The sequence below is a fragment of the Actinomadura sp. WAC 06369 genome (assembly GCF_003947565.1).
In the GTDB taxonomy this organism is placed as follows: domain Bacteria; phylum Actinomycetota; class Actinomycetes; order Streptosporangiales; family Streptosporangiaceae; genus Spirillospora; species Spirillospora rifamycini.
The window spans coordinates 1-55791 of the sequence record NZ_QHJN01000006.1; the positions used below are offsets into that span (position 1 = coordinate 1).

A 55791-nucleotide genomic window follows, 5' to 3' on the forward strand; every position below is an offset into this window, starting at 1 on the left:
CCCGAGCCCCGAGCCCCGAGCCCCGAGCCGAGGACGCATGCACGACTGCGAACCCACACAGACACCCGACATCGACCACGCGGCGCTCCGGGCCAGGTACCTGGCCGAGCGCGACAAGCGGCTCCGTCCCGAGGGGCAGCGGCAGTACCTCGCCGCCGAGGGCGAGTTCGGGGACTACTACGACGCCGACCCCTACACGCCCGCCGCGCCCCGCGAACCGATCTCGGCCGACATCGAGGCGGCCGTCCTGGGCGGCGGCTTCGCGGGCCTCATCGCCGCGGCGCGGATCAAGCGGGCGGGCGTCGAGGACTGCCGGATCATCGAGCTCGGCGGCGACTTCGGCGGCGTCTGGTACTGGAACCGCTACCCCGGCATCCAGGTCGACACCGACAGCTACTGCTACCTGCCGCTGCTGGAGGAGACCGGCTACATGCCGGTGGAGAAGTACTCCTCCGGCCGGGAGTGCCTCGAGCACGCCCGCCGCATCGGCAGGCACTTCGGCCTCTACGACGGCGCGGTCTTCGGTACGAAGGTCGAGTCGATGCGGTGGGACGGGGAGATCCGGCGCTGGCGGATCGCCACGAACCGGGGCGACGACCTGCGGGCCCGCTTCGTCGTCATGTGCCAGGGGCCGTTCAACCGGCCGAAGCTCCCCGGCGTCCCCGGCATCACCGAGTTCGAGGGGCACATGTTCCACTCGGCGCGCTGGGACTACGCCTACACCGGCGGGGACATGGACGGCGGCATGGACGGCCTCGCCGGCAAGCGGGTCGCGATCGTCGGCACCGGCGCGTCCGGCATCGGCGTGATCCCGCACCTCGCGCGCTCGGCCGAGCACCTGTACGTCTTCCAGCGCACCCCGTCGTACATCCACGAGCGCGGCAACGCGAGGACCGATCCCGCATGGGTGAAGACGCTGGAGCCGGGCTGGCAGAAGGAGCGGCAGCGCAACTTCCACACCGCCGCTTTCGAGGCGTTCGCGCCCGGCCAGCCCGACCTGGTCTGCGACGGCTGGACCGAGGTCAGCCGGAACCTGGCCGCCCACCTGGACGCCACCGGCGGCTGGGACGCGCTCGCCGACCCGCGGACGTTCATGGAGCTCCGGGAGATCCAGGACTACCGGGCGATGCAGCGGATGCGCGACCGCGTCGACGAGATCGTCGACGACCCGGAGACGGCCGAGGCGCTGAAGCCCTACTACCGCTTCCTGTGCAAGCGCCCGGGCTTCAGCGACGACTACCTTCCGACCTTCAACCGCCCGAACGTCACCCTCGTGGACGTCTCGGGCAGCAAGGGCGTCGAGCGCATCACCCCCAAGGGCATCGTCGCCCGCGGCGTCGAGCACCAGGTCGACTGCATCGTCTTCGCCAGCGGCTTCGAGATCACCACCGACCTGGACCGGCGGCTCGCCATCGAGCCGTTCACCGGCCGGGACGGCCTGTCGCTCTACGACCACTGGTCCGGCGGCTACCGCACCCTGCACGGCATCACCAGCCACGGCTTTCCCAACCTGCTGTGGACCGGGTTCCTCCAGGGCGGCGTGACCGCCAGCACGACCGCGATGTTCGAGCAGCAGGCCGACCACATCGCCTACCTCATCGCCGAGACGCGGGCGCGCGGCGCGGCGACCCTCGAACCCACCGCCGAGGCGCAGGACGCGTGGTGCGCCACGATCCGCGACAACGCCATCGACAACGTGCGGTTCATCCGCGAATGCACGCCCGGCTACTACAACAACGAAGGCGAGCGGAACATCCGGTCGCACCTCGGCGAACCCTACGGGCCCGGCTTCTTCGCCATGGAGGAGCTGCTGCGGGCTTGGCGCGACGCGGGCGCCATGGACGGGCTCGTCCTGGACGGAAACGCGGACGGCGGGGCGGGCGGCCGATGACCGGCGGCGAGCTGAGATTCGACGGCCGCGTCGCCGTGGTCACCGGCGCGGGCCGGGGCCTCGGCCGCGCCTACGCGCTGCTGCTCGCGTCGCGCGGCGCGGCGGTCGTCGTCAACGACCCCGGCGGGACGATGCGCGGCGACGGCACCGACCCGGGGCCCGCCGCCGAGGTCGTCCGGGAGATCGAGGCCGCCGGGGGAGAGGCCGTCGCGTGCACCGCCTCCGTCGCGACGCCCGAGGGCGGCGCCGCGATCGTCGGGACGGCGCTCGACCGCTACGGCCGCGTCGACGCCCTGGTCCACAACGCCGGGAACCACCGGCCCGCGCCGCTCGCGGAGATGACGCACGAGGACCTCGACGCCGTCCTGGACGTCCACCTGCGCGGCGCGTTCAACGTCGTGCGGCCCGCGTTCCCCGCGATGCGCGACGCGGGCTACGGCCGCGTCGTGCTGACCTCGTCCATCGGCGGGCTGTACGGCAACCGCGGGGTCGCGAACTACGCCATGGCCAAGGCCGGCGTCATCGGCCTGTCCAACGTGGTCGCGCTCGAAGGCGCCGACGCCGGGGTGAAGTGCAACGTCGTCGTCCCCGCCGCGGTCACCCGGATGGCCGACGGCATCGACACCTCCGCCTACCCGCCCATGGGCCCGGACCTCGCGGCCCCGGCCGTGGGGTGGCTCGCGCACGAGTCGTGCTCGGTCACCGGCGAGATGCTGGTGGCGATCGCGGGCCGGGTGGCGCGGGCCTTCATCGCCGAGACGCCCGGCGAGTACCGGCCGTCCTGGACGGTCGAGCAGGTCGGCGAGCGGATCGGCGCGATCCGCGACACGGCCGCCCCGTGGATCCTGCCGGTCGTCCCGTCGGCGCACAACGACCACATCGCGAGGAGCTTCGCGATGGCCACGAAGGGAAGCGAGCATGCCGGTTAAGGTCTACGAGCGGATCCTGGACCTCTTCGAGGCCGAGGGCATCGACACGATCTTCGGCATCCCCGACCCGAACTTCGTGCACCTGTTCCACCTCGCCGAGGAGCGCGGCTGGAACGTCGTCGCGCCGCACCACGAGGCGTCCGCCGGGTTCATGGCCGAGGCGGTGGCGCGCATGACCGGCAAGGCCGCCGTGTGCATCGGCACGCTCGGCCCCGGCATGGCGAACATGGCCCCGGCCGTCCAGTGCGCCAAGGTCGAGAACTCGCCGGTGATCTTCCTCGGCGGGCAGCGCGCCCGCATCACCGAGCAGCGGGTCCGGCGCGGGCGCATCCAGTTCGTCAAGCAGTCCGGGCTGTTCGAGCCGTCGGTCAAGTACGCGGCCAGCATCGAGTACGCCGACCAGACCGACGAGATCGTCCGCGAGGCCCTGCGCAAGGCGCTGACCGGCACCCCCGGCCCGGCGTACATCGAGTACCCGGCCCACGTGATCCAGGAGGAGCTCGACGTCCCCCCGGCGGCGCCGCCCGAGCGGTACCGCCTGGTCGGCCAGACCGCGGGCGCCGAGCGGGTCGCCGAGGCGGCCCGGCTCATCGGCGCCGCGAAGCAGCCGGTCATCCTCGTCGGGCACGGCGTCCACACGTCCCGTTCCGGTGCGTCGGTCCGGGCCCTCGCGGAGAAGATGGCGTGCCCCGTCGTCCAGACGTCCGGCGGCACCTCCTACATCGCGGGCCTGGAGGACCGCACCTTCCCCTACGGCTTCTCCCCGTCGGCGGTCGACGCCGTCGTGAAGTCCGACCTGTGCCTCGCCCTCGGCACCGAACTCGGCGAGCCCGTCCACTACGGGCGCGGACGGCACTGGGCCGAGAACGAGGCGAACCGCACGTGGATCCTCGTGGAGCAGGACCCCGAGGCGATCGGCGTGAACCGCCCGATCGACGTGCCGCTCGTCGGCGACCTGCGCGCGGTCGTCCCGCAGCTCGCCGAGGCCCTCGGCGACACCCCCCGCGAGCCGTCCCCGGAACTCGCCGGCTGGATCAGGGAGGACGCCGAGCGGCTCGCCGGCCTCGCGGACTCCGCCCCGTCCGGCATGTCGCCCGTCCACCCGGCCCGCCTGGTCGTCGAGGCCACGAAGGTGTTCCCGGCGGACGGCATCATGGTCCGCGACGGCGGCGCCACGACCATCTTCCAGTGGACGTACTCGCAGGCCAAACCGCACGACGTCATCTGGAACCAGAACTTCGGCCACCTCGGCACCGGCCTGCCCTACGCCGTCGGCGCCTCCGTCGCGGACGGCGGGCGGCGCCCGGTCATGCTGGTCACCGGCGACTCGTCCTTCATGTTCCACATCACCGAACTGGAGACGGCGGCGCGGCTGAACCTGCCGCTCGTCTGCGTCGTGGCCGTCGACTACGCGTGGGGCCTGGAGGTCGGCGTCTACAAGCGCACCTTCGGGCAGGGGTCGCGGGAGACCGGCGTGCACTGGAGCACCGGCACCCGCCTCGACAAGGTCGGCGAGGGCTTCGGCTGCCACGGCGAGTACGTCGAGCGCGACGAGGACATCGCGCCCGCGATCAAGCGGGCGTTCGCGAGCGGGAGGACGGCGGTCGTCCACGTCGCGGTCGACCCGAAGGCGAACTCCGAGGAGATGCCGAGCTACGCCGAGTTCCGCACCTGGTACGCCGAGGGGATGCAGTGACCGACGTCCCGTGCAGCCCCCGGGAGAGAGAAGGCGAGTCATGCGCGAGTACCTGACGTTCTACATCGGGGGCCGGTGGACCGACCCGGCGGAGGACCGGACCCTGGACGTCGTCAACCCGGCGACCGAGGAGGTCTGCGGCCGGGTCGCCGCCGGGACGGCGGCCGACGTCGACCGCGCGGTCGCCGCCGCCCGGGACGCGTTCCCCGGCTGGTCGGCGTCCACCCGCGACGAGCGGCTGGACCTGCTGAACACGATCCTCGGCGAGTACCGGAAGCGGATCGGCGACCTCGCCGCGGCGCTCACCGAGGAGATGGGCGCGCCCGCCGCGCTCGCGGGCGGCTTCCAGGTGCAGCTCGGGCTCGGGCACCTGACGACCGCGATCGAACTCCTCGAAAGCTTCGTCTTCGAGGAGCAGCGCGGCGAGACGCTGATCGTCAAGGAGCCGATCGGCGTCTGCGGCCTGATCACCCCGTGGAACTGGCCGCTGAACCAGATCGCCGTCAAGGTGTTCCCCGCCCTGGCGACCGGCTGCACGATGGTGCTCAAGCCGTCCGAGAACTCGCCGTTCAGCGGGCAGGTCTTCGCCGAGATCCTGGACGCCGCCGGTGTCCCCGCGGGCGTCTTCAACCTCGTGCAGGGCGACGGTCCGGGGGTCGGCGCGCCGCTGTCCGCGCATCCCGGCGTCGACCTCGTGTCGTTCACCGGCTCGGTGCGCGCCGGGGTCGAGGTCGCGCGCAGCGCCGCGCCCGGCGTCAAGCGGGTGACCCAGGAACTGGGCGGCAAGGGCCCCAACATCGTGCTCGACGACGGCTCCCTCGCCGAGAACGTCGCGAAGGGCGTCGGCACGATGATGAACAACTCCGGGCAGACGTGCAGCGCCCCCTCGCGGATGCTGGTGCCGCGCGCCCGGATGGCCGAGGCGATCGACGCCGCCCGCGAGGCGGCGTCCGGCGTCACCGTCGGCGACCCCAACGGGGAGTTCGGCATCGGCCCCGTCGTCTCCGGTGCCCAGTTCGAGAAGATCCAGGCGCTGATCCGGAAGGGGATCGACGAGGGCGCGACCCTGGTCGCGGGCGGCACCGGCCGTCCGGACGGCCTCGACAAGGGCTTCTACGTCAAGCCCACGGTGTTCGCGGACGTCACCAACGACATGACCGTCGCCCGCGAGGAGATCTTCGGGCCGGTCCTCACCATCCTCGGCTACGACGACGTGGACCACGCGGTCGAGATCGCCAACGACACCGAGTACGGCCTGTCCGGTTTCGTGGCGGGCGAGGACCTCGCCCAGGCCCGCGCCGTCGCCCGCCGCATCCGCGCCGGATCCGTCGCGATCAACGACGGGTTCGACTTCCACGCCCCGTTCGGCGGCTACAAGAAGAGCGGCAACGGCCGCGAATGGGGCGAGTACGGCTTCCACGACTACCTGGAGGTCAAGAGCATCCTCGGCCACGGCCCCGCCTGACGGGCGCCCGCCGCGGGTGCGATCATGCGTCGCATGACGTCCAGTGCCCGGCGGCTGATCGACGCGGCCCGCCTCGCGCCGCCGCCCGGCCCGTTCGACTGGGAACGGGTCGGGCGGCGGCTCGGGACGCCCGTCCCCCGCGACTACCGCGACCTGCTCGACGCCGGTGGCGGCGGACTCTGGCTCGACTTCGTGAGGCTCCACGTCCCCGCGCCCGGCCCCGGCTTCGCCCACGTCGACCTCGAAGAGTCGGGGCGGGAGTTCGAGCAGCTCCAGGAGCTGTTCGAGGACGAGGTCGTCGCACCGCCCGACGACCTCGCCCCCGGCACCCGGCTGCTGCCCTGGGCCTCGACCGGCACGGGCGTCACGCTCTACTGGCAGGTCTCACCCGGCGCGGCGCCCGACACGTACCCGATCCGGATCTCGGACCGGAACGGCGACGTGTGGGAGACGCACGACCTGCTCACCACGGACCTCCTCCTGGACCTCGTCCAAGGTGAGGCACCCGGCAAGCTGCTCGACGAGTCATGGATGGACCGCCGCATACCCTTCAAGCCCTACACCCCCGAGTAGCGCGGCAAACGGGCCGCCCCCGACCATCAGAGGACGGCCCGCCCCGTGGTTCAGCGGACCCGGGAGAGGAAGGCCCTCCACTCCGCACGTGTCATCTCGAGGACCGGGGAAGTGGGGTCTGCTTTGGAGTCCCGTACCCCGATTGTGTCATCTGCGGTTCGAGCTACCTCGACGCATTCGCCGTTCGGATTGCTGTGGCTCGATTTGCGCCAGCCGGTGTGGTGCTTGGTCATACTTCCGATCCTGCCGCGTCGGTGAGCCGGTCGGCTACCCGGCTGAAGAAGGTGAGGCTGTCATCGGGGGACAGTGCGGCTTTCCGAACTCGCTCGTACAGCTCCGTATATGTAGCGATCTCGTTGCGCTTGCTCAGGACGATATCCGCGGTGACCGTGTCGATAACCGCCATCGCCGAGTCGCCAGGTTCGGGGAACGTGTAGAGGAAGAACGATGCTTGCGGCAGTAGCCCTCCGGGGATACGGACGTCGCTGGGGAGAACCTGGACGGTGATCCTTTCTTCGGCGGCGACCATGGCGATGAGGTGGCGGAGTTGGGCGGCCATGACCGGGGGCGGGACCGCGAGCCGGTGGATCATGGTTTCGTCGAGCACCGCGTCGTAGGTGGGGCCGTCCGCTGAGAGCAGCCGTCTCTGGCGGTGCTCCCGGGCCTCGGCCATGCGCTCGGGCCGGTAGGCGAGCGTTCCCTGGCAGGCGTCGAGTTCGACGAGGGCGTCGATGAACTCGGGTGTCTGCAAGACGGCGGGCATGCCCGTCTGGTTGTAGCTGCGGATGCTGTCGGCGCCGGCCTCCAGATCGGCGTAGAGCTTCTGCCGTGGGCCCATGGACTCGCCGAAGCGGTCCCACCAGTGCTTCTCACCGGCGTCGCGGGCGAGGCGGACGAGCCGGTCGCGCTTGGCGTCGGTGACCTCGAGCGCGTCGAGGATGTCCATGATGTCGTGGAGGTCGGGGCGGATCTGCGCGTTCTCCAGACGCGTGATCTTGGTTCGGGACTGGTAGATGAGCCGCCCGACGTCGTCGGTGGTCATCTCCCGTGCTTCGCGGACCTTCCGGAGTTCGGCGGCCAGCCGACGGCGGCGTACGTAGGGGCTATGCAAGATCGCCTCCCAAGTGCCGGGGGAACTACTGAGTGCATTGGCTGGTAACTCTTTGAAGTTGTCTTTGTCGGCAATGTAACGCCGTTCGTTGTTCGGAGTGCGGAGTACGCGCAGGTCGGCGGGTCGTGGGCGAAATTCGCACGTGCGGATCCGGCACGTGCGGAACCGAAATGTGCCGGAGCCGCACATGCCCATCGGTCACGTGAGTGGACGGCCTGTGCGAATCGGCGCCCGTGGACGGATTTCTCGTGCTCGGGTGGTGACCGGCTGTGACGATGGGCTCGTGGAAGAAGGGGTGACCCGATGGATCCGCAACATCGTCTCCACCCGTGAACCGAGGTGATCGATCATGTCTCCGTCGCCGTCTCTCGAAGCCGGGCCCGCGCCGCTGCGCTGGCGGCGCTCGTTCCCCGGCGGTCCCGAGCAGGCCCGCGCGGTCCGGCGGTTCGTCGGCTGCCTGCTGGCCGACTGCCCGTACCTGGACGACGTCCTGCTCGCCGCCGACGAACTCGTCGTGAACGCGCTCCGGCACACCCGGTCCGGGCAGTGCGGCGGCCGGTTCGCCGTCGAGCTGGCGCACGGGCGGGACGGCGTCCGCGTCGCCGTCACCGACCAGGGCGGGCCGGGCGAGCCGGTGTGCCGGACCGCCGGCGACCTGGACGAGTCCGGGCGCGGCCTGCACACCATCGCCCTCCTCGCCGCGAGCTGGACCTGGTGCGGCGACGACCGGGGCCGCACGGTGTCGGCGGTGTTCGCGGGGGAGTGGTCGGCGTGAGGGGCCCGGTGGCGTGGACCCACGACCAGGTCCATCGGCGGGTCCGCTCCGCGATGGCGGCCGCGATGCGCGCGGACGACCGGGCCGTCGAGAGGTTCGCGGCCGGGGCGGGCCTCGACCCGCACACCCGGGCGTTCGTCCTGGAGGCGCGGCGGCTCACGCTGGCGTGCACGGCCGCGCTGACGTGCGTCCTGTCGGCGCACCGGCCCGGCGGCGGCCCGGACGGCGCGCCGATCTGCCGGGGGTGCGGGACGGCCGAGTGCCGGACGCTGCACGGGGTCGCGGACGTCCTCGCCGCGTACGCGGTCCGTCCGGCGCCCGTCGACCGGGCGGAGGCGTGGCGGCGGGCGGACGCCTGCCTCGGCGGGCGGCCGGTGCCGCTGTCGGTCGAGGAGTTCCGGGACGGCTTCATCGTGCGGCCCGCCGAGGTCGCGGCCGACGACCTCGGCCCCGTGCTGGTCGTGGACCGCGACACGGGCGCGCTGAGCCGGTGGCCCGCGATGCCGTCCGGGCTGCTTGCCCGCGAGTACGAGCGCTACCGGGAGCCGAATCAGGGATCGCGCGGGTAGGGACCGTCGTTGCGGGTGCCGCGTCCGATGAGTTCGCGGCTCCCGGCCGGTCGACCCCGTGACAGCCCAGGAAAGGACACCGCCATGTCAGAGCTTCTCGTCGACTTCATCACCTCCCTCGACGGCTACGCGTCGGGAGAGGGGTGGCCCGGATTCTGGGGCCTGGAGGGGCCGGAGTACCTCGCGTGGCTCGGCGAGCAGCCCGAGGTCACGTACCTGATGGGAGCGAACACCTACCGTCTGATGTCGGGCTTCGCCGCCGGGGAGGTCCCGGCCGGGCAGGACGAGTTCCGGCCCGAGGAAGAGCAGTCCGTCGACGAGCTCACGCGGGCGTCCAAGGTGGTGTTCTCCTCCTCGCTCGACGAGCCGCTGGCGTGGGCCAACTGCACGCTCGTCCGGGAAGACGCCGTCGAGGCCGTCCGCGCCATGAAGTCGAGCGGCTCCGGGCCGCTCAGCACGATCGGCAGCCTGAGCCTGTGCCGGTCCCTGCTCCGGGCCGGGCTCGTCGACCGCTTCCGGGTCGTGATGTTCCCGGTGATCACCGGGGCCACGGGCGCGGAACGCATCTACGACGGCTATCCGGACGTCGCCCTCGAGATGATCGGGCACCGCACCTTCGACGGCGGCATCCAGCTGGTCGAGTACAAGCCGCGAGTGCTGGAGCACCCGCCGCTCGGTGCCCCCGCGTGACGTCGCCCCGGCCGCCGCTCAGAATCCTCGTTTCCGGATGGCGTGCGCCGCACGCTCCAGGTCCTCCCGGAAGTCGGGGTGGGCGATGGCGACCAGGCGGCGGGCGCGTTCGGCGAGGCCGCGGCCTTTGAGTTCGGCGGCGCCGAACTCGGTGACGACGACGTCCACGTCGCTGCGCGCCGTGGTGACCGGGCCGGACAGGGCGGCGGTGATCCGGCTGACCGTGCCGCCCCGGGCGGTGGCGGGCAGCGCGGTGACGGCGCGCCCGCCCCGCGAGCGCGCCCCGGCGCGGACGAAGTCGACCTGGCCGCCGGTGCCGCCGACGTAGGACGCGCCGCTCTGCTCCGCGTTCACCTGGCCGGTCAGGTCGACCTCCATCGCCGAGTTGATCGTGACGAGGCCGTCCAGGCGCGCGAGGACGCCCGCGTCGTGCGTGTACGACGCGGGGGTCATACGGATCAGCGGGTTGTCGTGCGCGAACGCGTAGAGCCGGGCGGTGCCGATGAGCGCGCCCGTGACCGAGACGCCCCGGTCGATCGGCTTGCGCGCGTTGGTGACGGCGCCCGCCTCGATCAGCTCGACCAGGCCGTCGCCGAGCATCCCGGAGTGCACGCCGAGGTCGCGGCGGTCGCGCAGCAGCCGCAGCAGCGCGTCGGGGACGGCGCCGACGCCGGTCTGCACGACCGCGCCGTCCCCGATGTAGGCGGCGGCGTGCGCCGCGATGGCCTCGTCGGTCGCGGTGATCCGCGCGGGCGGCACCTCGACCGGCGGGCGCGACACGTGCACGGCGACGTCGATCTCGGACGCGTGGAGGAGTTCGCCGCGCGTGAAGGGGACCCGGTCGTTCACCTCGGCGACGACGACACGGGCTTTCGCGACCGCGGCCCGCACGTGGTCGGTGATGAGCCCGAAGCTGTGGTTCCCGTCCCCGTCGGGCGGGCTGACCTGGACGAACGCGGCGTCGCACCCGATGGCGCCCGCCTCGATCAGCGGGCCGACCTGGCTGACGTGGCACGGGACGACCGTCAGCCGGTGCGCCTTGCTGAGCGAGCGCAGCGCGCCGATCGCGCCCATGCTGGACACCGCGAACGACTCCGCCGCGTCCGGCGTGAGCAGCCCGGAGAAGCTCGTCGCGATGAAGAGCGACAGGCCGCCGATGCCGCGGCCCTGCTCGATGAGCGCCGCGATCAGCGACGTCGGCTCGCCGCACGCCTGCCCGGCGACGATGCGGTCGCCGGGCCGCAGGACCGCCGCGAGGTCGAGGTCGCGGACGTCCCCGACCGTCCTCACGTCCGTTCCCCGGCGGCCAGCAGCGCCCGCGCGCGGGCCAGGTGCGGGCGGTCGAGCATCGCGCCCCGGTGCGCGACGACGCCCGCGCCGGGGGCGGCCTCGAACAGCCCGACGATCTCGCGGGCCTCCGCGAGTTCGTCCTCCGTCGGGGCGAACGCCTCGTTGATCACCGGGACCTGGTCGGGGTGGATGGCGAGCATGCCGCGGAAGCCGTCCCGGCGGACCCGCGCGGCCCGCGCCCGCAGCCCGTCCAGGTCGCGGAAGTCGCCCTGGATGGTCTCGATCGGCGCGACCCCGGCGGCGGCCGCGCCGAGCAGGCACAGGCTGCGCGCCAGCTCGTAGGTGAACGCGTACGCGCCGTCGGGGGCGCGGTTCCCGCTCGCGCCCACGGCGTCGGCGAGGTCCTCGGCGCCCCACGTCATGGCCGCGAGCCGCGGCGCGCCCTGGTAGGTGCCGGTGGTGAACATGCCCTCGGCGGTCTCGGTCACGAGGGCGATGACGCGGGTCGTCCCGCGCTCGGTCCCGGCGGCCGTCTCCAGCGCGGACAGGTAGTGGTCGAGGGTCTCCGCGTCCGCGCGTCCCCGCGCCTTGGGCAGCATGACGCCGCCCGGCCGGGACGGGACGACCGCCGCGAGGTCGGCGAGGGCGTGCGGGCCGTCGAGCGGGTTGATCCGCACCCACAGCCGCCCCCGCTCGTCCTCGGGGCGGGCCGCGAGGAAGGCCGCGACCGCCGCACGGGCCGCGGGTTTCGCCTCCTCGGCCACGGCGTCCTCCAGGTCGAGCAGGACGACGTCCGCCGCGCCCGCGGCGGCCTTCTCCATCTTCCGCTCGCTGTCGCCCGGGGCGAACAGCCAGGAACGTGCGCCGAACATGCGTGCTCCGTCTCCTAGGTACGACGTCTCCTCAGTACGACCTGGGCAGGCCGAGGACCTTCTCCGACAGGAAGTTCAGGATCATGTGGGGGCTGACCGGCGCGGTGCGCGGGATGAGGATCTCCCGCAGGTAGCGCTCGACGTGGTACTCCTGCGCGTAGCCCATGCCGCCGAGCGTCAGCATCGCGGTGTGGCACGCCTCGAAGCCGGCCTCGGCGGCCAGGTACTTGCCGGCGTTCGCCTCCACGCCGCAGTCCAGGCCCTTGTCGAACATCGCGGCGGCCTTCATCACCATCAGGTTCGCGGCCTCCAGCTGCGCCCAGCACTTCGCGAGCGGGTGCGCGATGCCCTGGTTCATCCCGATCGGACGGTCGAACACGACGCGCTCGTTCGCGTAGCGGGCGGCGCGGTGGACCGCCGCGCGGCCGAGCCCGACGGCCTCGGCGGCGAGCAGGATCCGCTCCGGGTTGAGGCCGTGCAGGATGAGCTCGAAGCCGTCGCCCTCCGCCCCGATGCGGTCCTCCTCCGGGACCCACAGGTCGGTGAGGAACAGCATGTTGGAGTCGACGGCGTGCCGCCCCATCTTGTCGATCTTGCGGACCTCGGTCTTCGACCGGTCGAGGTCGGTGAAGAACAGCGACAGCCCGTCCGTCCTGCGCTCCACCCGGTCGAGCGGCGTGGTGCGGGCGAGCAGCATCATCTTGTCCGCGACCTGCGCGACGGAGATCCAGATCTTCTCGCCGTTCACCAGGTAGCCGCCGTCGCGGCGCTCCGCGCGGGTCCGCAGCCGGGTCGTGTCGAGCCCGGCGTCGGGCTCGGTCACCGCGAAGCAGATGCGGTGGTCCCCGGCGAGCACCGGCGGGATCATCCGCCGCCGCTGCTCCCCGGTGCCGAACAGGTTCACCGGCTGCATGCTGAACACCGGGCCGTGGACGCTCGACGCGGCCGCCATGCCGCCGCCGGACTCGGCGACCGCCTGCATCATGACGGCCGCCTCGGCGATGCCGAGCCCGGCGCCGCCGACGTCCTCCGGCATCGCGACGCCCAGCCAGCCGGACTCCGCCATCGACGCGTGGAAGTCGTGCGGGAACACGCCCTCGCGGTCGCGGCGGAGCCAGTACTCGTCGGGGAACCGCGCGCAGTGCTCCAGCACGGCCTCGCGGATGCGGCGCTGGTCGTCGGTGAGCGTGAAGTCCATGCGTCTCCCTGGTCGGTGGGGCGGGGCGGTCAGGCGGGGCCGGGGCCGAGTCCGTCCAGGACCTCCGCGGTGTGGGCGCCGAGCCGGGGCGCGGGCCCGGCGACCCGGCCGGGCGTCCGGGAGAACCGGGCCGGGGCGCCGGGGAAGCGGACCGGCCCGTTCGGCGTCTCGACCGTCTCGAAGAACCCGGCCGCGTTCAGGTGCGGGTTGTCGAAGAGCTCGTCGAGGGTGCGGACGGGCGCGGCCGGGATGTCGAGCGACCGCAGCAGTCCGAGCCATTCGCCCGTCGTCCGCTCGCGGAACGTCTTCTCCAGCAGCGCGTAGACGGTGTCGATCTGCTCCGCGCGCCGTTCGAGGGTGGCGAACCGCTCGTCCGCCCACGCCGGGCGCACCGCCCCGACGAACGCCGCCCACTGCTTGTCGTTGTAGACGAGCGCGGACACGTGCCCGTCCTTCGTGCGGTACGGCCTGCGGTTCGGCGCCAGCGCCCGCGGGTACCCGGCGGGGCCGAGCGGAGGGTCGAACATCGCGCCGTTGGCGTGCTCCACCAGCATGAACGCCGCCATGGTCTCGAACATGGCGACCTCGACCTCCTGGCCCTCGCCCGTCCGCTCCCGGTGGAACAGCGCCGCCATGGTCGCGTAGAGCGCGGTCATCCCGGCGACCTTGTCCGCCAGGATCGTGGCCGCGTACCCGGGCTCGCCCGCCAGCGCCTCCTGCGCCGACGGCAGGCCGCACTCCGCCTGGATGGTGTCGTCGTAGGCGGGCAGGCCCGCGTCCGGGCCGCTCCGCCCGTAGCCGTAGCAGTTGGTGTAGACGATGGACGGGTTGAGGGCCGCGACGTCCGCGTACCCGAACCCGAGCGCGGCGATGGCCCGCCCGCGCATCGAGTGGACGAACACGTCGCTCGTCCGGACGAGGCGGCGCAGCGCGTCGGCGCCCTCGGGGGTGCGCAGGTCGAGGACGACGCCGCGCTTGCCGCGGTTCACGTTGACGAAGACGCCCGACATGCCGGGCTCGGGCCCGACCGAGATGTAGCGGGTGTCGTCCCCCGCGGGCGGCTCGACCTTGACGACGTCCGCGCCCATGTCGGCCATGAGCTGCGTGCAGTAGGGGCCCATGACCATCGACGTCAGGTCGACGACGCGCACCCCGGACAGCGGGCCTGTGTGCTTCATCCTGCGAGCCTCCGCGGCGGTCTCGGCCGGAACGGTCCCGATCCGGGCTAAAAGTAGAATACTTGTAAGGATAGTGATATCAACATCGGGTGAGCAGCAGCCGGACGATCGCTCGGGTCCTGGACGCCGCACTCGCGGAGCGTCCGCACGCCACCGCCGTCGAGGCCGCCTCCGGCGCCTGGACCTACGCCGACCTGGACGACCGGGCGCGCCGCGCCGCGGGCGCGCTGCGGTCCCTCGGGGTGCGGCCAGGCGACCGGGTCGCGGCCTGCCTGCCCAACGACCTCGACATCGTCGCCGCCTTCCACGGCGCGCAGCGGATCGGCGCGATCTGGGCGGGCATCGGGGAGGCCCTCGCCGAAGCCGAGCAGCGCGACCTGCACGACCTCTGCGACCCCGCCGTCGTGCTGGCCGGTCCGCGCTGCGCCCTCACCGCGCCGACCCGGGTCGACCCCGACCGCTGGGCCGGCCTCCTGGAGCGCGGCGCGGAGGCGCCCCCGGCCGAGGCGGACGCCGACGCGCCCGCGGGCATCGCGTTCACCAGCGGGACGTCCGGACGCCCGAAGGCGGTCGTGCACAGCCACCGCACCCTGCTGCTGCCCGGCCGGGCCCTCGTCGAGACCCGCGGGTGGGGCCCCGAGCTGCGCAAGGGCGACAGCTTCCCGCTGACGATCCTCAACCTCATGGTGCTGTCGACGCTGCTCACCGCGCAGGCGGGCGGCTGCTCGGTCGTGATGGACCGGCGCGACGCCGACGGCATCGCCGCCTGGATCGCCGGGCACCGCGTCACGGTGTGGAACGCCGCCCCCGCGCAGCTCTACGACCTCGCCCGGCGCCCCGACCTCGACCTCTCCGCGCTGCGCGAGGTGTGGAGCGGCGGCGGCGACACCCCCGACGCGGTGCGGCGCGCGTTCGCCGCGACGCACGGGATCGTCCCGCGCGCCACCTACGGGCTGACCGAAGCGCCGACCGTCGTCTCGATCGACCCGCCGGGGGAGGAGTGGCGCCCCCGCGCCAGCGGCCGGACGCTCCCGTACCTCGACGTCGCCGCGTACGGCGACGACGGCGGGCGGCTGCCGCCGGGCGGGCTCGGCGAGCTGAGGCTGAGCCCGGTCACCGGCGGCCCGTGGGCGGGCGCGTGGCGGCCGATGCTCGGGCACTGGGCGGACGGCGGCGTCCGCCCGCCCGCCCCCGGCCCCGTCCCGACCGGCGACATCGGGACGGTCGACGGCGACGGCTGGGTGACGGTCCTCGACCGCAAGAAGCTCGTCATCGTCCGGGGCGGCGCGAACGTCTACCCGCTCGAAGTGGAGCGGGTGCTCGGCGCGCACCCGGACGTCGGCCGGGTCGCGGTGTGCGGGGTGCCCGACGACCGCCTCGGGCAGCGGGTGGCCGCCGTCCTGGAGGGCACCGGCCCCCCGCCCGACGTCGCGGCGCTCGCCGGCGCCTGCCGCGCCGAACTCGCGCCGTACAAGGTGCCGGAAATCTGGGTCAGGGTCGAGACCCTGCCGGTGAACGCGATGGGCAAGGTGCAGCGTGCCGGGCTGCCCGACCTGGTCGAACGGCACCGCGAGGCGGGAGCGCACACGTGGACGGGCCGGTGAGCGGGCCCGGCGGGGCCGCCGCGCGGATGTTCGGGCTCGACGGCCGCGTCGCGATCGTGACCGGGGCGTCGTCCGGGCTGGGCGCGGCGGTGGCCGAGGCGCTCGCCGCGCTCGGCGCCCGGGTCGCCGCGGTCGCCCGCCGCCGCGACCGGCTCGACGCGCTCGCCGCGCGGACCGGCGGGCTCGCCGTCGCCTGCGACCTGTCCGACCCGTCGCGCGCCGGGTCCGTCGTCGCGGCGGCGGCCGAAGGGCTCGGGCCGCCGGAGATCCTCGTCAACGCGGCCGGGAGCATGTTCACCGAGGAGCGCGCCGAGGCCGAGCCGCTCGACGCCGTCCGCCGCACCCTGGACCTCAACCTCGTCGCGCCGATGGCGCTCGCGCAGGCGTGCTTCCCGCACATGCGGGACGCGGGCCGCGGGACGATCGTCAACGTCTCGTCCATCAGCGGCCGGGTCGGCGTGCCCGGCATCCCCCAGGCGTCCTACGCGGCGAGCAAGGCGGGGCTGTCGGGGCTGACGGCGGAGCTGGCGGTGCAGTGGGCGCGGCACTCGATCCGGGTGAACACGGTCGCGCCCGGGTTCTTCCGCAGCGAGATCACCGGCCCGCTCTACGGCAGCGAGCGCGGCGCGGAGTACCTGCGCCGGAACACGCCGCTGCCGAAGGAGGGCGCCCCGGACGACGTCGTCGGCGCCGTCGTCTGGCTCGCCGGGGACGCCGGGAGCTACGTCACGGGGCAGACGATCGTCGTCGACGGGGGCTGGACCGCGCGCTAGACGCGGGTGCCGCGGCTGGCCTGCATCGCCTGGCGGGCCTGCGCCGACGACGCGTTGACGACGTCGTCGTCGAACCGGTCCAGGAGCAGCTCCTGCGTCGCGGCCACGTGCGCGCGGGCGAGCCGCCCGGCCTCCCGGTGGCGCCCGGCGGCGATCTCGTCGCGGATGCGGCCGTGGACGCCGACGACGCTCTCCGCCTCCTCGCGGGACGGGTACTCGCCGCGGCGGGTCAGCGCCTCGGCCCACGTCACCTCCTGCGCCGACCACAGCGCGACGAGGCTGCTGACGATGTACCGGACCGTCGCGTTCGGCGTGAACGACACCAGCAGGTCGTGGAACTCCCGGGCCGTGCGGGTGAAGGCGAGGCCGTCGCCGACCAGCGCGCGGGAGGCGTCGATGTTGGCGGTCAGCGCGGGGACGACCGCCTCCCCGCGGTCGGGGCGGCGGGCGCACTCGGCGGCGCACATCGGCTCCAGCGTCTGCAGCCCCTCGGCGAGGTCGCGCAGCGTGACCCGCCCGCCCTGGAGGACGAGGCCGAGATGGTACGCGGCGGACGCGCCGTCCGGGCGGTGCACCTCGGCGCCGCCGACGTTGCCGCGCCGGACGGTCACCAGGCCCTCGGTCTCGAGGATGCGCAGCGCCTCGCGGACGGAGGGGTAGCTGACGCCGAACTCCTGGACGAGCTGGTCCTGGGTGGGCAGCCGGTACGAGTCGTCCCCGGCGAGGATCCGGCCGCGCAGTTCGTCGGCGACGGTCTCGGCGATGCGGCGCTGCGGGACGCGGGTCTGTCGGATGGGCGTCACGCAGTCCGCTCCTCGGGATCCCAATGCATGCCGCGAGTATAGTGTCCGGCACTGGATTGCGAGTATTGCAATCCTTATAAGGTTAACTTACCGTACGGGCATGGACTTCACGATGGGGCCGGCCGCCGCCGCGCTCCGCGACGAGCTGCGCGGGCTGGTGGCGCGGCACGTCCCGCCCGGCTACCTCGGAGCCTTCACCGACGACCCCGCGGACCTCGAGACCGCCCAGAAGTTCTGCCGCCTGCTCGCCGAGCGCGGCCTGCTCTGCCCGGCCTGGCCCGCCGAGTACGGCGGGCGGGACGCCTCCCACTGGGAGCAGACGGTCGTCCGCGAGGAGATGTGGGCCCACCACGAACCGCGCGGCGCCCAGTACATGGGCGTCAACTGGGTCGGACCGACGATCATGCGGCACGGCACCGCGGCGCAGCGCCGCGCCCACCTGCCGCCGATCGCCCGCGGCGAGGTCGTCTGGTGCCAGGGCTTCAGCGAGCCCGACGCCGGGTCCGACCTGGCGGCGCTGCGCACCGCCGCCCGGCGCGACGGCGACGACTGGGTGATCTCCGGCCAGAAGGTCTGGACCTCCTACGCGACCATGGCGCAGTGGTGCTTCCTGCTCGCCCGCACCGCCCGCCGCGAACGGCGGCAGCAGGGGCTGACGATCTTCCTCGTACCGATGGGCGCCCCCGGCGTCGAGGTCCGCCCGATCGGCGCCCTGCTGGGCCCGCATCACCTCAACGAGGTGTTCCTCGACGAGGTGCGGGTCGGCCCCGGCGCCGTGCTCGGCGAAGCCGGCGAGGGCTGGGCGGTCGTCCAGGAGGTCCTGTCGTTCGAACGGGTCGGCATCGCCCGCTACGCGCGCTGCGAGCGGCTGCTGCAGGCCGCGCCGCGCGTCCTCGGCGACGCCTGGGACGAGCTGCCCGCCGAGCTGCGGGTGCGGTGGGCGCGGATGCTGGCGCACTGCCGCCGCGCCCGCCTGCTCGCCTACCGCGTCGTCGCCGTGCAGCACGAGGGCCGGGTCGCGCCCGCCGACGCGGCGGCCTACCGGATCGCCGTGACCCGGCTCGACCAGGACAGCGCCGACGTCCTCGCGGAGATCGCCGAGTGCACCGAACCCGCCCCGGACGGCGACCCGGGCGCGGACGCCGAGGCCGCGCGGTTCCGCCGCGCCGTCGAGGACCACCGGACGTACGCGCACGCCTCGACCGTCGCCTCCGGGAGCATCGACGTGCAGCGGATGCTGCTGGCCCGCGCACTGCTGGCGGCGCCGTGAACACCGAACCGAGCGAGGAGGCCGCCGAGTACGGGCGGCAGGCGGTCCGCGCGTTCGGGGCCGCGGGCGGCGACGCGCTCGTCCGGGACGCCGAGCGCGAACCCGCCCGCCGGGCGGACCGCGTCGCGCCGGTGCTGGACGCCCTCGGCGCGTGGGACCTCGAACCGCGCCGCGACCCCGCCGACCTCGAAGCCGCGGCGGCGCTGTGCCGCGCCGCCGGGCACTGGGCCGTCCCCTACCCGGTCGCCGAACGCCTCGCCCGCCCCGCCGACCTGGACACCGACGCGCTCGCGGTCGTCGCCGGCGCCGCCCCCAAAGCCCCCGCGGCCGGGCTCGGCCTGCGCTGGACCGCGGTGACGCTGGACGGGCGCCGCGGCGCCGCCGCCCCCCTCCCGCCGGCCGGCGGGCCCCGCGCGTCCGCGTTCGTCACCGGGCTCGACCTCCGCCCGCTCGACGCGGACGGCGCGGGCGACGTCGCGCTCGGCCTGATCCTGCCGTGCTGGACGCTCCTCGGGATGCTCGACCGCGCGGTCGGCCTCACCCGCGCGCACGTCCTCGCCCGCGAGCAGTTCGGGCGGCCGCTCGCCGAGCAGCAGGGCGTCCGGTTCCGGCTCACCGACGCCGAGGTGGAGCGGAGCGGCGTCGAAGCCCTCGCGAAGTACGCGCTGTGGAGCGTCCAGGCGGACCTGCCGGAAGCGCTGGACGACGCCCTCGCGCTGCGGCTCGCGGCGCTGGAGGCGGCCGACGCCGTGTTCCGCACCGCGCACCTGCTGCACGGCGCCGTCGGCTTCTGCGACGAGTCCCCGCTGTCGTGGCTGTCGCGCTACAGCCGCCCGATCCGGCGGCTGCCCCTCGGCCCGTCCGCGACCGCGGACCGGCTGACCCGCCGGATCGGGCGCCGGGGCCTGACCGGCCTGTTCCCGGGCGGCGACCGGTGACGGCCGCCCGCCTCGACGACGTCCGGGCGGGCGTCCGCGACTGGTGCCGGGACCACGTCCCGAAGGACTGGCGGCGCGCCCAGACCGGCGTCCCCGACGAGGAGTTCGCCGCCTTCCAGAAGGAGTGGTTCCAGGAGCTGCGGCGGGCCGGGTACGCCGTCCCGCACTGGCCCGCCGCGTGGGGCGGCGGGATGCCCGTCGCCGAGCAGGCCGTCCTCTACGAGGAACTCGCCGCCCACGACGCGCCCCGCCTCGTCCTGGCGTTCGTCGCGATCCACCACGCGGCGGCCACGCTGCTCGCGGCGGGCACCGACGCCCAGCGCCGCCGGCACCTGCCCGCGATCCTCGACGGCGAGATCTGGGCGCAGGGCTTCTCCGAGCCCGACGCCGGATCCGACCTCGCCGCGCTGCGGACGTCCGCGCGCCGGGAGGGCGACGCCTACGTCGTCAACGGGCAGAAGTGCTGGGCGAGCGGCGCCGCGCACGCCGACTGGTGCCTCCTGCTGGCCCGCACCGACCCGGACGCGCCGAAGCGGCACGGCATCTCCTACTTCCTCATGGACATGCGGACGCCCGGCATCGAGGTGCGCCCCACCCGGCAGGCCACCGGCGAGGCGCACTTCTGCGAGATCTTCCTGGACGACGTCGCCGTCCCCGCCGCGAACCGGATCGGGCCCGAGAACGGGGGCTGGCGCGTGGCGCAGCGGACCCTCGGCGCCGAACGCGGCATGACCATGCTCGAACTCGCCGAACGCCTCGCGGGCGGCTTCCGCCGGCTCGTCGGCCTGTGCGGGCGGACCGGCGCGCTCGACGACCCGCCGACCGCGGACCGGCTCGCCGCCCTGGAGACCGAGCTGGCGGGGCTGCGCGCCCTCTGCGCGAACCTGGTCGCGAGCGGCGGCCCCGGCCCGGCGGACGCCTCGATCGTGAAGCTGCTCTACAGCGAGCTGCTGCAGCGCATCACCGACCTCGGCGCCGAGGCAGCCGGGCTGACCGGCCACACCGACCTGCGCAAACCCCTGTCGAGCGGGTGGGAGTCGGGCGCCTGGCCGCTGGACTTCATCGCCTCGTGGGAGTGGACGATCCCGGGCGGCACCAGCGAGATCCAGCGCACCATCATCGGCGAGCGCGGGCTCGGCCTGCCCCGCGAACCGGGGGAGGGCCGATGACCGCCGACCTGTCCGAGTTCCACGACGAGCTGCGCGCGTCCGCGTCCGGGCTGCTCGCGAAGCGGGCGGACTGGCGCGCCGTCGCCGCCGCCGGCTGGACCGGCCTGGAGGTCCCCGCCGCGTTCGGCGGCGCGGGCGGCACGTTCGCCGAGGCCGCGGTCGTCCTGCGGGAGATCGGCCGGGCCGCCGCGCCCGGCCCGTACCCGTCGGTCGCGGCGCTCGCGATCGGGGCGCTCGGCCTGCTGCGCCCGGGCCCGGCCCGCGACGGGCTGCTCCGCGAGACCGTCGCGGGCACCGCCGTCCCCGTCGTCGCGATGGACGCCGACGGCATCGACGGCGCGGAGGCGTTCCGGGTCACGGACGGGCCGCGCGGTGGGCCGCGGCTGGACGGCTCGGCCGGGTTCGTCCTCGACGCCGCCGCCGCGGACCGCGTCCTCGTCCCGGCCCTGGACCCGGACGGCCGCGCCGTCGTCGTCGACGTCGCCGCGGCCGACCTGGGCATCGAGGACCGCCCCGTCCTCGACGCCACCCGCAGCCTCGGCCGCGTGACCGCCGACGGCGTCGCCGTCCGGCCCGGGGCGGTGCACCGCTACCGCGTCCCGGACGCGCCGCGGCGGCTGCGCGACCGCGCCGCCGTCGCCGTCGCCTGCGACAGCCTCGGGCTCGCCGAGGCGATGCTCGACGCGACCGTCGCGCACGCGGGCGCCCGGCGCCAGTTCGGCCGTCCGATCGGGTCGTTCCAGGCGGTGAAGCACGCGTGCGCCGACATGCTCGTCCGGGTGTCGGTGGCCCGCGAACTGGTGGCCGCGGCGGTCGCGGCGGACGGCGGGCCGGACGCCGCCGTCACCGCCGCCATGGCGAAGTCGTACGCCTGCGCGGCCGCGGTCGAGGTCGCGGGAAAGGCGATGCAGCTGCACGGCGGCATGGGGTACACGTGGGAGAGCGGCGTCCACGTGTACCTCAAGCGCGCGGCCCTCAACCGCTCCCTGTTCGGGACGCCCGCGCGGCACCGCGCCCGCCTGGCCGAACGCTACGCCCGCGCGTGACGCGGCGGCCGGCCCGGTGGGCGGGGCGGTGGGCGGGGCGGTCAGAGGGGGCGGTCGGCGAGGACCTTGCGCAGCTTCTCCTGCGCCCGCGCCGCCTCCCGCGCCCGGTAGGCGATCGGCATGTAGCGGAGCCGCTCGGGCAGCAGCGGCGTGCCGCGGCCGATGACCGCCGCGACGGCGCGCAGGCGGCGCTCGTCCGACGCCGACCAGGACAGGCCGAGCTTGTCGCGGGCCGCCGGCGGCAGCGTGCCGACCGTGATCAGCCGTCCGAGCCTGCCCCCGACGAGGCTCAGCGGCGCCACCATCGGCCGCAGCCGCGCCGGGACGTTCGGGGGCACCTTGTCCATGCTGCCGAGGACTTCGAGGGCGACCTTGTGCGGGACGAGCGTGTTCTCGACCATGTCGTCGAAGTAGTCCCAGTAGTCGGCGACCGTCGCCGGGAACATCCGCTCGGGCACCCGCAGGATGCGGCCGAGGTCGAGGAACTCCTCGTAGACCCGCCGCTGCTCCTCGTCGCCCATCGGTTCCGGCGCGAAGTAGCGGGACGCGGTCACCGCGGCGTAGAAGCCGGTCAGGTGCACCCACGCCCACGGCTCGGCGGACAGCGCGTGGTGCCGGTTCCCGTCCTCGTCGACCGCGCTGAGCGGCTTGTGCATCTCCCGGAGGCGGCGGCCCTCGTCGATGGCCTCCTGCCCGCCGTACACCCAGGTCTGCACCGACGCGAAGCTGCGCATGGCGCGTCCCACCGGGTCGGTGCGGAAGCTCGACAGCCGGTCCACCACGGCGCCGATCGCCGGGTGCATCGTCTGCAGGATGAAGACGCTGTTGCCCGCGACCGCGGAGCTGTACAGGCCCATCGTGTCCCACAGGATCGAGCCCGGTCCGAAGGGGACCGGTTCTCGGCCGCGCTCCGCGGCCGGGACGATCTTCCCGGTCGCCGGCTGCTCGGTCGCCGACCGCCCGGTCGTCAACTGCTCGGTCGTCATCTCCTCGTCTTCCTTCCGCGCGCAGGGGGCTACGGGATAAGTTGAACGCGAATAAGTAGTCGCTTACAAGTCGCGTTCGCTGTGAGGTGCCGCATGAGCCGCCCACCTGGACTGACGCCCCGGAGGGTCCCCCGGCAGGACCGGTCGCGCCGCACGGTCGAAAGGATCCTGGACGCCGCCACTCGCGTTCTCGCCGACCGCGGGTACGACGGCGCGTCCACCAACCGCATCGCCGCGGCCGCCGGGATCAGCAACGGATCGCTTTACCAGTACTTCCCGAACAAGGACGCCATCATGGTCGCGGTGGTCGACCGGTTCGCCGACCACCTCACCGAGCGGCTCGGCGCCCAGATCGACGCCACGATGACCGAGCCGTGGCCGGTCGCGGGCCGCGCCCTCCTGGACGTCCAGATCCGGCTCTTCGAGGAGCACGCCGACCTGCTGCGCATCATCGTCGAGCAGATCCCGCGGCTCGGCCCGTTCGACAAGCTCGCGGGGCTCCAGCGGCGGCTGACCGACCTGGTCCGCGTCCAGCTCCTGCTGAACCGGTCCGATTTCCGCGAGGACCTGGACGTCGACACGACGCTGTGGATGCTGACCGAGATCGTCGGCTCGGTCTCGGTGCGGTACGTGCTCGACCGCCCGCCCGTCCCGCACGAGCGCATGGTGGACGAGCTCGCCGACCTCGTCATCGGCTACCTGCGGGGCTGACCGCCGCCGGTGGGGCGGACTTGGCCTCCCATTTGCGGTCTTTTGGGGCTTTGGTACCGTCATGCCCACATCGGCGCCCGGAGGGGCGCCCAGACCATCGATCAGTGTCCGCGTCACCCCGGCGCGCGTGCGTGCGGGGGACGGCGGCGACGCCGAGTCCGCGTCCGCGCGGAGCCGGGGAACCAGCGCGATCGACGCCCGGACCGGCCGGTCCGCGTCGCTTCGCAGGGGTGAATCGGCGCCTCGCCACGAGGCGCCGTAGGGCGTCTTCCATGCCCGAATCCGTCAGCTAACCCGGTAGGCGGCATGGAAGGAGTAGCCGTGATAGGTCGGCACGCCATTTCAACGAAAGTCACCGCCCCGCTGGCCGGCATGGCCCTCGCGGGCATCTTCGCCGGGTCCCTCGCCCTCGCGTCGTCGGGCGGCGACGAGGACCCCGGCGGCGACCGGCGCGCCGCGGCGCTCTCGGCGCACCGCGCCGCGCCGTCGGCGGCCCCCGAGGAGCGCGAGAGCGGCCCCCCGAAGCTCCCGGCCGACTGCAAGCCGAAGGAGGCCGCCGACCTCGACCACGGCAACGGGCGCATCCCGGACGAGGAGCTGTGCCCGCTGCCGCAGGAGGACGAGTCGCTCCGGGCCGACGCCGCCGCCGCGTTCTACGAGCTGAACGCCGCCTACCACGAGCGGTTCGGCGAGGAGATGTGCGTCCGCAGCTCCTACCGGAGCTACGAGCGGCAGGCGGAGCTGTACGCGAGCATGCCCGCGGGCATGGCCGCGGCGCCCGGCAACAGCAAGCACGGGCTCGGCATCGCCGCCGACCTGTGCGGCGGCGTCGAGGAAGAGGGCACGCCGCAGTTCGAGTGGCTGGAGGACAACGCCGAGGAGTACGGCTGGATCCACCCGGCCTGGGCCTACAGCAACCCGTACGAGCCCTGGCACTGGGAGTTCGACGTCGGCCAGAACGACTGACCTCCCGGGGTGCCCCCGGGGGCGCCGAACGTCCGGGGGCGGGCGGCCCGCCCGCTCGCCCCCGAGCGCTGCGGGCGGGCGTTGCGCCCCGCCCCGCCCGGTGCAAGAATCCCATTCGTGTGAGCGAGAATCATCTTCCCGGCCGGTCGGACGACGTCGCGGACCGCATCGCCCGGCGCACCCTGGCCAAGCGGGGCGCGGCCTACGCCGGCGAGGTGCGCCGCCTCCTCGACGCCGCGCTCGAGGTCATGCGGGAGCGCGGGACGGCGTCGCGCCCGCGCGTCGCGGACATCGTGAGCGCCGCGGGGCTGTCCAACGAGGCGTTCTACCGCCACTTCCGCTCGAAGGACGCGCTGGTCGCCGCGCTGCTCGAGGACGGCACCGAACGCCTGCACGGCTACGTCGCGCACCGGATGGCCAAGGAGCCGACCCCGGAGCGGCGGGTGCGGGCCTGGGTCGGCGGCGTGTTCACCCAAGCCCGCGAGGAGATCGCCGCCACGACGCGCGCGGTCCTGTGGAACGCGGGGGCGCTGAGCGAACTGGCAGGCTCCAAACCGCCCGTCGCCAGCGGCCGCCTCGCCGAACTGCTGCCCGGCCCCTTCCGCGAACTCGGCAGCGACGACCCCCTCCTCGACGCCTCGCTCGCCGCCCACGCGACCTTCGGCCTGCTCGCGGACTACGTGTGGGGCGGCACCGAACCCACGGACGGCGACGTGGAACGCGTCACGGCGTTCTGCCTCCGCGCGATCACACCGGCGAGGACCGGAGCGGAGGACGGGGGCGCCGGCCCGCGGGCGCGGTGAGCCGCCGGGTCACCTCCCGGGCTTGCGGGCGACCCCGCACGCCCCCAGACCCTCGATCTCGTCGCCGGGCTCCCGCTCGGCGGGGTCCAGCTCGGGCCGCCAGCGGAACGGGTCGACCAGGCCGGGCTCCAGCAGCTCGAAGTCGGCGAACAGCGCGGTGATCTGGTCGCGGTCGCGCAGCGTCCCGAGGCCCATCGTCCCCTGGTACGCCGTCGCGACGTCCTGGAGGGACGGGAGCACGTGGCTGATCGTCAGGAAGCTGCCCGGCGCGAGCCGGTCGCGGAGGCGGGCCAGCAGTTCGGCGGGCGTGGGGTCGGGCAGGAAGTGGAACAGGGCCAGCGCGCTGACCGCGACCGGCTCGCCGAAGTCGAGCGTCCGGGCCGCCTCCCGCACGATGCGGTCGATGTCGGCGACGTCGGAGTCGATGTAGGCGGTCGCCCCCTCCGGACGGCTGGTCAGCAGCGCGCGGGCGTGGGCGAGCACGATCGGGTCGTTGTCGACGTACACCACGCGGGACTCGGGCGCGACGCCCTGCGCGACCTCGTGCAGGTTGGGCGACGTCGGCAGCCCGGTGCCGAGGTCGAGGAACTGGCGGACGCCGTGCTCGCGCGCGAGCAGGGCCACGGAGCGGGCCAGGAACCTGCGGTTGGCCCGCGCCAGCGGCCGCAGCTGCGGGCAGATCTGCAGCACCTGCCCGCCGAAGGCGCGGTCGGCCGCGAAATGGTCCTTGCCGCCGAGGTAGAAGTCGTACACCCGGGCCGGATGCGGCTCGTCGGTGCGCAGGTCCGCTGGGGGGTTCTCGGTCATGAAGGTCGCTTCCTAGCGGGAGCCGGTGTGATCATTTACCGGAAGGGTATCGGCGAAACGTTCCGTTGGTCCTGTCCGGACGGAACTCCTCGCGGCCGGTCGCGTACCACCGCACCGCCGCCGGCTTGGTGCGCGCCGCGCTCGTCCCGCGGGCGGTCGACGGGCTGGAGACGGCCGGCGCCCGGTGCGACCGGCAGATCCTGCGGCTCGGCCTCGCGGGGAGCGAGGCGGCCGGGGCCGAGGTGTGGGGCGACCGGGCGCGGGCGCGCGTGGGGTCCGGAGGGGCGCGGCCGGATCGCCGGGTTCCTCTACGGCAACGGCCTGTCCCTGTTCTTCTTCCTGCGGCAGCGCGGGTCGCCCGAGTCCGAGCCCGTCGGGGCGTCCCACGGCGGCACGGGCGGCGAGGGCTGACCGGCCCCGCCGTCCGGCCCGCTTTCCGTGCCGTCCGTCCGTGGCCCTTTCCGTGGTCGGCACGGAGGCGCCCGGACGCCCGCCGCGACATGCTGGTGCCACGGCGAACGACCGGCCCGCCGGGCCCCGACCCCAGGAGTGACCATGACCAGCACGTCCACCGCCGCCTTCCGCTCCCGCGCCGAGCGCCGCCGCGACACCGAGCACCGCCTGGCCCGCGACGTCGACGTCTGGGTGGCGAGCGCGTCGCCGGACGGCCTGCCGCACCTGGTGCCGCTGTCGTTCGACTGGGACGGGGAGCGGCTCACCCTCGCCACCCCGCGCGACAGCCGCACCGGCCGGAACCTGGCCGCGTCCCGCACCGTCCGGCTGGGCCTCGGGCCCACCCGCGACGTGACCGTGATCGACGGCGAGGTCGAGGTCCTCGAGATCGACGCGCTGCCGCGGGAGCGGGCCGACCGGTTCGCCGCGCGGACCGGCTTCGACCCGCGCGCGCAGTCCGCGCCGTACCGCTGGTTCCGCGTCGCGCCGCGGCGCGTCCTGGCCTGGCGCGAGGAGAACGAGCTGCGCGGCCGCGAGCTGATGCGCGACGGCCGCTGGCTCGCCTGACCGGCGCCCCCGGCGCGGCGGGGGCGACCGCCCGGGCCGCGGCCGCGCGCGAGTAGCGTGATCATCACGACCGCGACCGAAAGGGATGGGTGACGTGGAGATTTCCGGCGTCGGAGTGTGGAGTCAGCAGCTGCGGTACGGCGACCGCGGCGAGGCGGCGGAGGCCGCCGCGGAACTCGAGGAGCTCGGGTACGCCGCGCTGTGGATCCCGGACGTCGGCGGACCGCTGTTCGACGCGGTCGGCGGGCTCCTCGAGGCGACCGACCGGACGGTCGTCGCGACCGGCATCCTGAACCTGTGGATGCACGCGCCGGCGGACGCCGCCGCCGCGCACGCGTCGCTGACCGCCGCGCACGGCGACCGCTTCCTGATGGGCATCGGGGTGAGCCACGCCCCGCTGGTCGACGCGAAGGAGGCCGGCCGGTACCGCAGGCCGCTCGCCGCGATGACGTCCTTCCTCGACGGGCTCGACGCGGCGGAGCCGCCGGTGCCCGCCGCGAGCCGGGTGCTGGCCGCGCTCGGCCCCAAGATGCAGCAGACCGCGAAGGAGCGGAGCCGCGGGGTGCACCCCTACCTCGTCCCGGTGGAGCACACCCGCCGGACCCGCGAGGCGCTCGGCGACGGCCCGCTCGTCCTCCCGGAGCAGACCGCGATCCTGTGCGGGACGCGGGACGAGGCGCGGGCGATCGGGACCGGCTGGCTGCGCGGCTACCTGTCGCTGCCGAACTACGCCAACAACCTGCTGCGCTCCGGGTTCTCGTCCGAGGACGTGGAGTCGGTGAGCGACCGCCTGTTCGACGCCCTCATCGCGTGGGGCGACGAGGAGGCGATCAAGAACCGGGTGGACGAGCACCGGGCCGCCGGCGCCGACCACGTCTGCGTCCAGGTCCTCACCGCCGACCAGGACGCCTTCCCGCGCGACGCGTGGCGCCGCCTCGCCCCCGCGCTGCTCTCCGGCTGACGGACGACGGAACCGACGACGGAACCGGCGACGGAACGGACGGCGATCAGGACGACGCCTGGTCGCTGTCCTTCAGCCTGCCCCAGCCGTGCCAGCGGTCCACCCGGACCCATGCGGTGAACCGCGCGCGCGTCCGGTCGGGGTAGGGCTCGCCGGTGTAGTGGCGGGAGAGCCGGTCGATGTCCCGCAGGTCCGCGTCCTCGTGGATCTCGGTGACGTGGCCGATGAGCGTCACGTGGGTGTACCAGTCCTCGCGGTCGAGGACGGTGAGGGAGACCCGCGGGTCGCGCCGGAGGTGCCCGAGGCGCACCCTGCCCTCGTCCATGTTGACGACGGCCCGGCCGTCCTCCCACAGGTACCAGGTCGGCGTGGAGACCGGCGCGCCGTCCGAGCGCACGGTGGCGATGACGCACGGGTTGGGCCTGGCGAGCAGTGCGCCGGCCTCCCGCGGCAGCGGCGGCTTCGACATTGCGGACTCCCCGTTCTCCGGAAGCGTCGGGCTCGTGGGCACCTACCCTCGGTAGTCGCGCCGACACCTGCGGGCACCCGGCCCGCGTGACCGGCCGTTCCGGGCGCGGGTCCGCGCCCCCTTCTCTCCACCCGGCCCGCCGACCGGATATCGGCCGGGCCGAATTTCGCCCGTTCTGAGGGCTGGAATTCCCCTTCTTTCTCATCGCACGAGGTCGCTCACGCCTCGTTAACGGTCAGACATTTCCCGTTTTGCGCATTGATGTTTGTCCATAACGGACTTAGGAGACGCTGCGGCTGAAACCCCCCGTCGAGAGGTCTCCCATGAAAAGACTCCCCGCCGCCGCTGCGGCGACGGCCGCCGCCGCGGCCGTCCTCGTCGCCGCGGCACCGCCCGCCTCGGCGGCCCCGCCGCCCCCTCCGGGCGAGACCACCGCCCGCACCCACCTCGCGGAACTCACCGTCCGGGCCGAAGGCTCGATGACCGGCTACGACCGCGAGAAGTTCCCGCACTGGATCGACCAGGGCGACTCCTGCAGCACCCGCGAGGCCGTCCTCAAGCGGGACGGCGAGAACGTCGCGGTCGGCTCGGACTGCTACCCCACGAGCGGCTCCTGGTACAGCCCCTACGACGGGGCCACGTGGCGGCAGCCGTCCGACATCGACATCGACCACATGGTGGCGCTCGCCGAGGCGTGGCGCTCCGGGGCGTCGAGCTGGACGACGTCCCGCCGCCGGACGTTCGCGAACGACCTGGGCAGCTCCCAGCTCTGGGCGGTCACCGACAACGTCAACCAGTCCAAGGGCGACCAGGACCCGGCCGAGTGGACGCCGCCCCGCGCGGCCTTCCACTGCATGTACGCCCGGTCGTGGATCGACGTGAAGTGGCGGTACGGCCTCACCGTCGACGCGGCGGAGCGCGACGCCCTCGCCGGCCTGCTCGACACCTGCTGAGCGCGCCGGCGACCCGGGCCCCGGAACCCGGCCACCGGGTTCCGGGGCCCGGACCGTCACCGCGGCCGAGGGACGGCCGGCCGCCTCACCGGGTGTCGAAGAGGTTGGGGCGCCCGGCGCGGAACCGCCGGGCGTCGATCTCCTTGAGGCCGTCCAGTTCGGGCGGCCGGTGGAGCCGCCACACCGGGACGCGCGCGGCGGGGGAGTCCGCCGCGTCCAGCAGGGCGTTGACGGCGGCGCGCCCGGACTCGTTCGCGCCCTCCATCGTCGCCAGGTCGATGTTCGTGCGGACGTAGTCGCCGGCCATGAAGAGGTTCGGGATCGCGGTCCGGGACTCCGGGCGGTGCTCCCAACTGCCCACGGTGTTCACCATGAGCGGCTCGTCGTTGACGTTGCCGCCGGAGGGCGGGTGCCACGCGATCGCCGGGTCGAGGACCCAGGAGTGCAGCATGCCGTCGGGCAGGACGGACCTGCCGGTGTCCTCCAGATGGTCCTTCATCTGCGCCCAGCACTCCTCGGCGATCTGCGCCCTCGTGCACTTCTTGGCGGGCTTCCCGTACAGCATCCCCGGGGTGTCCCAGTCGGATATGTCGAGCGAGAGGCAGTCGGCGACCTCCCCGTCGCCGTAGTCGCGGGGGAAGTCGCGATCCCAGATGCGGCTCTGCAGGACGGCGGTGATCTGCCACGGCGAGTCCATGAAGTTCACCTCCTGGCCGATGCCGCCGGGCGTGCGCCGCAGGAAGAACTGGAGCCCGTTCATCCACTCGGTGCGCAGCTCGCGCAACGACGCCAGCCCCGGTGCGAGGTCGAGGACGGCCGGGGAGAGCAGCGCGCGGGCCCGGTCGACCGGCACCGCGCAGACGAACCAGTCCGCCGCGGCGCTCCGGCGGCGGCCCGCCGCGTCCACCAGCCGCACCGACCGGATGCGCCCGCCGCCGGTCTCCAGCGCCTCGACCGACTGCCCGACCGCGAACCGCACGCCCCGTCCGCGCAGGTACCGCACCCACGGGTCGATCCACGCCTCGTTGGTCGGCGCGTTCAGCATGCGGGCCAGGCCGCCGTCCGCGCCGAGGCCGAGCCCCGACAGCACGAACGCCTCGCCCATGGCGCCGACCGTCCGGGTGCTGGCGATCCGCTCCTTGACGGCCACCAGCCCGCGCGTCAGGAACCGCGCCACGATCGTCCGGTAGTCCGCGGACGCGCCCTCCGCGCGGACGTACTCCCACCACGGGACGTGCTCCCACTCGCCGAACCGCCGCTCGTCGCTGCTGGTCAGGTAGACGACGAAGCGGTTGACGAACAGGGCCAGCTCGGCCGGCGGGACGGCGGCGGCCTGCTCGACGAGGCCGGTGACGGTCTCCCGCAGCACTTCCGGATCGAGGCCGCCGGGCGCCGCCGGTTCGGGCACGGTGATGTCGGACCGGCCGCCGTTGCGGGCGATCCGCGCCGCGGTGAGCGGCAGCAGGTTGTCGTGGACGCCGTTCGCGTTGCCGGGGAACGGGATGCGCCGCATCGTGTCCGGCACGTTCCGGTAGAAGCCGGGGAAGAAGCGGAACCCGTGCTCGCCCGGCAGGTCGCGGCGGCCGTCCGCGCCGGTGCCCCGGACGGGGATGCTGCGCGACTTGCCGCCGAGGGCCTTGCGCTCGAAGACGGTGACGGCGAAGCCGCGTTCGGCCAGCTCGTGGGCGGCCGCCAGCCCGGCCATGCCGCCGCCGAGCACGGCGACCGTCCGGCCGTCCCGCCCGGCCGCCGCGCGGGCGGCCGGCGCGGGCAGCAGGACGCCCGCGCCGGCGGCGGCCGAACCGGCGAGGACGCGGCGCCGCGACACGGCGGCGGACGGCGGGGGAGCGGTTCCGGCGGGACGCCCGTGCGGCCTGCTCATGGCGATCTCCTCGGGGGTTCGGGGGCGGGCGCGTCCGGTCGGGGACACGGTCAGGACTGCGGCAGCCGGGCCTTCAGCGTGCGGATGTGCTCGATCAGGCCGAGCGATCCGGGGACGGTGCGGCCGAGCGACTCGGGCAGCGCGAGCAGCCCGAAATCGAGGATGAACGGGTCCACCACGTGGAAGCTCGTGCGGATCCCCGGCCGCGCCCCCCGCAGCCCCTGCGGCGTGGCCAGCAGCGAGGACGGGCAGGACAGCGTGGTCGTGTCCGGGTAGCTGAACAGCCCGGACGTCCGCCAGTCCGACAGCTCGATCGTCGCCATGCAGCCGTAGGTCTCGCGGGCCGTGACCCGTCCCACCACGCCCTGCCAGGTCCCGTCGCCCTTCACCACGCCGCCGAGCAGCGTCGCCGAGCCGTCCGGTTCGTGGGAGACGCCCCACTCCCATCCCGAGTAGCGCTGGTCGGCGACGTTGAAGCGGCCCCAGTTGTGGTCGTGGTAGCCGCGCCATCCGGTCACGCTGACGGGGGACGACGCCCCGGGCGGCTGGAGCCACCCGCGCACCCGGCTCGTCGCGACGGGCGACGTCCAGTACATCGTCTGGCCGTCGTAGGCGATCGGCCCGCCCGTCACCCCCGGCAGCGCGTCCTCGAACCAGATGTCCGCCTTGGCGAACAGGCCGTGCCACCGCAGGCGGTAGGCGCCTCGGCCGGGATCCCACACCAGGCTTCCCGCGCTGCTCTCCACGACGGGCCCGTCCGTCGCGGTCACCTTCGCGACCGGCTCGGGCAGCACCGTCTTCGGCCCCTCCTCCGGATACCAGAAGATCAGCGCGGCGGGGACGGGCTCGGTGAACAGCATCGCGATGAAGGTGCGGCGCGTCGCGGGGTCCATCACGTGGACGTACCACCACTCGGTCGTGGAGCCGGGGTGCGGACCGTCGTCGGACGGCTCGGCGAGCTTGCCGGGCACCTGCGTGAGGTCGGAGCGGGCGATGTCGGTGCGCGGGATCCGGGAGTCGGCGTCGGCCGGCGCGGGCCGCGCGGCGGCCGGACCGGCCGTGAGCGGGACGAGCGCGGCGGCGGCGAGCACGATCGCCGCGGCGGCGCGGCGGGCGGTGCAGCGGCGGGCGGTGGAGCGGCGGGCGGTGGAGCGGCGTACCACGTTGAGCCTCCTCGGCTGAGCCCCCCGTGACGTCCGGCCCCCTCCGGCGAGCCGTGGACCGAGTGTGATTCGGTCTCCAGAGGCTGTCAAGCAGTGTGTCGACACACTGTCCGATCCTGGCCCCGGCCGCCGGCGCCCGCCGCCGGTACCCTGCCGTCATGGCCTCCACCACCCAGCCGCGCAGGAAGGTCCGGGAGCGGCGCGAGGACGTCCGGAGCCGCGTGCTGCGGACGGCCGCGGAGATGATGGCGGACGGCACGCCCTACACCGAGCTGCCGGTGCAGCGCATCGCCGAGCGCGCGCGGGTGGCGCGGTCCACCTTCTACCTGCACTTCCCGGACAAGAGCCGGCTGCTGATCGCGCTCGCCGAGGAGGCCGTCGAGGCGCTGTTCGGCGAGGCCGTCACCTGGTGGCGGGCCGACCACGCCGACGGCGTCGACGGCGTGGCCCACGCCATGCGGCAGATGATCGCCGCCTACCGCGAGCACCGCCGGGTCCTGCGTGCCCTGGGCGAGGTCGCCGGGTACGACCCCGACGTCGCCGACTTCTGGCGCGACCGGATGGGCCGCTTCACCGAGGTCGTCCAGGCGCGCCTCGACGCCGAACTGCGCGCCGGGACCGTCGACCCGGAGCTGGACGCCCCGACCACCGCGCGGGTGCTGATCTGGACGGTGGAACGGACCATCTCGGCGCACTGCCACCACGACGAGGGCGCGGGCGACGAGCGGATCGCCCGCACGCTCGCCCGCACCATCTGGCTGACGGTCTACGGGGTCCCGCCCGCGCCGCCCGCGCCCGGCTGACGCCCGTCCGCGCCGCCCGCCCGCGCGAAGCGCCGCGCCATCGCGTGGAACGCCTCCTTCGGCTCCCAGTGCCAGTTCCCGGGCCGCTCCGGCGACTCCCAGATCGGCTTCACCAGCGAGTAGCTCGCGAGGTCGAGGTCGAAGCGGCGCTGCGGCCGGTGCGGGGAGTCCGGCGCCACGAAGTTGTAGATGGTGGCCGAGTACAGGCCCATCGACTCGAAGGCGTCGAACACGTCGCCCAGGTAGGCGGCCTGCGCCCGCTCGCTGCGCCGCACGTCCGCGGTGATCTCCGGCCGCGGCTTGTCGTAGTCGACGATGTCCCAGCCCATCCCGCCGTGCTCGGGAGCGCCCTCGAAGGTGCAGGTGCCGCACTCGGTGATCGCGACCGGCTTGCCGAACCGCCGGTACCGGCGCAGGTCGCGCACGTAGCCGGTGCGTCCCGAGTGGTACCCGTAGTAGTTGACGGAGACGAGGTCGAACAGGCCCCAGTCGACGCTCTCGTCCGCCTCGTCGCTCGCGGCCCCGTAGGTGAGCGCGCCCCGGAAGACGGACCTGCCGGTGGCCGCGGCGCGCGCGATGAACTCGCGCAGCCGCTCGGCCGTCTCCGCAGGGTCGTAGTTGCCGCTCATGATGTTCTCGATGCGCTCCAGGGCGCTCTCGCCCGGCACGATCCCCGGCACGAACAGGAGGAACTCGCAGCCCACGCTGAGGTGGACGCGCGCTCCCTGGCGCCGCATCCGCTCGGCCGCCCGTCCGGTCTCGGCGAGGTGGTCGAGGATCTCCTCGTGCGGCCGGTCCGCGAGGCGGGGCTGGAGCCAGACGTGCAGCCCACGGTCGGCGGCCTCCTCGGCGGTGGCCGTGAGCCGCCGCACGCCGTCGCCGAACACCGACACCGTGCTCGCGTGCAGGTCCCCGGCGATGACCCGCAGGTCCGCGCGCATCCGCGCGGCGTCCCACCCCGTCTCCGGCGTCTCGCCGTCCTCGACGGCGTAGCACACCCCGCGATGCCGCAGCCCGCGCCGTCCGCCGGACGGCGCCGCCTCCCCGGTCCCCGCGAGTGCGATCCCGGCCCGTCCGGCCACCGCCGCGGCCCCGAGCGCGCCCGCGCCCGCCAGGAACCGCCTCCTGCCTGCGTGTTCGTTGCTCATGGGCGACAGTCTCCGATCCGGCGGCCGGGCGGATCGTCCGCCATCCGTCTAGGGCGCGGCGACCGAAGTATGCGGGCGCGGCCCACTTTGGTGACGGTCCCCGCGCCCTTGCGTCCGCCCGGCGCGGCGTTATCGTGACGGGGGCGATCCGGGCGGAGCGGAGAAGGCGCCCGGGGCGAGCCGCCCGTGCCCGGAGGGAGCCACGTATGAACTGGCGCGAGCTGTACGGGCCGGGAGTGCCCGGCGAGATCGCCCCCGAGGCCGGCGACGTCGTCGCGCTGTTCCGGCGGCGCGCCGCCGAACGTCCGGACGCCCCGCAGCTGCACTACTTCGGGACGACCCTCGACCGCGCGGCCACCGACCGGCTCAGCGACGCCCTCGCCGCCGGGCTCGAACGGCGCGGTGTCGGCGCGGGCGACCGCGTCGCGATCGCCTTGCAGAACACGCCGGTCTGCGTCCTGGCCGTCCTCGCGGTGTGGAAGCTGCGCGCGACGGTCGTCCCGGTGAACCCCATGTACAAGCGGCGGGAGCTGGGCCACCTGCTCGCCGACTCGGGCGCCCGCGTCCTCATCGCGCATCCCGAGGCCGCCGCGACGGTCGAGGCGCTGCCCGATGCGGCCGTCCTCTACTCCGGCGCCGCCGCACTGGCGGCCGACCCCGTCGGCCCGTGGCCGGACGGCGACCGGCCCGACGACGTCCTGGCGATCCTCGACGAGGGCGGCACGCCCCGCACTTCCGCCGCTCCCGGACCGGACGAGCCCGCCCTGCTCAGCTACACGTCCGGCACCACCGGACCGGCGAAGGGCGCGGTCAACACCCACCGCAACCTCGCCTGCCAGGTCGCGGCGTGCCGCGCCTGGTTCCGGCTGGACGAGAGCGACTCGATCCTCACGACCGCGCCGCTGTTCCACATCACCGGGCTCGTCATGCACCTGGCGCTCGGCCTCGGCGCGGGCCTCCCGCTCGTGCTGACCCACCGGTTCGAGCCCGTGACGGCCGCCGCGCTGGTCGAACGCTACAAGCCGACATTCACCATCGGGTCCATCACCGCGTTCATCGCGCTCCTCGACGAGCCCGCGACCCGCGAGCACGACCTCGGCTCGCTGACCAAGGCGTTCAGCGGCGGTGCCCCGGTGCCGTCCGCGACCGTGGGCCGCTTCGAGGACGCCTTCGGCGTCTACGTCCACAACGCCTACGGGCTCACCGAGACCACGGCGGCCGCCGTCGCCGTGCCGCTCGGCGCCCGCGCGCCGGTCGACGCGGCGTCCGGGGCCCTCGCCATCGGCGTGCCCTGGCCGAGCGTCCGCGTCGAGATCCGCGGCGAGGACGGAGAACCGCTGCCGCCGGGCGAGGTCGGCGAACTCGCCATCGCGGGCCCGCAGGTCGCCGCGGGCTACTGGCGGAACCCGGAGCAGACGCGCGCGTCCTTCCCCGGCGGCACGCTCCTCACCGGCGACGTCGGCTTCATGGACGCCGCGGGCTGGGTCTACCTCGTCGACCGCAAGAAAGACATGATCGTCGCCGCGGGCTACAAGATCTGGCCGCGCGAGGTCGAGGACGTCCTGTACGAGCACCCGGCCGTGCGGGAGGCGGCCGTCGTCGGCGTCCCCGACCCCTACCGCGGCGAGACCGTCCGCGCCCACGTCAGCCTCCGGCCGGGCGCCGCCGTTACGGGCGACGAGCTGCGCGAGCACTGCCGCGCGCGGCTGGCCGTCTACAAAGCCCCCGCGCAAGTGCTCATCGAGGACGAACTGCCGAAAAGCGTCTCCGGCAAGATCCTCCGCCGCGAACTGCGCGACCCGGCCCCGGCTTCGGAACGCCGCTGAGCGGAGCGGGCCGCCGGCTCAGTCGCCCCAGAACTCGTGGTCCACGCGTTCCTCGCGGCGCCCCTTCGCCGGCCGCTCGTCCGGGAAGGCGTCCGCGAGGGCGCCCGGGCCTTCGGCCGGCGGGGGAGCGGCCGCGCCGGGCTCACCCACCGGATCGGAGCGGTCCCGGCGGGTGGCGACGACCGCGGCGAGCGCCGTGGTCAGCGGCACCGCGGCGATCAGCCCCAGCGTGCCCGCCGCGCTGCGGACGATCTCCTGCGCGATGACCGGGGTGGTGATCACCTCGCCGAGGGGCTGGCTGCCGACGCTGAACATCAGCAGCAGCGGCAGGGACGCGCCGGCGTAGGCGAGGATGATCGTGTTGATCACCGAGGCCACGTGGGCCCGCCCCACCCGCGCGCCCGCGCGGTACAGCTGCAGGAGCGAGTACGCCGGGTTGGCGTGCGCCAGCTCCCGCACCGTCGCGGCCTGCGTGACGGTGACGTCGTCCAGGATGCCCAGCGAACCGATGATCACGCTGGCCAGCAGCAGCCCCTGCGTGTTGATCCGGTAGCTGAGGTCCAGGTAGAGCGAGCTGTCGTCGGTGATGCCGGTGAGGCTGGTCAGGTCGATCGCGGCCATCGCCAGCACCCCGGTGAGGGTGAGGCTGCCCAGGGTGCCGATGACCGCGATCGACGTGGACATCGTGAACCCGTGCGTGAGGTACAGCACCGCGAGCATGATGGCCGCCGCGCACACGATCGCCGCGAGCAGCGGCGGTCGCCCGTCCAGGATCGCCGGGATCAGGAACCACAGGAGCAGCGCGAACGTGACGGCCAGGCCGACGAGCGCCGTCAGCCCGCGCCACCGGCCGAACGCGATCACCGCGAGGACGAACGCGGCGCCGACCAGCCACAGCGAGCCGGAGCGGTCGTGGTCGGACAGCTGGTAGGACGGGCCCTGGCCGCCGTCGGCGGGCAGGTGCAGCAGGATCACGTCGTCGCCCGCCGTGAACACCCGGGTGCCCGGGCCGCTGGGGAGCTCGGCGCTCACCACCCGGCCCTCCGTCGGCCCGGACGTCAGCTCGACGTGCGCGGTCCCGCACCGCCGCGGATCCGTCGGGGGCGCCTCCTCGCCCGCACCGCCCGCGTCGATGGGGGCGCCGCCGGGCGGCGCGACCTCCGGGCAGGGCTTGAGATCGACCCGCACGACCGTCCCGGGCACCTTCTCCAGCTGCACGGCCGCCGGGCCGCCCGGAGCCTCGGGGGAGGACGGCCACATCCACAGCAGGGCCGCCAGCGTCACCAGCGCCAGCGGGACGATCGCGGCCAGGACGGCGCGGACCGCGGAGCGGGACGCGGGCCGGTGGGGGTGCTCGGCCGTCCCGTGGCCGTGGTGGGCGCCCATGCTCGACGGCTCCTTCGCAGTGCGGTTCCTCCGACGCCGCGCGCGTCGCCGTCCGGAGGCACGGTGAACGCGGTCGGGCGGTGCTCGCGGACCTCGCGGGGGGCGGCGGCATCCGTGCGTGTGCCGCCGGTGCCGACCGGACGGACGTCTCCGACGTCGCGCAGGAAGCACTCTACTGTGCGCGGCCGGGGCGGGATCCGTGATCGGCGGCGGCCACCGGGCGTCCTGCGCCCGCAGGTCCGGCGAAGCGCGCGACGAAGCGGGCGAGGGCGTCCAGCGCCGCCGCCGACTCGGGCCGGTCGGGGGCGAGGCGCCGCCGCCCGCCTCTGGACCGAGAGCGAGAAGCTGCTCGCCGGACTCGGCCGCTGAAGCCCGGTCCGTCCCGCCCGCGGCGCGGCCCTCGGGCCCTCAGTCCCGCGGCTTGCGGCGCCAGGGGAAGGCGCGGCGCCGGGAACGCCCGCGCCCGGCAGGTGCGGGGCCCGGCGCCGCGGGGGCCTCCGTCGCGGGAGCCTCCGCCGCCGGGGCGCGCGCGTCCCGCCACCGCTCCACGACGGCGTCCGGATCGACCCGCCGGACCACGACCGGCACCTCGGACGGCCGCCGCAGCGACTCGGCGATCCGCCGGTTCAGATCCCCCACCAGCTCCCGGACCTCCCGCTCGGAGCGGAGTCCGCGGACGGTGCCGGGCAGCCGGTCGACCTCCTTCCGCAGCCGCAGCGGCTCGGGAAGCAAGGCCTCGGTGTCCAGCCCTTCGCGGCGGGCCTTGTCCACCGCCCACCGCTCCACGCTGAAGGGCCGGTCGAGACCGGTGAGCGGCTTGCCCGCGCCGGGCAGGTCGTCGAAGGCGCCGCGCTCCCGCGCCTGGCGGATCTGCCGGTCGATCCAGGTCTCGAAGCCCATGCCGACGGGCTTGCGCTCGGTCATGCGGGCCCCACCTCCCCGGACTCGGGCCGCTCCCCAGGCTAGGCGACCCCGCCGCCGGCGGACCCGGGCGCGGACGGCCGGAATCAGCGCGGCGCGACGGTGCGGGCGCGCAGCGCGGCCAGCCGCGCCTCCCCGAGCGCCGCCATGGCCTCGGCGAGCAGCGTCATCTGCGCGGTGAGGTCGCGGTCCGGTTCGGCCTGCAGCGCCACGAACGCTCCGTCGAACCCGGCGATGCCGAAGTACTCCAGCTCGTCCGCGACGGCCCGGGCGGCCTCCTCGCCCTCCTCGGCGAAGGACGCCGCGATCATCGCGTTCATGTGCGCGCGGCCGTCCCGCCGCACCCGCTCGACGATGGCGTCCACCTCGGCCTCCGCGGCCTCGGCGCTCATCACCAGGAGCAGGTGCAGGCGCAGGAAGTCCGGACGCGCCATGAACGCCTCGCCGGTGCGCACGAGGTACCAGGTCAGCCGTTCGCGCGGCGTGCCCCCCTCGGGACCGCCCGCCTGCGCCCGCCGCATCGCCGCGAAGAACTCGTAGGCGCCGCGCGCCATGACCGCCGAGAGCAGCCCGGCCTTCGAGTGGAAGTGGTGGTACACCGCGCTCTTCGGGAGGCCGGTCTCGCGGCTCAGCACCGACAGCGACGTGGCGGCGTACCCGCGCTCCGCCATGATCCTGGAGGCGACGTCCAGGATCTCCTCCCGGGACCTGCGGCCGCGCCGGTTGCCGCTCTTCTCGCCGTCCACGGGTGAAGCATAGATCCCCGGCGTCCGGGCACCGGCCCCCGTTCTGCACAGCGGAATCTCATGGACGCCTCGCAGGTCAGCGTGTGACGATGGCCACGATCGTACCGAACGATCGGTCCAAAACTTGTGAGAAGCCACCCGGAGCCCGCATGCCCCAGCACTTCGACGCCGACGTCGCGATCGTCGGCTACGGCCCCACCGGCGTGACCGCCGCGCTCACGCTGGCGCGGCACGGCGTCTCGGTCCTCGCGTTCGAGCGGGACGAGGCCATCTACCCCCGGGCACGCGCCGTCACCGTCAACGACTGGACGATGCGCATCTTCCAGAGCCTCGGCATCGACCGGCGGATCGCCGCGGTCATCGAACCGCAGCGGGCGCTGCGCTGGACGACCTACGACGGCACCGAGATCATGCGGGTCGAGCACCCGCCGTCGACGCTGGGCGCCGGAACCCGCTTCTACAACATCTACCAGCCGACCATGGAGGCCGAGCTCCGCGCCTGCGCCGCGGAGTACGGCGGCCTGGTCGACGTCCGCTACGGCGCCGAGGCGGTCGGCCTGGAGCAGGACGCCGACGGGGTCACGGTGACGGCGGCCGACGCCGCGACGGGGGAGCGGCGCGCCTTCCGCGCCCGCTACGCGATCGGCGCCGACGGCGGCGGCAGCGCCGTCCGCGGCATGATCGGCGCCCGGCTGCTCGGCGACACGCTCGACGTCCGGTGGATCGTCATCGACTGCCGCGTCAAGCGCTGGTGGCCCGACCGCGACGTCCTCACCTTCTGGTCCGACCGGCGGCGCCCGGTCGTCGACATCGCGCTCTCCGCCGGCAACCACCGCTGGGAGATCCCGCTCGGACCGGACGAGACCGAGGCCGACTTCGCGACCGAGGCCGACGTGTGGCCGCTGCTCGAGGCGATGGGCGTCACCACCGACGACGTCGCGATCCACCAGTGGGCCTTCTACCGCCACCACACCCGGATGGCCGAGACGTGGCGGTCCGGCCGGGTCTTCCTCGCCGGCGACGCCGCCCACCTCATGCCGCCGTGGGCCGGGGCGGGCATGCAGACCGGCATGCGGGACGCCCACGACCTCGGCTGGAAAATGGCCCGCGTCCTCAGCGGCGGCCTGGACGGGAGCTGGCTGGACACCTACGAGGCCGAGCGGCGCCCGAACGCCGCGTTCTTCACCGACCTCGCCGTCCGGCTCGGCCGCGTCATCAAGCAGGAGGCGACACCGGCGGAGATCGAGGAGCTGAACCGGGTCCCGGAGAACACGGTCACCCCCTTCGAGCCGCCGCTGATCGCCCCGCCGGTCCTCGCGGCCGGCCGGCTCCGCGGCCCCGTCGGGGACGCCTCCGCCGTCGGCCGCATGATCCCGCAGCCCGTCGCGGGCGACGCCACCGGCCGGATGGCGCGGCTCGACGACCTGCTCGGCGACGGGTTCGTCCTGCTCGGCGCGGACACCGACCCCGCCGGACTGCTCGCGCCCGAAGAGAAGGCGGGATGGGACGCGCTCGGCGCCCGCTACGTCGCCGTCCGCCCCAGGACGGCCTACACCCGGAGCGCCGACGACCTCGTCGACCTCGACGACGTCCTGCTGCCGTGGCTGGCCCGGTACCGCGCCCGCGCCGTCGCCGTGCGCCCCGACCGCTTCGTGGCCGCCGCCGACCCGTCCGGCCTCGCCGTCCCGGCCTGACCGACACCGAGAACGAGGAGCACGACCCCATGACCGGAATCAAGGAACTGGCGTACGTCGTCTACGAGGCGAGCGACCTGGACGACTGGGAACACTTCGCCGTCGACCTGCTCGGCATGCAGCTCGCCGGCAGGAGCGCCGACGCGCTCGAGCTCCGCACCGACGCGAAGGCGTACCGCTGGTCCGTGCGGCGCGGCCCCGCCGACGACCTCGCGGCCAGCGGCTACGAGGTGGAGGACGGCGCCGCCCTCGACGCGATCGTCCGCCGGCTGACGGCCGCCGGCGTCGCCGTCGCCGAGGGCGGCCCCGACCTCGCCGCGTCCCGCCGCGTCGACCGCGTCGCCGTGACCGCGGACCCGATGGGCAACCGGATCGAGCTGGTCACCGGCTTCGCCGACGCCGACACCCCGTTCCGCTCTGACGTCCTGCTCGGCGGGTTCGTCACCGGCGCGGGCGGCGCGGGCCACCAGGTCCTGCTCGCCCGGGGGACCGCCCGCGAGACCTACCTGGAGTTCTACGAGGGCCTGCTCGGCTTCCGCGTGTCCGACCGCATCGTCGAGGAGCTCGCGCCGGGCGCCGTCGCCGACCTGACCTTCCTGCGCTGCAACCCGCGCCACCACTCCGTCGCGTTCGGGGACATGCCGCACCCGAAGCGGACCCACCACTTCATGCTCGAGGTCGCCGACATCCGCGACGTCGGCACGGCCTACGACCGCTGCATGGACGCCGGGCGCCCCTTCGAGATGACCCTCGGCATGCACCCCAACGACCGCATGTTCAGCTTCTACGTGCGGACGCCCTCCGGCTTCAGCGTCGAGTACGGCTGGGGCGGCCTGCTCGTCGACGAAGCCACCTGGGAGGTCGCAACGCTCGACCGGCTGCACAGCTGGGGGCACCGCTCCCCGGAGACCGTCGCCGACCTGCTCGCCCGCGCATCCGGAAAGGACCTGCACTGATGGCGCCGACCCAAGAAGACACCGCCCGCACCGTCCGGACGAAGGAGTGGACGCTCCGCTACTACGAGGCGGGCGCCGGACACCCCCTCGTCCTCCTGCACGGAAGCGGACCGGGCGCCACCGGCTGGAGCAACTTCTCCGCCAACATCGAGGCGCTGGCCCGGCACTTCCACGTGTACGCCGTGGACATGCCCGGCTGGGGCGACTCCGATCCGGCGACGGTCGACCGCCTCGACCACGTCGACGCGGCGATCCAGTTCCTGGACGCCCTGGGCATCGGGAAGGCCGCGTTCGTCGGGAACTCGATGGGCGGGCAGACCGCGCTGCGGCTCGCCACCGAGCACCCCGGCCGGATCACGCACCTCGTCACCATGGGCCCGCCCGTCGGCCGGGCGCCCGGCCTCTTCGCCCCCGGCGGCGGCCCGTCCGAGGGCCTGAAGGTCCTCATCGAGACCTACCGGGACCCGAGCCCGGAGAACATGCGCAGGCTCGTCGAGATCATGTGCTTCGACACGGCCCGGTTCGCCACCCCGGAACTGTGCCGGGCCCGTTCGGCCGCGGCCCTCGCCCGTCCCGAACACCTGCGCAACTACGTCGACGGGCTGCCCGCGGGCGCGCCGCTCCCCATTTGGGCCAAGCCCGAACTGCTCCCCGGCATCGCGGTCCCCACGCTTCTCATCCACGGCCGCGACGACCGGGTCGTCCCCTTCGAGAACTCGCTCCATCTGCTCGCCAACATCCCCGACAGCAGGCTCGTGCTGCTCAACCGGTGCGGGCACTGGGCGATGATCGAGCACGCCGACGAGTTCAACCGGCTCGTCACCGACTTCGTCCGCAACACCCCCGGACACCGGGACTGACGTCCGCGCGCGCGGCCGCCGCCCGACCCGCGGGCGGCGGCCCAACGAAGGCGAGCCGGTACGGCTGTACGGCGGAGAGGAGTCGGCGGCGTACCGCGTCGACGACCTCGTCGTCCGCGTCGGCGGCGCCACGGTCGTCCGGAGGCCGTCCGGCTCGTCCGGCACCGGCTGCGCCGCGGAGCCGCGTACTACCAGCACGCCCGGCGCCGGGGCGTCCGGCACGACGAGGACGACACCGACTACCGCGAACGCCGCGTCAAGGCGTTCTTCGACCTCCGGCCCCGACGCGATCAGAGCCGCACGGGGAGGGACACCAGGCCGCGGACGATCGATCCCTCCCGGTGCCGGCGCAGTTCGGACGGCGGGACGGCCGGCGCGAGACCGGGGAACCGCTCCAGCAGGCCGCCGATCGCGACCTGGCCCTCCAGGCGCGCGAGCGGCGCCCCCAGGCAGAAGTGCGGCCCGTGCCCGAACGCGAGGTGCCGGTTCGGGGCGCGGGTGACGTCCAACCGGCCCGGATCGTCGAAGGCACCGGGGTCGCGGCCGGCCGCCCCCAGGGAGACGTGCACCCAGGACCCGCGCGGGACGCGCACTCCCGCGATCTCCATGTCCTCCACGGCGATGCGCTGGCTCGCGCGCTCGATCGGCCCGTCGAAGCGCAGGAGCTCCTCCACCGCGGACGGCAGCAGCTCGGGCCTTGACCGCAGGAGCTCCCGCTGGTCCGGTGCCCGCAGCAGCGCCAGGACGCCGTTGCCGATGAGGTTCACGGTCGTGTCGTGCCCCGCGATGAGCAGCAGCGCGATCGTGTTCAGCAGCTCGGAATCGGTGAGCGCCGCGTCCCCGTCGCGCGCCTCGACCATCCCGCTGATCAGGTCGTCCTGCGGCCGGGCACGCCGCTCGGCGACGACACCGGCGAGATACCCGGTGAACAGCCCGGCGACCTCCCGCCGCCGCTCGAGCGCCGCCGCGCCGTGCGCCGGCGCCGTCATCACGGTCGTCCAGGCGCGGAACTCATCGCGGTCCTCCGGCGGAACGCCGAGCAGCTCGCAGATGACCTGGACGGGCAGCGGGACCGCGAACGCCTCCAGCAGGTCGACGGTCCCGGACAGGCCGTCCAGCAGGCCGTCCGCGATGTCCTGGACACGGGGCCGGAGCGCCTCCACCCGCCGCGGCGTGAACGCCTTGGCGACCAGCCGCCGCAGCCGCGTGTGGTCGGGCGGGTCCATGCCGAGCATGGTGCCGCCGAAGTACGGCGCGGGATCCACGGGCACGGAGCTGTGCGCGGTGTCCTTCGACAGCCGCGGATCGTTCAGCGCCGCATGCCCGTGCTCGTGATCGACCACGAGGAACGCGTCGGCGCCCGGAGGGAAATCGATGCGGTGCACGGGCCCCTCGGCGCGCAGTTCCGCGTACAGCGCGTACGGGTCGCGGGCGAACTCCTCCGAAAGCAGGAAATCCATCGGCAGCACCCGCGGAGCCATCAGCGCACCTTCCCGACGCCGCCGAGAAAGCCCGTCCTGCTCATGTCCGGCTCGAAGAAACCGGCGTCCGGACGCCAGTCGCGCACCGGAACGAGACCGGGCGGCAGCACCTCGGTCCCTTCGAAGAACCCGAGGAGCTCGTCACGCGTCCGCGGAATGATGTCACCGGCGCCCGTCCGGCCGTATTGGTCCCGCACGGCGCCCTCCTTGTCGGCGTCCTGCTTTCCCAGGAAGCCGTGCGAAAGGACCAGGTGGCTGCCGGGCGCCAGCGGTTCGAGCAGCCGCGCGACGATTTCCCCGGGCCGCGCCTCGTCCGGGACGAAATGCAGGACGGCCAAGAGCAGCACGGCGATCGGCTGGGAGAAGTCGAACCGCTCCCGCACTTCGGGGTGGTCCACGATGCTCTCGGGACGGAGCAGGTCCGCCTGGAGCACCGTGGTCCCGGGACCGTCGGCCAGCAGCGCCCTCCCGTGCACGAGCACGATCGGATCGTTGTCGACGTAGACGACCTGCGAGCCGGGCGCCACCCGCTGCGCGACCTGGTGCGTGTTCTCCTGGGTGGGAAGCCCGGACCCGATGTCCAGGAACTGCCGCACCCCGCGCTCGGCCAGCATCGTGACCGCCCGGGAGAGGAACCCCCGGTTGGCGCGGGTGAATTCCAGGACGTACGGCATCGCGGCGAGCACCTGTTCCGCCGCCTCCCGGTCGGACGCGTAGTTGTCCTTACCGCCCAGGTAGTAGTCGTACATCCGCGCGACGCTGGGGACGTTCGGATCGATCCCCAAGTCCGAGAGCTGCTCGTCCGATGCCATACCCGGCCTCCTGCCATAGGACACGGCCAATCATCGTAGGCCCCGAGCACCCGCCTTAGGAGCCTCTTTCAAACGAGCCGTTCGATGAGGACGCGGCAGATCCGCTGCAATTCCTCATCGTCGCCGATGCTGACGAATCTGCCACGGCGCTCCGGCCGGAGCAGCTCGGCCCGAAGCTGAGGCACGGCAGGGACTGCGGCGTCACCCATCCGCTCCAGGCAGGCGACGACCTCATTGGCGGTGAAAGGGTTCTGCCCCCATGCTTGGAGAAGCGTGTCCAGCACCACCGGCGCCTCCGGAACGCCGCCGATTTCCCACAGAGCGTTCGCGCAGGAGACCCGGTTCCACTCGTCGCCGTCGGCCAGCAGGTCCCGCAGCCGGGGGAGTGCTTCCCGCGCGTGAGGGCCGATCCCGGCGAGCACGTCGGCCGCCTTACCGATCCCGACGGCGCGGTCGTCCAGCAGACCGAGCGCCGGCCGGACGACTTCGCCGGGATCCCCGCCGATGGCCCACAGCGCGGCGACGGCGGCGGGACGCGCGGCGCCGTGCGCGATCAGCGGCCGGATCGTCCGCAGCGCGGGAGCCGCGGACGGGCCGAACGCCGCGAGCGCGTCGAGGGCCGAGCTCGCGATCGACCACAGCTCACGAGCCACCGCCGCGTCGAGGGTCTCGGCGATCGCCTCGACGGCGCCGTCGGCGAGTCCGACCAGGGCGGACAGAGCGGAGCGCGCACTCATGTCGACCGCGTGGTGGGCGAGGTCGAGACTCCTCAAGTGGTCGCACACGAGGGGGACCAGCCGCTCAGCGGCCTGCGGCAGCCTCCCGGCGACCTGCACCGCCCGCCAGCCGTCCTCTCCGCCGTCCAGCGCCGCGACGAGGCTCGGCACCGCCCGCACATCACCGAGACGAGCCAGCGCTTGGACGGCCTCCTGATGGCCCCTGCGCACGTGCGGCCGAGCCGAGCACCAGCCGTCCGGTCCCCCGACGTACGCCGCAAGAGCCTCCCGAGCGGGTTCCGCGATCGCATGGCAGGAGTTCAACGCGGCCGCCGCCTCCGCGGCGACCTGGGGGTGGGACGCGCCGAGGTGCTCGGCGACGAGCATGACGAGCCGCGCGTGGTCTCCGCGCCAGCCCGCCATGAGCTCCGTACTCATCCGGATGGCGTCCAGGCGGGCCCCGGGATCGCGGCTGCGCAGTTGCTCGGCCAGAAGCGTCGTGCGCGCCGGAACCCTCTCCGCCAAGGTTCCGTGGAAGGTCCGCAGCAGATCCGCCGTGGGCGAGTGGACCGAACGATGCCGTTCGAGGTCCTCGAAGGCGGCGACGATCTGCGGCGGCCCGTCGCCGGGAACCGCCGGTCGAGGCGGGGAGCCCCACGCTTCCTCCGCCCCACCGACATCCGCTTCCCGCAACAGCTCGATCGCGGCCGCGACGGTGCCGTCGTCCACCTGCCCGGGCGCGCAGCGAGCCCGCTGGACCACGGCCGCGAGCCTGGTCTCGGGGACCGCGTGCGGATCGGCGGCCAGCGCCGTGAACCACGCCGTCGCCTCCTCCGCGTGCTCCGGCAGGCGAAGGGCCAGGTTCGCCATCGCTTCGACGATCAGCAACTGCACGACGAAGCTCGGCTCGTCCGCCATCCGACCGCGCAGGACCTTCGAGGCCCGGGCGACGTCGTCGACGAACAGCCCGAGCCCCGGCACCGCGGCCCGGCGCACGCGAACGTCGGGATCGCACGCGAACCCCACGAACGTCTCCGCGCGGCCACGCACCACCCTCGCGGCCCCAGCGAAATCGATGTGGCCGACATACTCCACGTCACCGCGCCCAACGGCTTCCGACCCGATGCTCACCAGCAACTCGACGACGTCGTCCCGTCCAGGCGTCGCGGTGTCGTCGGCCAGCTCGAAGAGAAACGGCAGACTCGCCACCGTGCAGGCATACACATCGCCCTGGTGATGCACCGCGCCGTAGAACCTGCTGAGAGCTCTATCCCGCTCCTCCTCATCCGAAGAGCGCAGCGCCAGCAAAAGCCCCGGAACTTCCTCGGCCGAGCCGTACGCATGCACCATCGACGACCAGTCGATGTCATGAAGTCCACTGAACATACGCCGCATCCTGCCCACCCCCACCGACACACGGCCCCCGGAGAAGCAATCACTCACCGGACGAGACGGGGCTAGGGTCCCCTACCGTGGACGCCGCTGATCTCGATTACCGGGCCAGAACACTTTCCGGCTGCATTCCTTCGTCTGTGGTCTCGCGGCTCGTCGAGTTGGGCCATACCGATGAGGTGGAGTTCCAGGCCGGTCGCGGGGAGTGGTTCTGCGCTCGTGAACAGGCCCGGCTGCTCGCCGAACGGGGGCGGCGGGCGGCGGCGCTGGAGGTGCTGGCCCCGTACGTCGCCACCGGGTGGTGGACGGCCGTCGAGGCGGCGGCGGGGATGCTGGAGGAGTGGGGCAGGAGCGACGAGGCCATCGCGTTGGCCCGCCCGCACGCGGAGGCGGGGAAGCGGTCGGCGCTGAGGTTCTTCGCCCTCCTGCTCGCCAGGCACGGCAAGGGCGATGAGGCATTCGACCTGCTGCGCCCGCACGTCGGGGACGGGTGGCTGGCCGCCGCCCTGGTCGACATCGCCGGAGGCGCGGGCCGGGACGACGACGCCGCCGCACTCCTGACCGCCCGTATCGAGGAGCCGCGGACCTGCGACGACCCGACGTACCGCCGCCGCGTCATCGAACCCTCCAACGCCGTCGACCTGCTCGCGGCGATCCGTGAACGCCAGGGCCGCGTCGACGAGGCGATCGACCTGCTGCGCACCCGGGAAACCACCTCGGTCAACGATCGGGACCAGCTTGCGGACCTGCTGGCCCGGCAAGACCGGATCGAGGAACTGCGTGCGTACGCGGCGGTCGAATCTCTCGGGACCGCCGCGCAGTGTCTTGCGGAGGTGCTGGAGGAGCGTGGTGACGTGGAGGGCGCGATCGCGGTGTACCGGCAGCCGGGAGGTTCGCTCTTCCGCAGGAACCACGGGGCCGTTCGTCTCGCGGAGCTGCTGGTGCGGCACGGGCGGGGCGACGAGGCGACGGACGTGCTGCGCTCGCTCGCGGACGCCTCCGGTGGTGCGGAGGACTGGATCGTCGACATGCTGTGCACGCACTATGCCGACCAGGGCCGTCCCGAGGACGGACTGGCCTACCTCGACACCCTCAAGGAGCGCGACGGCGAAGAGGGCTGGGAGTTCTTCCGGATACGGCTCCCCTTGCTGGTCGCGTGCGGCCGCCGCGACGAGGCGATCGACCTGGCGATGGCGCATCCCGAGCACGACACCTGGGCCATCGCCGAGCTGCTGGCCGACGCCGGACGCACCGAGGAGGCCATCGCCCTCCTCGAACCGGACGAAGATGTCGTCGGGCCCGTCCTGGCCTGGCACCTCATCGATCTCGGCCGTGTGAGGGACGCCGTAGCGCTCCTCCAGCGGCCCAAACCGACGCCGTCCACGCTGCCGCAGGACGACCTCACAGCACGGGGCACCTCACCATGAATCTCGTCCCATCGGGCTCATCCCGGCGCGGGCTTGTCAGGGTCGAACCGGAAGACCTGCCCGCCCCCGGTGGGCTCGCAGGGGAGCTGCTGGATTGCGGAGCCCTCGCCGGTCGAGCCGTCCGGGACGCCTAGGCACAGGCCACTGTGCACCGGGCGCAGCCGGAAGCCGCGGGTCGGGGCCGAGACCCGCTCCAGGCGATAGTCCTCTCCGCCGGCGTTGGCTCCCCGCTCGCCGCAGTAGTCGTCGAACACGGAGGCCCCGGGCGCGGTCCGGGCCTTGCGAACGCCCATGCACCCGGGACCGAAGGCCGGATGGTCGGTGGTGATCCGGTAGGTGCCGCCGGGCCCGGCGAGCAGTGCGCGGACGGGGAACGCCTTCGAGCACCCGAGTTGGCGGACCTGCCCGCTGGTGTCGCCCTCCCTTTCGGAGAGGCAGAGCCCCGAATGGACCAGTCGGATGCGGTAGCGCCCGGGCGCCGGCGCGGCGTCCGCGCCGGAGGCGGCCGACGGCCTCGGATTCCGCGGTGTCTCGGTCGGACGGTCGAGGGGCACGGCGCTCTCGGACGACAGCGCGACCGTCGCGAGAACGAGCGCGATCGCGGCGATGCAGACCACGGCCGGCCGGACCGGTGAGCGCAGCACCGAACGTCCACGCGGGGACGGGGGAGGGGCGCCCGCGGGTTCGGCCGCGACCGGACTCTGGACCGTCCCGCCGTCATCGGTGGCGACCGGCGCGGGGGCCGGTTCCGCACCGCCGACGGCCTCCACCGCCAGGCGGCGACGGGCCTCGACCCATTGCGCGACTTGGTCCGGCGGGCATCCGCACGCCCGGGTGAACGCGGCCACGAACTCCTCGCGCGGCAATGTCGCCCGTCCCAGCACGGTGACCAGAGTGCTCTTCGGCAATTGGTCGCCGGCGGCGGCCGCGCGCTTTTCGAGCTGGCGAAAGCTGAATCCCGACCAAGCCTTGAGTCGTCGCAGCTCGAGAACGAGCTCCGCCGTGGTGGAGGGATCCGGAGGATTCGGCATCCCATGATCAGTCACGCGTTGATCACCCTCCGTGTCGACTCCATCGGGCCCTTCTCTGTCGACCCGGTGACCTGCTCGGACATCATCGACCGAACTCGACCGACAGTGATTCTTGCTCGCGTTCACCGGCAAGTCAAGACTGTGTCGTGAGGGCCCCGTTCGATGCGCACCGCCAATTCGTGAAAGAGGTGAGCATGCCTCTTTCTGGCCGCCCAGATCCATGATTCGGTGCCGAATCGTCGTCACGAGTACACGCAGAAGGAATCAAAAAGGTATGAGCGATGTCTTTCCGGCGCGACCGGCGCCGGCCCTCAGAATCCTAGGTCGAGTGGAGCTTTGCCTGAACGGGACGCGAGAGCGCGTCGGCGGGCCGAAACTAAAAATCTTTCTGCTCGCCTTGGTGGTTCACCGGAACGACCCCGTCCCGCTCGACCGGCTGGCCGAGGCGATATGGGACGACAGCCCTCCGATGTCGGCGACAGCGAACATCCGGAACTACGCCATGGCGGCCCGCCGGGCGCTCTCGCGGCTCGCCGGTTCCGAGATCGTGAAGGACGACGGCGGATACCGGCTGGTCGTCGACCCGGAGCGGGTCGACTACTTCCGTATGGAGGAGCTGGTGGCCGAAGGGGCGTCCGCGGCCGCCCGCGGCGACGGCGCCACGGCCGCCGGATGCGCCGCCGAGGCGTTCGAGCTCAACCGGGGCCCCGTCGGGCACGGGCAGATCTGCGGACGCGGGCTGGCGGCCCGGCTGACCGCGCTGAACGAGCAGCGGCTGGCGCTGATGGAGGAGCTGGTCGCGGTCCAGCTCGGCCTGGGCGGGTATGCGGAGGCCGCCCGTCACCTCCGGCTCATGCTCGGCGAAGTGCCGCTGCGCGAACGATGTTGGGCGTTGCTCATGCGCACGCTCTACCTCATGGGCGACACGGCCGGCGCGCTCACGGCGTTCCGGGAAGCCCGCGAGACGCTCGTCGAGCTCATCGGGGTCGAGCCCGGAAAGGAACTCCAGGACCTCCACCAGGCCGTCCTGACGCGGGACCCCGAACTCGCCGGGGGTATGCGCCAGAGCACCCGCCTCATCGCGCCGAAGCCTGCGGGACAGCCCGAGGGACCGAGCCACCGGGTACCCCGGCAGCTGCCCCTGGGCGGCCGCTTCTCCGGCCGCGCCCGGGAACTCGAGACCCTGTCCGCGGACCTGGTGCGACAGCGTGCGCTTCCCGCGATCAGCGTCGTCAGCGGGTCTCCTGGGGCGGGAAAGTCGGCGCTGGCCCTCCACGCGGCCCGAAGGGTCGCGGACCGGTTCCCGGACGGCCAACTCTACGTCGATCTCGGAAACTCGGGGCAGGACGAGCGGGTTACGGCGGCCCAGGCTGCCGTTGGATTCCTACGAGACCTCGGGGATTCTGAGGCGTCCGAGATCGGTGGTCTCGCCGAGGCCGTGACCCGATTCCGCTCGATGAGCTGCGGGCTGCGGCTGCTGATCCTCATCGACAACGCCGTCCCCGGGCCCGAGGTGGAACGGCTGCTGCCCACCGGGGCGGGCTGCGCCGTGCTGGTGACCGCACGTTGCGCGCTGCCCATCGACCACGCCCGCCACATTCGGCTCGGCGCCATGGGGATGGCGGAGTCCATCGCGCTTCTGGAGGACCTCGCCGGGACGGAACGCGTCAGGGCCGACCGAGACGCCGCCGGTGAACTCGTCCGGCGATGCCGGTTCCTCCCACTCGCCCTGCGGGCGGCCGGGATACTGCTGACGGCCCGCCCCGACAGGCCCCTGAGCAGTGTTGTGGCCGAGTTCACCGAGGACGCCTCCCGGATCCTGGACCGGTACGGCGATCCGGGCGTGAACCGGCGGCTGAGGACGGTGTACCAGCGGGTGGTCCGCGACATACCCGAGGCGAAGCCGCTGCTCAGCGCGTCCGGAGATGCGACGATCACCACTGCGGATGCCGCGAGGATGCTCGGGGGCTCGTCCGTCCGGATTCTCGACCGCCTGTGCGACGAGTGCCTCATCGAACCGACTCCGGAAGGCGGCTACCGGGCGGTGCCCCTGCTCGGGCTCTTGCAGAACCTTCTCCACTGACCCGCCCGTGCGGGAAGAGGCCGCCCGCCCGGACGCGCTCACAACGCGCGGCGGGCGGGCGGCCCCTGATCCCTTCATGGCGCGCGGGCCCCCGAGAGCACGAAGCGGGCGCGCCGGGACGACCGGGAAGCCGCCGTCGTCAGGCGGAGCAGGCTCCGCAGGACGTCTCCCAGCTGTACTGGCGCACGCCGTCGCAGATCCGGTCGTATTTGATCTTGTTCTGCCAGGGGAGCGTGCACCCGCTGATGCAGCAGCAGTACTGGTTGTAGCAGGCGGCGGCCGCCGCCTCCGCGGGGACCGGAGGAGCCACCATGTGCACCAGGCGCTCACCCAGCCGTTCGAGCTGCTTGACCATTTCCCTTCCTTTCGCCGTGGGGGCTGTTATGAATAACTTAATCCCGCACCGTCAGAACGTCGTATAAATTTCGCTATAGGGGAAGCCTGGCCTGCTCCGGTGATGCGTTCAGCACTTTCCCGACGACGTCCCGTTCCAAGTAATAGCCGTAGGTGCGCGAATCGTAACTGGCGTCCGCGTTGTCGCCGACCAGGACGATCCGGCCCGCCGGAATCGTGGGCTCGGACACATCGCGCAGCGCGGGAACCAGGTCGCGCGGGACGGGGTCTCCGGAACGCGCGAGCACCCGCTTGATCAGGCACGGCCCGAGCCGCCGCCCCGCGGACGCCTGCGGCGTTCCGGGCTCGACGTCCCGAACCACCACCACATCGCCGGAATGGACCGCGTCTCCCGAGACACGGCGCACGACGAGCCGCTGGCCAGGGCGGAAGGTGGGTTCCATGCTCGACCCCATGACGGTGGCGACCAGGTACCTCCGCCGCACCCACCGCAAGGAAACAGCGGCGCACAGCGCGCAGCCCAATGGCACACACAGTATTTTCGGCATTCTCGCAACTCTTCGGAGGTGTCTCAGTCGGATGAGTCTCACGCCGTGGGCGTTTTCTTCAGATATCCCTGCGCCTGCAGCCGGAACATTCGCGCATACGCGCCGTCCCGGGCCATGAGGTCCGCGTGGGCGCCTCGCTCGGTTATGCGCCCGTCCTGGAACACCGCAATGGAATCGGCGTCGCGGAGCGCTCCGAGCCGATGCGAGACGAGAACACCGGTCCTGCCCGCCCGGTACCCCTTCAGCCGCATGTGGAGCTCGTACTCGGCCTCAGCGTCCAGGCCGGAACTCGGCTCGTCCAAAATCAGCAGGTCCGGCGCCTCCCGCAGGAAGGACCTGGCTACCGCGAGACGCTGCCACTGCCCGCCCGACAGCAGCACCCCGCCCGCGTCCTCGTCCATCTCGCTGTCGGGGAACATTCGGCTGAGCAGGGTGTCGTAGCCGCGCGGCAGCTCGGTGAGACGATCGTGGACGCCGGCCCGCCGGGCGGCCCGCTCGAGCCGCGCCTGATCGTGCCGGGCCGAGAGATCACCGATGCCGATGTTCTCCCGCACGCTGAGGTCGTAGCACATGTAGTCCTGGAAGACCGTGCTGAGGCGCGCGCGGAACTCGGCCGGGTCGAACTCGCGGACATCGATGCCGTCCCACCGGACGGTTCCGGCCGTCGGGTCGTACAGCCGGCACAGCAGCTTGACCAGGGTGGACTTGCCCGCACCGTTGTGGCCGACCAGGGCGAGCGTCCGTCCGGCGGGAATCACCAGATCGACTCCCCGTAGAGCCCATGGCCGGTCCTCGCCGTAGCGGAACCAGACGTCCCGCAGTTCGATGCCCCGCCGCAGCGGCGGGACGGGCCGCACCCGCTCGGCGACCTGGAGATCGGGCGGAGTCTCGATCACCGCCCGGTAGTGGCCGAACACCAGGAGCGCCTCGTGCGCCGTCGACAGGCTCCTGACCGCGTTGGCGAGCGCGCCTTGAGTTCCGGAGACCGCGGCGATGAACACGGCCACGTCACCGATGCCGAGCCGTCCGTTCTCGATGGCGCCCGCCGCCCAGACCAGGCCGCCCCCGGCCACCGACGCCGACAGCAGCGCCAGGACCCCCTGGACGCCGAGAGCCTTCAGGTCCAGCCGCCGCCGTGCGGTGTTGATCGCGGTCAGCTCGGAGAGCATCTTGCCGCGCAGGTGGTCCGCCACACCGAAAACCCGTACCTCTTTGGCGGCCTGGAGGTCGCGCAGCAGATGCGCGTAGAACAACTCACGCCGTTCGGCGGGGCCCAGCCGCCGGAAGAGCAGCGCACGGCGATGGTTCAGCGCGCGTTCGGCGACCAGTACCGGCAGGACGGCGGCCAGGACGACGGCGGCCATGAGGGGGGCCAGGACGAACAGGGTGCCCAGGAATCCGCCCAGGGTCAACGTCGCCTGGACGAGCTGGATGACGCCGCCGAGCACACGGGCCGGGCTGTCGTTCCCCGACTGCTGGGCCAACATGAGCCGTTCGTGGAACGCCGGGTCCTCCAGCCGGGCGAGTCCGGGCATCCCGCCGACCTTCGCGAAGAGCCGGTCCTGAGTCGTCAGCTTCAGCCTGCGGCCGACCTCCGCCGAGGCGTACTCCGACACGTGCGGCAGCACCGCCGCGACGACCCCGACGGCGGCCAGCGCGACGGCCGCGGCCAGCAGAGACGACAGTCCGTCCGGAGCCCGCGCCGCCATCCGGTCGAGCAGCGTCTTGGTCAGCCAGGCGACCACGACGGGCGTTCCCCCGGCGACCAGACCGGCCGCGACGCACAGCGCGACGTGCGCGGGAGCGGCGCGCACGGCGAGGAGAAGGGCGGCCGGGGCGTCGCGGAACTCCGCCCGCAGTCTCCGCAGGCGGCCGGTCATGCCGGGACGGCGTCCGGCAGGTCGGCGACCAGGCGCGTGGACGTGAGGACGACCCGGTTGCCGTCGACTATGCCGAAGGCCGGGGTGCCGTCCACCGCGAAGGCGGTCTGCACCGGGCCGTCCGGCAGCTCTGTGATCACCTGCGCGGTCGCGGCGAGCCGTTCGCGGGACTCCTCGACGTCCTCGGCCGGCCCGTTCACGACGGCGAGGACATGCTCGCGGCCGCCGGGGAAGGCCGCCGCGTAGCGCACGAACTCGGGCAGCGCCTCCTCGCACGGCCGACAGCCGGCCGAGAAGAACCCGATGAGCAGCGGGGCGGGCAGCGATTCGCGTGACACCGTCCGGCCGTCGGTGGTCGTGGCGCTGAACGGGGCCGGCACGTCGCCCATGTTCGGCCTGGGGCGGCGCCGTTCGTCGTTCAGCAGCCGGGTGTGCTCGCGAAGCCGCCGGACGACTCCCAGCGTGAAGACCAGATTCACGCCGCACACCAGTGCCAGGACCACCACCAGGGCGATGAGATAGGGCATTGCGGACCTCCTTGTTATGGGTTCGCTCAGCGGGACGCGACGTCCGGGCCGACGGCGAACAGGTCGACGATGTCGTCGAGGAAGGCGACCAAGAGCGCCACCAGGCACCCCGCGGCCGCGGCGATGACGGCGCCGCCCGCGTCGATCTGGGCACTCGGGTTCGCCACCGCGGAGACGAGCGCTACCAAGACGGCCACGGAAAGCAGGACGTTCCGGGCGATGTGCCTCCGCCCCATGGGTGCTCCGCTCGCACCGAAGCACCGGCAAGTGACGCGGTCGCCCCGGCGCATCGAGACGGAGATGACCGCGGTGAACGCCGACAGCAGCGCCAGGGCGGTGACCAGACCGGCCACGAGCAACGCCGACGACCCCGCCAGCGCGATGCCCAGCAGCACCGGAACCGCCGCCTCGGCCCCCACGGCCGCGACCGCGACGCGTCCGGCCCGGTTCCGTGCGATGCCCAGCCCACGCACCGCGTCGACGAACGCACGGAACGAGGCGCCGTTGCGCACCTTGGACAAGGCGGCGAGGACGAACGTGAGCCCGATGAGACACTCGCACCCGATCGCGGCATAGCCCATCCAAGAACTCCCTAGCGTGATTTGCCGCCATTTCTGAAATCAAGCTAGCGAGCCCTTA

52 protein-coding genes and 1 riboswitch are annotated in these 55791 nt (G+C 73.6%); of the genes, 27 read left to right on the forward strand and 25 right to left on the reverse strand.

Annotation, left to right across the window (positions count from 1 at the left end; translation table 11 throughout):
* Positions 1–37 precede the first annotated feature (37 nt).
* From DMH08_RS02395 to DMH08_RS02415, 5 genes are read left to right on the forward strand one after another with little or no spacing between them, the layout of a single operon-like run.
* The gene (locus tag DMH08_RS02395; RefSeq protein WP_125611371.1) at positions 38–1891 is read left to right on the forward strand and encodes a flavin-containing monooxygenase; all 1854 of its coding nucleotides are present in this window, start codon (positions 38–40) and stop codon (positions 1889–1891) included.
* Positions 1888–2820: an SDR family NAD(P)-dependent oxidoreductase gene (locus tag DMH08_RS02400; protein WP_026402014.1), complete on the forward strand. Its 933-nt coding sequence runs from the start codon at positions 1888–1890 to the stop codon at positions 2818–2820. The genes DMH08_RS02395 and DMH08_RS02400 overlap by 4 nt, the downstream gene beginning before the upstream one ends.
* Complete coding sequence (locus DMH08_RS02405) at positions 2810–4516, forward strand: thiamine pyrophosphate-binding protein (protein WP_125611373.1); 1707 nt, start codon at positions 2810–2812, stop codon at positions 4514–4516. The genes DMH08_RS02400 and DMH08_RS02405 overlap by 11 nt, the downstream gene beginning before the upstream one ends.
* Positions 4517–4556: 40 nt before the next feature.
* Complete coding sequence (locus DMH08_RS02410) at positions 4557–5981, forward strand: aldehyde dehydrogenase family protein (protein WP_125611375.1); 1425 nt, start codon at positions 4557–4559, stop codon at positions 5979–5981.
* Between the two features lie 33 nt (positions 5982–6014).
* Positions 6015–6554 (forward strand): hypothetical protein, encoded by a 540-nt coding sequence (locus DMH08_RS02415; protein WP_125611377.1) that lies wholly within the window; start codon positions 6015–6017, stop codon positions 6552–6554.
* Positions 6555–6604: 50 nt separating this feature from the next.
* Here the strand turns inward: DMH08_RS02415 and DMH08_RS02420 are convergent, their stop codons facing one another.
* Together DMH08_RS02420 and DMH08_RS02425 are read right to left on the reverse strand one after the other, a co-directional pair.
* Positions 6605–6787 carry a DUF397 domain-containing protein gene (locus DMH08_RS02420; RefSeq protein ID WP_125611379.1) on the reverse strand — a complete coding sequence of 61 codons (183 nt, stop codon included), beginning with the start codon at positions 6785–6787 and terminating at the stop codon, positions 6605–6607.
* A complete protein-coding gene (locus tag DMH08_RS02425) occupies positions 6784–7665 on the reverse strand; it encodes a helix-turn-helix domain-containing protein (RefSeq protein ID WP_125611381.1) in 882 nt (293 codons plus the stop codon). The genes DMH08_RS02420 and DMH08_RS02425 overlap by 4 nt, the downstream gene beginning before the upstream one ends.
* Positions 7666–8014: 349 nt before the next feature.
* On the opposite strand from DMH08_RS02425, the gene DMH08_RS02430 reads away from it, so the two are divergent.
* From DMH08_RS02430 to DMH08_RS02440, 3 genes are all read left to right on the forward strand, one after another.
* The gene (locus DMH08_RS02430) at positions 8015–8440 is read left to right on the forward strand and encodes an ATP-binding protein (RefSeq protein WP_051300532.1); all 426 of its coding nucleotides are present in this window, start codon (positions 8015–8017) and stop codon (positions 8438–8440) included.
* A complete protein-coding gene (locus DMH08_RS02435) occupies positions 8437–9009 on the forward strand; it encodes a hypothetical protein (protein ID WP_125611383.1) in 573 nt (190 codons plus the stop codon). The genes DMH08_RS02430 and DMH08_RS02435 overlap by 4 nt, the downstream gene beginning before the upstream one ends.
* Before the next feature lie 84 nt (positions 9010–9093).
* The gene (locus DMH08_RS02440; RefSeq protein ID WP_026402020.1) at positions 9094–9699 is read left to right on the forward strand and encodes a dihydrofolate reductase family protein; all 606 of its coding nucleotides are present in this window, start codon (positions 9094–9096) and stop codon (positions 9697–9699) included.
* Positions 9700–9717: 18 nt separating this feature from the next.
* Here the strand turns inward: DMH08_RS02440 and DMH08_RS02445 are convergent, their stop codons facing one another.
* Genes DMH08_RS02445 through DMH08_RS02460 form a run of 4 tightly spaced genes read right to left on the reverse strand, consistent with a single transcriptional unit; the run spans position 9718 to position 14237 of the window.
* A complete protein-coding gene (locus DMH08_RS02445; protein ID WP_125611385.1) occupies positions 9718–10989 on the reverse strand; it encodes an acetyl-CoA hydrolase/transferase family protein in 1272 nt (423 codons plus the stop codon).
* Positions 10986–11861 carry an HpcH/HpaI aldolase/citrate lyase family protein gene (locus DMH08_RS02450; protein WP_125611387.1) on the reverse strand — a complete coding sequence of 292 codons (876 nt, stop codon included), beginning with the start codon at positions 11859–11861 and terminating at the stop codon, positions 10986–10988. Before DMH08_RS02450 ends, DMH08_RS02445 begins: the two co-directional genes overlap by 4 nt.
* 31 nt (positions 11862–11892) lie before the next feature.
* The gene (locus tag DMH08_RS02455; protein WP_026402023.1) at positions 11893–13059 is read right to left on the reverse strand and encodes an acyl-CoA dehydrogenase family protein; all 1167 of its coding nucleotides are present in this window, start codon (positions 13057–13059) and stop codon (positions 11893–11895) included.
* A gap of 29 nt (positions 13060–13088) precedes the next feature.
* Positions 13089–14237: a CaiB/BaiF CoA transferase family protein gene (locus DMH08_RS02460; RefSeq protein ID WP_026402024.1), complete on the reverse strand. Its 1149-nt coding sequence runs from the start codon at positions 14235–14237 to the stop codon at positions 13089–13091.
* Between the two features lie 89 nt (positions 14238–14326).
* Here DMH08_RS02460 and DMH08_RS02465 point away from each other — a divergent pair, with 89 nt between their 5' ends.
* Both DMH08_RS02465 and DMH08_RS02470 read left to right on the forward strand, forming a co-directional pair.
* Complete coding sequence (locus tag DMH08_RS02465) at positions 14327–15841, forward strand: class I adenylate-forming enzyme family protein (RefSeq protein WP_125611389.1); 1515 nt, start codon at positions 14327–14329, stop codon at positions 15839–15841.
* On the forward strand, positions 15826–16614 hold the full coding sequence (locus DMH08_RS02470) for an SDR family NAD(P)-dependent oxidoreductase (RefSeq protein ID WP_199747580.1): 789 nt from the start codon (positions 15826–15828) through the stop codon (positions 16612–16614). The genes DMH08_RS02465 and DMH08_RS02470 overlap by 16 nt, the downstream gene beginning before the upstream one ends.
* On the opposite strand, the gene DMH08_RS02475 is transcribed toward DMH08_RS02470, so the two are convergent.
* Positions 16611–17417 (reverse strand): FadR/GntR family transcriptional regulator, encoded by an 807-nt coding sequence (locus DMH08_RS02475; RefSeq protein WP_125611391.1) that lies wholly within the window; start codon positions 17415–17417, stop codon positions 16611–16613. The genes DMH08_RS02470 and DMH08_RS02475 overlap by 4 nt on opposite strands.
* Positions 17418–17517: 100 nt before the next feature.
* Here DMH08_RS02475 and DMH08_RS02480 point away from each other — a divergent pair, with 100 nt between their 5' ends.
* Genes DMH08_RS02480 through DMH08_RS02495 form a run of 4 tightly spaced genes read left to right on the forward strand, consistent with a single transcriptional unit; the run spans position 17518 to position 21840 of the window.
* Positions 17518–18687 carry an acyl-CoA dehydrogenase family protein gene (locus DMH08_RS02480; RefSeq protein ID WP_233617361.1) on the forward strand — a complete coding sequence of 390 codons (1170 nt, stop codon included), beginning with the start codon at positions 17518–17520 and terminating at the stop codon, positions 18685–18687.
* Positions 18684–19625 (forward strand): acyl-CoA dehydrogenase family protein, encoded by a 942-nt coding sequence (locus DMH08_RS02485; RefSeq protein WP_125611393.1) that lies wholly within the window; start codon positions 18684–18686, stop codon positions 19623–19625. The genes DMH08_RS02480 and DMH08_RS02485 overlap by 4 nt, the downstream gene beginning before the upstream one ends.
* Positions 19622–20794 (forward strand): acyl-CoA dehydrogenase family protein, encoded by a 1173-nt coding sequence (locus tag DMH08_RS02490; protein ID WP_125611395.1) that lies wholly within the window; start codon positions 19622–19624, stop codon positions 20792–20794. The genes DMH08_RS02485 and DMH08_RS02490 overlap by 4 nt, the downstream gene beginning before the upstream one ends.
* Positions 20791–21840, forward strand: a complete 1050-nt coding sequence (locus DMH08_RS02495) for an acyl-CoA dehydrogenase family protein (protein WP_125611397.1) — start codon at positions 20791–20793, stop codon at positions 21838–21840. Before DMH08_RS02490 ends, DMH08_RS02495 begins: the two co-directional genes overlap by 4 nt.
* Before the next feature lie 41 nt (positions 21841–21881).
* On the opposite strand, the gene DMH08_RS02500 is transcribed toward DMH08_RS02495, so the two are convergent.
* The gene (locus DMH08_RS02500) at positions 21882–22826 is read right to left on the reverse strand and encodes an oxygenase MpaB family protein (RefSeq protein WP_125611399.1); all 945 of its coding nucleotides are present in this window, start codon (positions 22824–22826) and stop codon (positions 21882–21884) included.
* 93 nt (positions 22827–22919) lie between these two features.
* Between DMH08_RS02500 and DMH08_RS02505 the strand changes: the two genes are divergently transcribed.
* From DMH08_RS02505 to DMH08_RS02515, 3 genes are all read left to right on the forward strand, one after another.
* On the forward strand, positions 22920–23537 hold the full coding sequence (locus DMH08_RS02505; protein ID WP_125611401.1) for a TetR/AcrR family transcriptional regulator: 618 nt from the start codon (positions 22920–22922) through the stop codon (positions 23535–23537).
* Between the two features lie 140 nt (positions 23538–23677).
* Positions 23678–23855, forward strand: a riboswitch (cyclic di-AMP (ydaO/yuaA leader).
* A gap of 3 nt (positions 23856–23858) precedes the next feature.
* Entirely contained in the window at positions 23859–24503 is a 645-nt protein-coding gene (locus tag DMH08_RS02510; RefSeq protein ID WP_233617362.1) for a M15 family metallopeptidase, read from the forward strand.
* Between the two features lie 119 nt (positions 24504–24622).
* On the forward strand, positions 24623–25306 hold the full coding sequence (locus tag DMH08_RS02515) for a TetR/AcrR family transcriptional regulator (protein WP_125611405.1): 684 nt from the start codon (positions 24623–24625) through the stop codon (positions 25304–25306).
* A 9-nt stretch (positions 25307–25315) separates the two neighbouring features.
* On the opposite strand, the gene DMH08_RS02520 is transcribed toward DMH08_RS02515, so the two are convergent.
* A complete protein-coding gene (locus DMH08_RS02520) occupies positions 25316–26113 on the reverse strand; it encodes an SAM-dependent methyltransferase (RefSeq protein WP_125611407.1) in 798 nt (265 codons plus the stop codon).
* Between the two features lie 555 nt (positions 26114–26668).
* Between DMH08_RS02520 and DMH08_RS02525 the strand changes: the two genes are divergently transcribed.
* Entirely contained in the window at positions 26669–27133 is a 465-nt protein-coding gene (locus tag DMH08_RS02525) for a pyridoxamine 5'-phosphate oxidase family protein (RefSeq protein WP_125611409.1), read from the forward strand.
* Between the two features lie 94 nt (positions 27134–27227).
* Entirely contained in the window at positions 27228–28094 is an 867-nt protein-coding gene (locus DMH08_RS02530) for a TIGR03620 family F420-dependent LLM class oxidoreductase (RefSeq protein WP_026402038.1), read from the forward strand.
* Positions 28095–28140: 46 nt separating this feature from the next.
* On the opposite strand, the gene DMH08_RS02535 is transcribed toward DMH08_RS02530, so the two are convergent.
* On the reverse strand, positions 28141–28563 hold the full coding sequence (locus tag DMH08_RS02535; RefSeq protein WP_026402039.1) for a PPOX class F420-dependent oxidoreductase: 423 nt from the start codon (positions 28561–28563) through the stop codon (positions 28141–28143).
* Positions 28564–28886: 323 nt separating this feature from the next.
* On the opposite strand from DMH08_RS02535, the gene DMH08_RS02540 reads away from it, so the two are divergent.
* Entirely contained in the window at positions 28887–29516 is a 630-nt protein-coding gene (locus DMH08_RS02540) for an HNH endonuclease family protein (protein ID WP_026402040.1), read from the forward strand.
* An 85-nt stretch (positions 29517–29601) separates the two neighbouring features.
* On the opposite strand, the gene DMH08_RS02545 is transcribed toward DMH08_RS02540, so the two are convergent.
* The gene (locus DMH08_RS02545) at positions 29602–31398 is read right to left on the reverse strand and encodes a hydroxysqualene dehydroxylase (RefSeq protein ID WP_125611411.1); all 1797 of its coding nucleotides are present in this window, start codon (positions 31396–31398) and stop codon (positions 29602–29604) included.
* Positions 31399–31448: 50 nt separating this feature from the next.
* Positions 31449–32561 carry a hypothetical protein gene (locus tag DMH08_RS02550; RefSeq protein ID WP_125611413.1) on the reverse strand — a complete coding sequence of 371 codons (1113 nt, stop codon included), beginning with the start codon at positions 32559–32561 and terminating at the stop codon, positions 31449–31451.
* A 158-nt stretch (positions 32562–32719) separates the two neighbouring features.
* Here DMH08_RS02550 and DMH08_RS02555 point away from each other — a divergent pair, with 158 nt between their 5' ends.
* Complete coding sequence (locus tag DMH08_RS02555) at positions 32720–33364, forward strand: TetR/AcrR family transcriptional regulator (protein WP_026402043.1); 645 nt, start codon at positions 32720–32722, stop codon at positions 33362–33364.
* On the opposite strand, the gene DMH08_RS02560 is transcribed toward DMH08_RS02555, so the two are convergent.
* Positions 33328–34512: an abortive phage infection protein gene (locus DMH08_RS02560; protein ID WP_125611415.1), complete on the reverse strand. Its 1185-nt coding sequence runs from the start codon at positions 34510–34512 to the stop codon at positions 33328–33330. The genes DMH08_RS02555 and DMH08_RS02560 overlap by 37 nt on opposite strands.
* A 206-nt stretch (positions 34513–34718) precedes the next feature.
* Here DMH08_RS02560 and DMH08_RS02565 point away from each other — a divergent pair, with 206 nt between their 5' ends.
* Positions 34719–36338, forward strand: a complete 1620-nt coding sequence (locus DMH08_RS02565) for a class I adenylate-forming enzyme family protein (RefSeq protein WP_125611417.1) — start codon at positions 34719–34721, stop codon at positions 36336–36338.
* Between the two features lie 18 nt (positions 36339–36356).
* Here DMH08_RS02565 and DMH08_RS02570 read toward each other — a convergent pair whose 3' ends face one another.
* From DMH08_RS02570 to DMH08_RS02580, 3 genes are all read right to left on the reverse strand, one after another.
* On the reverse strand, positions 36357–37724 hold the full coding sequence (locus tag DMH08_RS02570) for a YibE/F family protein (protein WP_064743584.1): 1368 nt from the start codon (positions 37722–37724) through the stop codon (positions 36357–36359).
* Positions 37725–38132: 408 nt separating this feature from the next.
* Positions 38133–38648 (reverse strand): J-domain-containing protein, encoded by a 516-nt coding sequence (locus DMH08_RS02575; RefSeq protein WP_125611419.1) that lies wholly within the window; start codon positions 38646–38648, stop codon positions 38133–38135.
* A gap of 83 nt (positions 38649–38731) precedes the next feature.
* Positions 38732–39391, reverse strand: coding sequence for a TetR/AcrR family transcriptional regulator (locus DMH08_RS02580; protein ID WP_199747582.1), 660 nt, complete (start codon positions 39389–39391; stop codon positions 38732–38734).
* Positions 39392–39540: 149 nt separating this feature from the next.
* On the opposite strand from DMH08_RS02580, the gene DMH08_RS02585 reads away from it, so the two are divergent.
* Genes DMH08_RS02585 through DMH08_RS02595 form a run of 3 tightly spaced genes read left to right on the forward strand, consistent with a single transcriptional unit; the run spans position 39541 to position 42901 of the window.
* Positions 39541–41085 (forward strand): bifunctional 3-(3-hydroxy-phenyl)propionate/3-hydroxycinnamic acid hydroxylase, encoded by a 1545-nt coding sequence (locus tag DMH08_RS02585; protein ID WP_125611421.1) that lies wholly within the window; start codon positions 39541–39543, stop codon positions 41083–41085.
* Between the two features lie 29 nt (positions 41086–41114).
* Positions 41115–42041 (forward strand): VOC family protein, encoded by a 927-nt coding sequence (locus DMH08_RS02590; RefSeq protein WP_125611423.1) that lies wholly within the window; start codon positions 41115–41117, stop codon positions 42039–42041.
* Positions 42041–42901: an alpha/beta fold hydrolase gene (locus DMH08_RS02595; protein ID WP_125611425.1), complete on the forward strand. Its 861-nt coding sequence runs from the start codon at positions 42041–42043 to the stop codon at positions 42899–42901. The genes DMH08_RS02590 and DMH08_RS02595 overlap by 1 nt, the downstream gene beginning before the upstream one ends.
* A 290-nt stretch (positions 42902–43191) precedes the next feature.
* Here DMH08_RS02595 and DMH08_RS02600 read toward each other — a convergent pair whose 3' ends face one another.
* The 3 genes from DMH08_RS02600 to DMH08_RS02610 all read right to left on the reverse strand — a co-directional run bounded on the left by DMH08_RS02600 (position 43192) and on the right by DMH08_RS02610 (position 47296).
* Positions 43192–44382: a cytochrome P450 family protein gene (locus tag DMH08_RS02600; protein ID WP_125611427.1), complete on the reverse strand. Its 1191-nt coding sequence runs from the start codon at positions 44380–44382 to the stop codon at positions 43192–43194.
* Positions 44382–45194, reverse strand: coding sequence for an SAM-dependent methyltransferase (locus tag DMH08_RS02605; protein WP_125611429.1), 813 nt, complete (start codon positions 45192–45194; stop codon positions 44382–44384). The genes DMH08_RS02600 and DMH08_RS02605 overlap by 1 nt, the downstream gene beginning before the upstream one ends.
* 68 nt (positions 45195–45262) lie before the next feature.
* On the reverse strand, positions 45263–47296 hold the full coding sequence (locus DMH08_RS02610) for a HEAT repeat domain-containing protein (RefSeq protein WP_125611431.1): 2034 nt from the start codon (positions 47294–47296) through the stop codon (positions 45263–45265).
* Between the two features lie 185 nt (positions 47297–47481).
* Between DMH08_RS02610 and DMH08_RS02615 the strand changes: the two genes are divergently transcribed.
* Positions 47482–48729, forward strand: a complete 1248-nt coding sequence (locus DMH08_RS02615; RefSeq protein ID WP_233617363.1) for a tetratricopeptide repeat protein — start codon at positions 47482–47484, stop codon at positions 48727–48729.
* A gap of 17 nt (positions 48730–48746) precedes the next feature.
* On the opposite strand, the gene DMH08_RS02620 is transcribed toward DMH08_RS02615, so the two are convergent.
* Positions 48747–49775 carry a helix-turn-helix domain-containing protein gene (locus DMH08_RS02620; protein WP_125611435.1) on the reverse strand — a complete coding sequence of 343 codons (1029 nt, stop codon included), beginning with the start codon at positions 49773–49775 and terminating at the stop codon, positions 48747–48749.
* A 313-nt stretch (positions 49776–50088) separates the two neighbouring features.
* Here DMH08_RS02620 and DMH08_RS02625 point away from each other — a divergent pair, with 313 nt between their 5' ends.
* Positions 50089–51843, forward strand: a complete 1755-nt coding sequence (locus DMH08_RS02625) for an AfsR/SARP family transcriptional regulator (RefSeq protein ID WP_158642239.1) — start codon at positions 50089–50091, stop codon at positions 51841–51843.
* A 139-nt stretch (positions 51844–51982) separates the two neighbouring features.
* Here DMH08_RS02625 and DMH08_RS02630 read toward each other — a convergent pair whose 3' ends face one another.
* The 5 genes from DMH08_RS02630 to DMH08_RS02650 all read right to left on the reverse strand — a co-directional run bounded on the left by DMH08_RS02630 (position 51983) and on the right by DMH08_RS02650 (position 55733).
* Complete coding sequence (locus DMH08_RS02630) at positions 51983–52198, reverse strand: hypothetical protein (RefSeq protein ID WP_125611440.1); 216 nt, start codon at positions 52196–52198, stop codon at positions 51983–51985.
* A gap of 73 nt (positions 52199–52271) precedes the next feature.
* Positions 52272–52745, reverse strand: coding sequence for a S26 family signal peptidase (locus DMH08_RS02635; protein WP_125611442.1), 474 nt, complete (start codon positions 52743–52745; stop codon positions 52272–52274).
* A 38-nt stretch (positions 52746–52783) separates the two neighbouring features.
* A complete protein-coding gene (locus DMH08_RS02640; RefSeq protein WP_125611444.1) occupies positions 52784–54625 on the reverse strand; it encodes an ABC transporter ATP-binding protein in 1842 nt (613 codons plus the stop codon).
* On the reverse strand, positions 54622–55152 hold the full coding sequence (locus DMH08_RS02645; RefSeq protein WP_125611446.1) for a TlpA disulfide reductase family protein: 531 nt from the start codon (positions 55150–55152) through the stop codon (positions 54622–54624). Before DMH08_RS02645 ends, DMH08_RS02640 begins: the two co-directional genes overlap by 4 nt.
* A gap of 26 nt (positions 55153–55178) precedes the next feature.
* Positions 55179–55733 (reverse strand): MauE/DoxX family redox-associated membrane protein, encoded by a 555-nt coding sequence (locus DMH08_RS02650; protein ID WP_125611448.1) that lies wholly within the window; start codon positions 55731–55733, stop codon positions 55179–55181.
* Positions 55734–55791 lie beyond the last annotated feature (58 nt).

Bases quoted from the DNA above. Each gene is read 5' to 3' on its own strand.
- DMH08_RS02395 (WP_125611371.1), top strand. From the start codon at position 38: ATGCACGACTGCGAACCCACACAGACACCCGACATCGACCACGCGGCG.
- DMH08_RS02400 (WP_026402014.1), top strand. From the start codon at position 1,888: ATGACCGGCGGCGAGCTGAGATTCGACGGCCGCGTCGCCGTGGTCACC.
- DMH08_RS02405 (WP_125611373.1), top strand. From the start codon at position 2,810: ATGCCGGTTAAGGTCTACGAGCGGATCCTGGACCTCTTCGAGGCCGAG.
- DMH08_RS02410 (WP_125611375.1), top strand. From the start codon at position 4,557: ATGCGCGAGTACCTGACGTTCTACATCGGGGGCCGGTGGACCGACCCG.
- DMH08_RS02415 (WP_125611377.1), top strand. From the start codon at position 6,015: ATGACGTCCAGTGCCCGGCGGCTGATCGACGCGGCCCGCCTCGCGCCG.
- DMH08_RS02420 (WP_125611379.1), bottom strand. From the start codon at position 6,787: ATGACCAAGCACCACACCGGCTGGCGCAAATCGAGCCACAGCAATCCG.
- DMH08_RS02430 (WP_051300532.1), top strand. From the start codon at position 8,015: ATGTCTCCGTCGCCGTCTCTCGAAGCCGGGCCCGCGCCGCTGCGCTGG.
- DMH08_RS02440 (WP_026402020.1), top strand. From the start codon at position 9,094: ATGTCAGAGCTTCTCGTCGACTTCATCACCTCCCTCGACGGCTACGCG.
- DMH08_RS02450 (WP_125611387.1), bottom strand. From the start codon at position 11,861: ATGTTCGGCGCACGTTCCTGGCTGTTCGCCCCGGGCGACAGCGAGCGG.
- DMH08_RS02455 (WP_026402023.1), bottom strand. From the start codon at position 13,059: ATGGACTTCACGCTCACCGACGACCAGCGCCGCATCCGCGAGGCCGTG.
- DMH08_RS02460 (WP_026402024.1), bottom strand. From the start codon at position 14,237: ATGAAGCACACAGGCCCGCTGTCCGGGGTGCGCGTCGTCGACCTGACG.
- DMH08_RS02480 (WP_233617361.1), top strand. From the start codon at position 17,518: ATGGACTTCACGATGGGGCCGGCCGCCGCCGCGCTCCGCGACGAGCTG.
- DMH08_RS02495 (WP_125611397.1), top strand. From the start codon at position 20,791: ATGACCGCCGACCTGTCCGAGTTCCACGACGAGCTGCGCGCGTCCGCG.
- DMH08_RS02500 (WP_125611399.1), bottom strand. From the start codon at position 22,826: ATGACGACCGAGCAGTTGACGACCGGGCGGTCGGCGACCGAGCAGCCG.
- DMH08_RS02505 (WP_125611401.1), top strand. From the start codon at position 22,920: ATGAGCCGCCCACCTGGACTGACGCCCCGGAGGGTCCCCCGGCAGGAC.
- DMH08_RS02520 (WP_125611407.1), bottom strand. From the start codon at position 26,113: ATGACCGAGAACCCCCCAGCGGACCTGCGCACCGACGAGCCGCATCCG.
- DMH08_RS02525 (WP_125611409.1), top strand. From the start codon at position 26,669: ATGACCAGCACGTCCACCGCCGCCTTCCGCTCCCGCGCCGAGCGCCGC.
- DMH08_RS02535 (WP_026402039.1), bottom strand. From the start codon at position 28,563: ATGTCGAAGCCGCCGCTGCCGCGGGAGGCCGGCGCACTGCTCGCCAGG.
- DMH08_RS02540 (WP_026402040.1), top strand. From the start codon at position 28,887: ATGAAAAGACTCCCCGCCGCCGCTGCGGCGACGGCCGCCGCCGCGGCC.
- DMH08_RS02545 (WP_125611411.1), bottom strand. From the start codon at position 31,398: ATGAGCAGGCCGCACGGGCGTCCCGCCGGAACCGCTCCCCCGCCGTCC.
- DMH08_RS02555 (WP_026402043.1), top strand. From the start codon at position 32,720: ATGGCCTCCACCACCCAGCCGCGCAGGAAGGTCCGGGAGCGGCGCGAG.
- DMH08_RS02560 (WP_125611415.1), bottom strand. From the start codon at position 34,512: ATGAGCAACGAACACGCAGGCAGGAGGCGGTTCCTGGCGGGCGCGGGC.
- DMH08_RS02565 (WP_125611417.1), top strand. From the start codon at position 34,719: ATGAACTGGCGCGAGCTGTACGGGCCGGGAGTGCCCGGCGAGATCGCC.
- DMH08_RS02570 (WP_064743584.1), bottom strand. From the start codon at position 37,724: ATGGGCGCCCACCACGGCCACGGGACGGCCGAGCACCCCCACCGGCCC.
- DMH08_RS02575 (WP_125611419.1), bottom strand. From the start codon at position 38,648: ATGACCGAGCGCAAGCCCGTCGGCATGGGCTTCGAGACCTGGATCGAC.
- DMH08_RS02585 (WP_125611421.1), top strand. From the start codon at position 39,541: ATGCCCCAGCACTTCGACGCCGACGTCGCGATCGTCGGCTACGGCCCC.
- DMH08_RS02590 (WP_125611423.1), top strand. From the start codon at position 41,115: ATGACCGGAATCAAGGAACTGGCGTACGTCGTCTACGAGGCGAGCGAC.
- DMH08_RS02595 (WP_125611425.1), top strand. From the start codon at position 42,041: ATGGCGCCGACCCAAGAAGACACCGCCCGCACCGTCCGGACGAAGGAG.
- DMH08_RS02600 (WP_125611427.1), bottom strand. From the start codon at position 44,382: ATGGCTCCGCGGGTGCTGCCGATGGATTTCCTGCTTTCGGAGGAGTTC.
- DMH08_RS02605 (WP_125611429.1), bottom strand. From the start codon at position 45,194: ATGGCATCGGACGAGCAGCTCTCGGACTTGGGGATCGATCCGAACGTC.
- DMH08_RS02610 (WP_125611431.1), bottom strand. From the start codon at position 47,296: ATGTTCAGTGGACTTCATGACATCGACTGGTCGTCGATGGTGCATGCG.
- DMH08_RS02630 (WP_125611440.1), bottom strand. From the start codon at position 52,198: ATGGTCAAGCAGCTCGAACGGCTGGGTGAGCGCCTGGTGCACATGGTG.
- DMH08_RS02635 (WP_125611442.1), bottom strand. From the start codon at position 52,745: ATGCCGAAAATACTGTGTGTGCCATTGGGCTGCGCGCTGTGCGCCGCT.
- DMH08_RS02640 (WP_125611444.1), bottom strand. From the start codon at position 54,625: ATGACCGGCCGCCTGCGGAGACTGCGGGCGGAGTTCCGCGACGCCCCG.
- DMH08_RS02645 (WP_125611446.1), bottom strand. From the start codon at position 55,152: ATGCCCTATCTCATCGCCCTGGTGGTGGTCCTGGCACTGGTGTGCGGC.
- DMH08_RS02650 (WP_125611448.1), bottom strand. From the start codon at position 55,733: ATGGGCTATGCCGCGATCGGGTGCGAGTGTCTCATCGGGCTCACGTTC.